Here is a 57,671-nt window from a genome sequence, read left to right as displayed (position 1 = left end):
GCCGTAAGTCTAAGATTGAAAAAACTAGCCAAATGAGCGCTTTTCAACTGAATAAACTGGTCCGGCCTAATGTCGCGAAACTGAAACCCTATTCTTCGGCTCGCGATGAATTCAAAACAGATGGCCGAAAAATGGTATTCCTGGATGCCAATGAAAACCCTAATGAAAATGGGCTTAATCGGTATCCAGATCCGCAGCAGGTTAGCGTGAAATCCAAACTAGCGAAACTAAAAAAGATACCATCCACTCAAGTTTTGCTTGGAAATGGAAGCGATGAAGTACTAGACCTTATTTTTCGGGCGTTTTGCGAGCCGGGACAGGACAATATCATCACCTTGCCGCCCACTTACGGCATGTATAAAGTGTTGGCCGATATCAATAATGTGGAAAACAGAGAGGTGCTTTTAAACCATGAATTTCAGCCGGATGTAACGGCCATTCTGGAAGAAGTTGATGAGAATTCGAAGTTGTTGTTCATTTGTTCTCCCAACAACCCAAGCGGAAATTCTTTTTCTGAAGAACGTATTCTGAAATTATTGGCCGAATTTCCAGGCCTTGTGGTGATCGATGAGGCTTATATCGATTTTGCTGAAAATGAAAGCTGGATCGCTAAATTGTCAAAATTTCCAAATCTGATTGTTACTCAAACTTTTTCAAAAGCCTTCGGAAAAGCGGCGATCAGGTTAGGAATGCTTTTCGCTTCGGAAGCGATCATTGAAATTCTGAATAAGATCAAGCCGCCCTATAATGTCAACGAACTCACTCAACGGGAAGCTTTAAAAGTACTGGAAAATTCCGAAGAAATAAAAACGCAAGTTTCTGATATCAAAGGCAACAAGTCTATTTTAATTGAACAGTTACTTGAAATTGAATTCGTTCGAAAAATTTACAAATCTGATGCAAATTTTTTGTTGGTGGAAGTGGATGATGCGAACAAACGTTATGAGGAATTACTGAATATTGGTATCGTCGTAAGAAATCGTAGCAACCAGCCGTTGTGCGAGAATTGCCTGCGACTAACCATTGGAACAAAAACTGAAAATCAGCAATTAATAAACGCTTTAAAGAAATTAGACAATGAATAAGATCCTGTTTGTAGACCGCGATGGAACGCTGATCCACGAGCCTGAAGATTACCAGATAGATACTCTCGAAAAACTGGATTTTTACCCGGGAGCGCTTACATATCTTCCGAAGATCGCCAACGAACTGGGTTACCAGATCGTCATGGTAACCAACCAGGATGGCCTGGGAACCGATTCTTTCCCGGAAAGTGATTTCTGGCCCTATCAGAATTTTATTCAGAAAGTATTCGAAAATGAGGGTTTTCGATTTGAAGATATCCTGATAGACCGCACCTTTGCCAAAGACAATGCACCTACCCGAAAGCCCAATACAGGCCTGCTGGAAGGAAAATACCTGAACAATTCGCAGGTGGACCTGGAAAATAGTTTGATGATCGGGGACCGTTTGACCGACATGGAATTTGCTCTTAATTTTGGCGGAAAAGGAATATTTATCGATACTCATGCAGATCTCGGTGCTGATGAAATTAGTGGAAGACAGCAGGAAATTGAAGAGTGTATTGTTCTAAAAACCGATTCCTGGAAAGAAATTTATAATTTTCTTAAAACCATTAACCGCAAAGCTTCGATCGAAAGAAATACCAATGAAACGCAAATTGAGATTGAACTGGACCTGGATGGAACCGGGAAGAGCAAGATCGATACGGGAATTGCCTTTTTTGACCATATGCTGGACCAGCTTTCAAGGCACGGCCAAATGGACCTGAGCATCCAGGTAAGAGGCGATCTTGAAGTCGATGAGCATCACACCATTGAAGATACGGCGATCGCCCTGGGAGAGGTTTTCAGCAAGGCGTTGGGAAATAAACTAGGAATTGAACGCTACGGTTTCTGTTTGCCAATGGATGATTGCCTGGCACAGGTTGCTATTGATTTTGGCGGCAGGAACTGGATCGAATGGGATGCCGAGTTCAAGCGGGAAATGATCGGGAAGATGCCTACTGAAATGTTTTTCCATTTCTTTAAATCCTTCAGCGATGGGGCCCGGGCCAATCTAAACATTAAGGCGGAAGGCGTGAATGAACACCATAAGATCGAAGCGATCTTCAAGGCCTTTGCCAAGGCGATCAAAATGGCGGTAAAACGGGATGTTGAAAAAATGATCTTACCATCTACAAAAGGCATGCTCTAATGAAAATTGTGATTATCGATTACGGTGCGGGAAATATTCAAAGTATCAAATTTGCCATTCGCAGGTTGGGTTATGAAGCTGTTCTCAGTAGTGACGAAAAGGAGATCAGGAAAGCTGATAAAGTGATTTTTCCCGGTGTGGGCGAAGCCAGTAGCGCGATGCAAATGCTTCGGGAAAAGGAATTGGATACAGTAATCCCCTTACTAAAACAGCCTGTTTTGGGTATTTGTCTTGGAATGCAACTGATGTGCCGCCATTCCGAAGAAGGAGATACCACTGGTCTCGGGATTTTTGATGCCGATGTCAAACGTTTTCCAGATTCGGTTAAAATCCCGCAGATAGGTTGGAACCAGTTAACAAAACCTGTTTCAGAACTTTTTGAAGGTGTAGATCAGGGAGATTATGTGTACCTGGTTCACAGTTATTACGTTCCGGAATGCACGCAGGAAATTGCCGGAAGCGAATACGGAAAGGCTTTCAGCGTGGCATTGAAAAAAGACAATTTTTACGGGGTACAGTTTCACCCGGAAAAAAGCAGTAAAACAGGAGAACAAATTCTGAAGAATTTTTTAAAACTATAAAATGAGGATCATTCCCGCTATCGATATTATAGAAGGTAAGTGTGTGCGTCTTTCCAAAGGAGACTACACTACCAAAAAGATTTATAACGAAAATCCGCTGGAAGTGGCCAAATCTTTTGAAGATCATGGCATTCAATACCTGCACGTGGTAGACCTGGACGGTGCAAAGTCGAAACACATCGTGAACCACCAGGTTTTGGAGCAAATCACTTCAAAAACAAGTTTGAAAATTGATTTTGGAGGTGGATTAAAATCAGATGACGACCTGCGAATCGCTTTTGAAAGTGGTGCCAGCCAGGTTACGGGAGGCAGTATCGCGGTGCGGCAACCGGAACTTTTCAGGAAATGGCTTCAGAAGTATGGTAATGAAAAGATCATTTTGGGGGCAGATTGCATCAATCGCAAGATTGCTGTTAGCGGCTGGACAGAAAATTCCGAAGACGACGTGCTGGATTTCATTAAGGCTTACGAAGCAGAAGGCGCGAAATATGTAATTTGTACCGATATTTCCAAAGACGGAATGCTTGCCGGGCCTTCTTTTGTGCTGTATGAAGAACTGCTTCAGGAAACTGAAACTATCAAATTGATCGCATCCGGTGGAATTTCCGAATTCGAGGAACTTCCAAAGCTTCAGGAATTGGGTTGCGAGGGAGTGATCATCGGTAAGGCTATTTACGAGAACAGGATCACTTTAAAACAACTGGAAAATTATATTTTAAACAAAAACTAAATGCTCACAAAACGAATCATTCCCTGTCTGGATATCAAGGATGGAAGAACCGTTAAAGGCGTAAATTTCGTGGACCTTCGCGATGCCGGAGATCCCGTTGAACTGGCCGCCTCGTATGCGGAAAAAGGCGCAGATGAGCTGGTTTTTCTCGATATTTCGGCTACTGAAGAAAAACGGAAAACTCTTGCGGAGCTGGTCCTGAAAGTGGCAGAACAACTGAATATTCCGTTTACCGTGGGAGGAGGGATTTCTTCGGTGGAGGACGTAAGTATTTTGCTGAACAATGGTGCCGACAAGGTTTCGATCAATTCATCAGCCGTAAGGAACCCGGGCCTGATTAACCAGCTTTCCCGGAAATTCGGAAGTCAGTGTGTGGTCGTGGCGATCGATGCTAAAAAAATCGACGGGGTTTGGAAAGTGCACCTGGTTGGCGGAAAAGTGCCGACCGAACTGGAATTATTTTCCTGGGCGGAAGAAGTCGCAGAAAGAGGAGCCGGGGAGATCCTGTTCACTTCGATGGATCATGACGGTACCAAAAATGGCTTTGCGAACGAGGCGTTGGCCAGACTTTCCGAAGAATTGAACATTCCAATCATTGCTTCAGGAGGAGCGGGCGACATTCAACATTTTGAAGATGCCTTCACGAAAGGAAAGGCTGATGCTGCGCTGGCTGCCAGTGTGTTTCATTTCGGGGAAATTCCAATTTCAGATTTAAAAAAGAATTTACAACAGGCCGGTATTCCGGTAAGATTATAAAATTATGGAAATCGATTTCAATAAAAACGCTGATGGCCTGGTGCCGGCGATCATTCAGGATGCGAGCACGCAAAAGGTATTGATGCTTGGCTATATGAACGAAGAGGCTTTTTTAAAGACCAACCGCACCAAGCAGGTAACGTTTTATAGCCGCACGAAGCAACGACTTTGGACGAAAGGGGAGGAAAGTGGCAATTTTCTGGAACTTGTAGATATCAAGCTTGATTGCGATAATGATACCCTGCTCATCCAAGTGAACCCTAAAGGCCCGGTGTGTCATAAAGGTACTGATACCTGCTGGGCGGAAGAAAATACCACTTCTTTCGGTTTTATTTCTGAACTGGAAGGAATTATAGAAAGCAGGCATAAGTTGAGCCAGACCGAGCCGGAGTTGCGGAAGGAAAATGAATCCAGCTACGTGGTTTCCCTTTTTGATAAAGGCATCAACAAGATCGCTCAGAAAGTGGGGGAGGAGGCCGTGGAAACCGTCATTGAGGCTAAAGACCAGAACGACGAACTTTTCCTGAATGAAAGCGCTGACCTGCTGTTTCACTACCTTATTCTTCTGAAAGCCAAAGGTTTTAAACTGGAAGATGTTGTGGGAATTTTGAAAAACAGGCATTAAAAAAATCCGCTGCTTTAGCGGATTTTTTTCAGTTTTGACTGATCATTTCTTACCAGCTTCCCATCTTACCGGAACGAAAATCCTGGTAAGCCTGTTGGATCTCTTCTTCGGAATTCATCACGAAAGGTCCGCCGAACACTACTTTTTCGTTAAAAGGTTCCGCATGACCAAGAAGCAGGATGCTTTCTTCATCTGCTGAAATTTCCAGCACCTCATCATTTTTGGAGAAATCGGCTAAATGAAGGGCCGGGACTTCAATTTCATTAACGGTCAATTTTCCCCGAATCACATAAAAGAAAATATTTTCTTCTTTTGGGATTTCTAGTGATAGGTTACTGTTTGCATCAAAATAGATGGTTGACAGGTTGACGGAGGTTGGGGTATCAAAAGAACCTCTGATGCCTTTAAAACTGCCTGAAACTACCTGGGATTTCACCGTTTTGTCCTCGTTCTCCCAAACTGAAATCTGGTCTTTTTGAAGCCCTTTGTACTGGGGTTCGCTCATTTTTAGTCGTTTTGGTAAATTCACCCATAACTGAAGAATTTCCAGTGGACCGCCCTCTTTTTTGAACTTATCAGAAGAAATTTCCGCATGAATGAGTCCGCTACCGGCGGTCATCCATTGTACGCCGCCTTTGTCGATCACATTTTCATGGCCGCCACTATCTTTATGGGCTATATCACCATCGATGATAAAAGTGACCGTTTCCATGCCTCGATGCGGATGTGGTCCAAAAGGAAGGCCGTTGTTATTTGGCCCGTAAACCTGTGGTCCATGATGGTTCAAAAATATGAACGGATCGATTATTTGTAGATTGCGAGACGGGAGCGGGGAAAAGGTTTCCAGGTCATCAATAGGCCGATATTCGGCTTTGTGCAATTTTTTTATATTTCTCATAGCTTGTTTTTTACATAGATCAGTTTGAACTTGGAGTTCCCATTTTCCCTGGATTCCACCTCAAATTTATCAATGGAACTGATCATCGGTGTCAACTTCTGAAATCCATAATTACGGGAATCAAAGTTCGGTTGCTTTTTCTGAAGCAAACTTCCAACATCTCCAAGAAATGCCCAGCCATCTTCATCGGCCACATCAGAAATCGTTTGGGAGATCAGGCGTACCACCTGCGGGGTAATCTTGTCTAAATTGGGCTTTTTGGAGCCTTTGTCCTTTGATTTTTCGCTCCCGCTTTCTTTCGACTGGTCTTTCAGAATTTCCAGGTAAATGAATTTATCACAGGCCACAATGAACGGATCTGGAGTTTTTTTCTCCCCGATACCAATCACTTTCATGCTGGCTTCACGCAACCGGGTGGCCAGCCTGGTGAAGTCTGAATCACTGGAAACCAGGCAAAAACCATCAACTTTGTTACTGTAGAGAATATCCATAGCATCGATGATCATAGCGGAATCTGTCGCATTTTTGCCCTGTGTGTACCCATACTGCTGAATGGGCTGAATGGCATTTTCGAGCAGCATACTCTTCCATTTGTTCAGGTGCGGTTTAGTCCAGTCACCGTAAATTCTTTTGATAGTGGGATTGCCGTATTTGGCTATTTCTTCCATCATTTCTTTAACGAATGCGGAAGGGATATTATCGCCGTCTATTAAGACAGCCAGGTTGGTTTCCATGATTTTCTTTTTGGTTAGTTAAAGTTACGGCTTTATGCCCGTTTTTAAGTGAAGGCCTTCTTAAAACTCCTAAAGTTCGTCGTCTGGTTCCACGTGAATGAGCACATCGGCCACTTCCGGGAGTTCCTGAAGGATATCATCTTTTACGCGGTGGGCGATATCGTGGCCCTCTTTAACCGTAATAAGCGCATCAACAGCGATATGCAGGTCTACGTGGTAGGTCATTCCCGTCTTTCGAATATAGCATTTTTCAGTCTCCACGACCCCGGGATGGGTAATGGCAATGCTCCGGATATCGGCTTCCAGCTCCTCATGCATATGTTCATCCATGATCTCTCCCAGTGCCGGGCGAAGGATAAGATAAGCGTTATATAAAATAAAGCCCGAAGCAAATAGTGCCGCCCAGTCATCTGCCACCTCGTAGCCGTCGCCCATCACCAGCGCAATACTAATGCCGATAAAAGCCATTAACGAGGTGATCGCATCGCTGCGATGGTGCCAGGCATCAGCTTCCAGAACAGAACTATTGGTCTCCCTGCCTTTTCGCTTGACGATCCGGTAGAAAATTTCTTTGATGATGATGATCACCGCCAGTACCAGGAGTGTGTAAGCTTTTGGTGTTTCATGCGGCGTGCGAATGTTCTCAATGCTTTCATAAGCAATGATCGTAGCGGAAACGATCAGGAAACCCACCACCATAAAAGTGAACAAAGGTTCGGCTCTTCCGTGGCCGTAAGGGTGGTTGTCATCGGCCGGTTTGGCGGCATAACGCAAACCCAGCAATACCAGAATGGAGGAGAAAACATCTGTCGTGGATTCGATGGCATCTGCGATCAGGGCGTAAGAATTTCCGAAGAAACCGGTAAGGAATTTGGCAATGGCAAGGCAGGCGTTTCCGGCAATACTGAGATAGGAAGCTTTGATCGCCTCTTTCGCGCCTGTTTGCATAGGTGGTTTTTTTGCTAAGGTAACGGAATTGCTACAGCTTTCAAATTTACCAGTTCACCACGAAAAAGCTGGAGTAATCTGAAGAATTTTTCATCCAGAGTAGGGGAACCTGGCCTTCGGAAAATAATCTATCTATAGTTTTCTGAATTTCAGTAAATGATTTCCAGTGGCTTCCGGAATCTGGTCCAGCGCTCCAACTAACTTTCGGCGGACTTACAAACTGGCAATTTTCATAATCTCCGGAGAGAAATTCCGCATAAATGATCCAATGCCCAATAAGGCAATTTTCATTCACCTGAAAGTCTTCTTGTAATTGCGCAGGCTGTGCAAATAACTGTGCTTTAAAGCAAAGCTGCTGCTCGACTTGCGCGGGATCAATCCCCAATCTTTCCAGGTATGTTGCGGTCGCAGGATGATGCAGCAACGGAAACTGGTTTTTAGTTAGTTTCTGAATTTTATACGAATAACGATCTTTGCGTTTAGGGCCGATCCACCGGTCATTTTCCGATGCAAAACCGGGATCGTAGAGATATAGTTTGTAAACCAGCTCTACATGCAGGATTTTACCATTTTCGGTGTCGCGAAGAAGGAAATCCAGTTCTCCAAGCGTTCTTTTTCCTTCAATCACCTGGATACTGTGGGCGAGTAAATGATACCTTTCAGATTGACTGATGGCAATTTTGAAGAAAGCTTCCATCCTTTTTCCTAAAATGGAAGTGCCCTTTGAAGGCATTTGCTTCAATTCTCTCCGAATATTTTCGTTCATGGTGATCTTCGGAAATTCAAAGACCGGGTAGGAGCGAGGGCTTTCAAGCTTTCGAATGTCTGGGGTTCGGCAAAAACCTAAAAACTGATCTTCCAGTTCGCTCATTTTTCTTCGATCGGGATCCAGATTTGCTCTTCTGAATCGGGATTTTCGGGGCCTTTGTAGGTGCTGCCCAGAACTTCAAAATGCGGGCGGTTTGCCAGGCGGTATTCCGATGCCGGAAGCCAATTTTCAAAAATATACTTAGAAGTGTCGGCAAATTTTTTAGCTGTCCCATGATGCGTAAAAACCGCGTAGAGCCCTTCCGGAATAACCAGGTTTTCCAAAATTTTATAGCTCGTGTCATGATCGGTAACCGACATTCCAGCCCATTTTTCAAAAATAGAATCGGTATCAAAATCGCCGGTCATGAAATTCTTTCCATACACCTGTACTGAATACAGATCTTTGGAACTGGCATTTTTGATCCCACCGCGCAACTTCATAAATCGTTGCCATAATAGACTGGTCTTATCAGCAGCCAGACTGGTAGCAACCTTGATTCCTACCAGTTTTATAGCTGAAGTCTTTTTAATTTCAGGTTCGCCCATGCTTTTCTAATCTTCTGAATTTTGCTGTTCCTGGATCATTTTTCGCGCATGATCATTCTCGGGGTTTAGCTCCAATGATTTTTTATAGGCCCTGATACTTTGTTGAGTTTTTCCCAAATTTTGATAAATTTCTCCTAAACTATCCCAGGTATTCGCTCCTTTGGGATACAATTCAGTGTTGAGTTTGAGAATGATCAGCGCATCTTCGTTACGGTTCATGGCCATAAGCTGGTAACCAAAAGAATTGATGCCCATTTCTGAAAGGTCATATTCGGAATTTTCATCCTCGTAATGATCCTGAATAAAAACTGCGATATCTTCTACTTTTTTATCTGAAAGCATCGCGGCCAGCTTTTTCTGGTTCATCCTTTCCAACTGAATTTTTTGCTGAGCCAGTGTAGGCACACCATAGTCCTGGCGTTGTGCATCTGAAACCTGCGTGCTATCTATTTCGTACTGAATATACGGCTCGTTCATACCATTTTTTAGAAATTGCGTGCCATAGATTTGCGGTTCGCCTTTCCTCATAAGATCGCGATCAATGGCAGCAGCGAGCAGCCATTTATTGGTAGAGGGATCCATCTCCACTGCTTTCTTCATGTATTGGACCGCCTTTCCGGAGGCGATAGTATCGTTACCGTGTTGATAGATCATCGCGGCATGGTAAAAATCCTGTGCGGTCTTCACTTTACCTTCTTCGATCATTCGGTCTACGGATGCACGCCGAATGCTGTCTTCCCGGCTCAGGACGGCCCAATCTATCGGGCCGTTCATCCTGGAAGCCTGATCCTTTTTGTACATTGTTACCAGTTCCTTGTTGTTTTCCTGGGCAAATGCCGTGATGCTGAGCAGTAAGAAGGTGATGATGGAGATTCTTATTTCCATAATGATGATATTGATTGATGATTAAAATTTATTTTTTGGGATTGATCTCAAAGTTCTTCGGATGCTTGGCACCCATCAAATTTTCTACAAAATAATCCCAGCGACGGCGCATCATGTAATACGAATCCTGGCCGTAACCGTGTCTGGCATGCGGGAAAATGATAAGATCAAAATCTTTATTGGCCTTGATGAGGGCATCTACAACCAGGTAAGTGTTGTAAGGAGGAACATTATCGTCTACCGCTCCATGTGCCAGCAATAGTTTCCCCTGAAGATTCTCTGCAAAATTCTGGTTCGCCTGTTTTTCGTAATTGTCGCCATCTAATAAACCGATGTACCGCTCACCCCAATCGTCTTCATAATTTCGGTTATCGTGGTTTCCAGATTCGGAAATACCCACTTTATAGAATTCCGGGTAACGAAACATTGCTGCAGCAGTGGCGAAACCACCACCTGAATGTCCCCAGATCCCTACGTGATCCAGATCCATATAAGGATATTTTTCCGCCAGTTGCCTGATTCCAGAAATCTGGTCTTCCAGGGTGTTATCGGCCATATTTCCGTAGCAGGCATCGTGGAAATCTTTGGATCGTCCTGGATTACAGGTCCCATCGATAATCACTACCACAAACCCCAGCTCTGCCAGCGCCTGGTGGTCGCTTCTTGATGGACGGAAGGAACGAGAACCTACGCCACCTCCCTGAGGTCCTGGATATATATAATTAACTACAGGATATTTCTTGTTTTCATCCAGATTGGTAGGGGTAAACATCAGCCCATACAAATCCCATTTTCCATTCCGAGATTTTACAGTAATTGGGGTTGGAGCTTTCCAACCGGCATTTTCCAGACCAGTGACATCTGCTCTTTCCAGTTTGGAAATCAGTTTTCCTTTCATGGAGCGCAAAACGGCCTGATTGGGCACGTTTGGTTGCGAAAAATTGTCTATAAAATATTCCCCTTCAGGAGAAATGCTTATGGTGTGATTCCCGTCTTCCGGAGTAAGAAGTTTTAGTCCGGAACCGTTGAATTTCACGCTGTAGAAATGGTTGAAGTAGGGATCGCGACCATCTTCTCTTCCGTTTGCCAGGAAATACAACTTTCGGGATTTCTCATCCACCTTCAACAAAGCGGTCACCACAAAATCTCCTTTGGTGATCTGGTTCTTCAGTTTACCGGTTTCTGAATCGTATAGATACAGGTGCCCCCAATTGTCTTTTTCCGAATACCAGATGATTTCATCAGAATCTGGTAAAAATCGCCAGTTAATACTGCCCTGGCCAGATTCATACTGCGTGGCTACGGTTTCTTCCAGCACGTCACGAACCTCACCGGTCTCGGCATCAGCAATTCGAAGTTTGGCAGTTTTGTGGTCTCTGGAAGAAGATACAAATGCCAGCTGCTCTGAATCTGCGCTCCATTCATTGTCATCAAAACCACCGGAGCAGCTGATGTCGTCACACAAAGTTCCCCGGCGCGGATCTGCAGGGACTTTCAGGTTGATCACCTCAGCGTTTTCCACATCGATGATCACACGATGGATCTTGATGATCTCCTCATCTGTTGGTAACGGGTACTTCCATTCCTGCAACTCTGGTTCGCCAACTTTAGTATCTACCAGGTACATGTCGCTCACGTGGCGTTGATCCTGTTTGAAAGTGGCAATTTTTTCAGAATCTGGTGACCAGAGAACGATTGGTCTGTCACTTTTTCTCCAGCCGGCATTATCTGTAGCATAACCAAAGTTCTTTTCACCATCTTCCGTAAGCTGTTTTTCCTCGCCGGTCTCCAGGTCGCGAACATAAAGATTCCAATCTTTGATGAAAACGACCTTTTTACCGTTGGGAGAAACCACTTCAGTACGGCTGTAATTTCGTTCCTGTGTGATATTATCAGGGTTTTTAAGCAATGCTTCTTTGGAAGAAGCTGTTTGTTTTTTACCATTTTTGGCATTCACCAGCACGTATTCTTCGGAATTTTCTCCATCTGCCTGGTACCAGAAAGAGTCCTCATCTATCCAGCGAGCGCTTACCCGGGCGTTCTTCACCTTGGGATAGGTGTTATAGCTCAGGAATTCTGTAGCTCGCTGATATTCTTTCAGTGTTACCGAATCTTTACCGGTCTGGGCAAACGAACCAAAGCCCAGGGAAAGACAAATTGTACTAATTAGCAGGGATCTTTTCATGATGTTTTGTTGATTTAGGTAGCAAGATAAGAAATCGGTCAGGGAATGCCAGATTATTCCAGTTGCACGCGTTCAGATTTTGGATATTTCACTTCGTACTGCAATTTCAGTTCTTTCTGAGTTCCCGGATCCAGGCGTATTACCCAGTTTACTTCACCGGTCTTTTCGTTTAGTTTTCCGCCGGAAAGTTCCAATGCTTTTACTTCGATGGCACTGATCGCCGCTACGGGAACCTGATCGCTCACATGTATCGTCACCGCTTCAGACTTTCGATTCCTGATATTGATACTGAATTCCCGGCTGTCTACCTTATTGCTCCCAATGAATTTCTTGGAAGAGAACTGGTCTATTTTTTCCCGATCTATACTGATATTCGAATCCTGCCCCAGGGAAACACTTAGCGTATCGCTAAGCATCCCGGCATCGAGGACGGTTTTACCCACATAGGTGTTTTCGTAAAACAAACTGGTTTCTCCTTCCAGCAAATTGTAATCCTGCCAGTTGGTGATCTTCGCGATGAGATACGCCTTTTCTTCCAGTTTTGGCACTGTATAATATTCATAGGAAGCATCGATCTCATAATCGGCAAGATTTACGGTAAGTTTTTCCCCGTTAGAAGGAATGCTATAAGGTTTTTCAACTTCAAATTCTACGGTGGTATTGGTTTCTACCGCGGTGGTCTTGATCTCCCTGGACGGACTTTTTTCCACCCGGGCACCTTTTACGCCATATCCTATTAACACGACTTCATCGAGAGAATTGGCATCTTCTGTCATCACCACATTGATGTGCTCGTTGATGATGGGACGTTCTTCCGTTTTAAAGCCTACAAAGCTAAAGACCAAAAACTGGCTCCTGGATGGTACGCTGATCTCGTATTTTCCGTCAAAATCAGTAGAAGCGCCAATAGTTGTGCCTTTGACCATGACGTTCACACCCGGAACCGGATCACCATATTCATCGATGACCGTACCGCTTACGGAGCTGATATTCCTGCCGGGAATAAACCTGCTTTGGGCAGCGTAAATGGTGTTGCGAGGATAGTTCAGGTACCAGGTTTCCATCTCTGGAGCGGTGCCGTTTTGGTTCGGATTCCCGCTGGAGAGTTTTAATTTTACATTATTCCAGTCGTTGCCGGTATTCTGGTAAACGTTTGCTTTATATTTTAACTGAACCGGATCAGAGGTGTTTTTCGCGCGCAGGTCATAATTGGGGTACCAGCCGGCATTTTTGACCACATAGGAAACTTTAAAGTTTGCCGAAGTACTGCGATCAGATTCTATTTTGACTGAAATTTTTCCGGAGGGCAAATCCTGAATCGCCGAAACATTGGCCAATTCTTTTTCCAGTAACGCTTTTTGCTTCAGAAGCATCTCGATCTCTTTCTGAGTTTGCTGGAAATCTTCTTTAATTGCAGTAAGTTCCCGATCGTAAAAGTCGATTGCCTGTTTCAATTGGGTTAGGTTCGCAGCGTTGTTATCTCCGCTGAGGTCTTTATTCTTGTCCAGCAAGCTTTCTTTCTCATTCAGCACTTCCAGTCTGGCATTTTTAGAAGCGACTTCGGTGTTCACTGTTTTCAGCGCGTTCTGTAAACTGTCATTTCGCTTTTCCTTGTTCAGGTAATCCAGGGAATGCATAACGGATAAGACTGTAAAATCTCCTTCAGCCTGTACCTGTATACTTTTTTCATCGATGAAAGGCGAAAGTTTATCAAAGCTAACAACACTGGTTCCGGCGGAAATTGAGGAAGCAGCTTCCCGGTTTATCTGGGCTCCGTTGAGAAAAACAGTAACCGATTTAATTTCGGAAGCGACTTTTTTTTCAGCTACATTTTGTGCACCACAGGTCAGTGCCGCCAATAATAGAAATGGCAGAAACAGGAATTTTTTCATAATTGTATCAGGTTAGTATGGTCAGGTTTTTAATTAGATTATGAAAAATACTAAAATTTCAGAGATCATAGCAATCCATCCAGACTCCATTTTTACCTTCAAAGCGTTCCTCCACCGGTGAATCATAGGTTATGAGGATATGTCCACCCTCAATAAAGGCCATTCCTTCGGCTTTGTCAGCGCCGTGTTCCAGTTCTGCTCCGCGGGCAACATCGAACAGCCTTTCAGGTTTATGGATCACGCTGCCGTGTTCATCTGGCAGGCCGTTTTTAACCCGATAAATACTGATGGTTCCGTCGAGATCCATCGTTGGCCCGGCCAAGAGATACAGGTCTCCTTTCTTGTCGATGTTGAGTTCCCTGATTCCCATTCCGCGGAGATCCAGAAAGTGTTTCCGGTATAATTTGTCTTCCCCATCGCGTTTGGTCAATAGTAATTCTCCATCAAATTCCTTGCAGCCAATTTCCAGTATGATCGCGTAGCCATTCAGAACAGGACCCCGAAGACCAATGAAGATCCGGCCATTTTCAACTGCGAGGCCTTCAATGTCAAAACCATTGTCTTTGCAGGGAATCATCATGAACCGTTCAAGGTGTTCATCGCGCATCAGGGCATTATGCAACTCGGTGCTTTTGGTGCCGCCGCGGAGCATCAGGGGTTTAATGGTCTTTCCTTGATATTCCGCTTCTTTCAGCAATTCGTAGGAGCCGTTTTTTTTGATGCATGGAATGCAGCCAAGGCTGAACCGGTTTTCATCCAGCGCTACATCAGAAAGGTCATCGAGTTGTTCTTCCAGGCTGTCTTCAGGATCCGGGGAATTGCGTTTCAGGCTCATGCTTCCGCAGAACCAGAGGTAGGGCTCGGCATAGGCAAGCGCTTCCATATCGGCCTCTCCGTCACTGTTCGGAAGATCAAAAAAATCTGTAAGTTCATAATGTTTGTGGTAGCCATAGCCTTTTTCGGTTGCTGTAAGTCGCTCGATACCGGCATCTTCGTCATAACTGAGCCACAAATTCTTTTCAGTGACCAGGCAACTTGAAATTTCGGAACGCAGGTCTTCCAGGTTCGAAAAGCCTTTATGGAACTGGATGAGGCATTTGTGGGAAGGATCTTTCCTGTTGGGTTTCATAGTAGTTTTTTTAGCATGGATAATTTAATTGAAATTATTGAAGCCGGGTTTATTCCATATTCTAAACTTATGTGAAAGTCTAGTTTTAGAGATTAAATATCTTTGCCAAAAAAAGTTTGCATAGGAAACGCTTTTATTATTTTCTGAAAATTCAATATTTAGGCTATCGCCTGCACGGGTGGCAAAAACAGCCAGCTGTTAAAACCGTGGAAGGGCTGATCACCAAAACGCTGAAGTGGGTCATTCCGGAAACCAAGTACAAGATCCTTGGTACGAGTCGTACAGATGCGATGGTATCCGCGGGAGAATCGGCCTTTGAGCTGTTTGTAGACCACGAACCACTTTCGAATTTGGACGATTTCCTGGAACTCTTCAATAAAAATCTTCCGCAGGACATCCGGGCTTTGCACATCGAGGAAGTTGATGCGAATTTCAATATTATCCAGCATTCTAAAATGAAGGAATATGCATATCTCTTCTGCTTCGGAAAAAAATACCATCCGTTTTGTGCGCCATTTATGGCCAATTTTCAGGAAGACCTGGATATTGAAAAGATGAAAGCGGGCGCGAAACTGTTTGAAGGCAGGCATCATTTCCGAAATTATTCGGTCAGGGTTTCAGAAAAAAGCACTTTTGAAAGAACCATCCTAAGATCTGAAATTGTGGAGAATACCCTGTATACGGCCAATTTTTTTCCGCAGCAATCCTTCGTTTTCCATATTCATGGAGCCGGATTTTTACGCCACCAGGTAAGACTGATGATGGGTGCCATGGTGTTGCTGGGTAGGGGAGAACTAAGCCTGGAAGATATCAGGAACAGTTTGCTTGAGAATACCCCGGAACATCAGATGGATTATATTGCGCCGGCTTCCGGCCTCATCCTCAATAAAATGGAATTTGAGTAAGAATTCCTGTATTCGGGATAAAAAATTCTGCTATTTTTATAAAAACAACCTAACATGGCGAAACGCAAGAGGCATTTGCTTCGAAGGCCAAAACACAGTAAATCTCTTAACCAGATCCCGGGAACACTTACCTACGTTGGAAACAAGGAATCTGTTGAAACCAGCCTGGATGTTATAGATTACAATCAGGAGCAGTATGAAAGGTTCCAGTCCAAAAGCCCTCAGGATGCTTTCAAATTTGTAGATGAAGACCGAATTACTTGGTTCAATATCGACGGACTCAATAATGTGGAGGAGATTGAGAAGCTGGGAGAATATTACGAATTGCACCCGCTGGTGATGGAAGACATCGTAAATACCGGTCAGCGCCCGAAAATTGAAGAATATCAGGATTATTTGTTCATCGTCGCTCAGATGCTCTATTATAAAGACGGAGAGATCGAAAATGAGCATATCAGTATGATTGTGGGAAAAAACTATGTGCTCACCTTTCAGGAGGCTAATGGCGATGTTTTTGATCCCGTTCGGGAACGCATAGAGACCGGAAAGGGAAGAATTCGTTCCCGTTCTGCTGATTACCTGATGTTCGCCCTGCTGGATGCTATCATAGACAATTACTTCCTGGTGATAGACGATATGAGCGATCGCATCGAGGCGCTGGAAGAAACGCTGTTCACCACGCAGCCAAGTGATGATATTACCCTGGAAATCCAGGAGCTCAAACGCAATATCCTGCGAATTCGCCGGGCGGTCTTTCCACTTCGGGAAGTGATTGGACGGCTCGAAAAAATCGAAAGTGACCTAATCGAGGAAAAAACCAATAATTACATCCGGGACCTGTATGATCACATCGTTCAGATCTCAGAAAATATTGAAATTTACCGGGAAATGATCTGGGGGCTTATGGATATGTATATGACCACCATCAGCAATAAAATGAATGAGGTAATGAAAGTTTTGACCATTATGGCCAGTATTTTCATACCGCTAACATTTATCGCAGGGATCTACGGAATGAATTTTGAATATATTCCCGAACTACAATGGAAGTACAGCTATTTTGTACTTTGGGGTGTCATGATCATCATTTTTATAGGGATGCTCTATTACTTCAAGCGCAAAAAATGGCTCTAAATCAAAATACATGAAAAAAACAGTTTCCACACTTTTTATACTGATGTTGATGAATTTGAACGCACAGGAAAGCCGTTTTCAGCCAAAGGATTCAGTAAACAAGGTTTATATTGGAACCTATACCCAGAAGGAAGGCCACGTAGATGGTAAAGCAAACGGAATTTATCTCCTCAACCAGGATCCCAACACCGGCAGTTTACAATTTAAAAGAACGGTTGCTGAAGTGACCAATCCTTCTTTCGTAAAAGCAGGACGGGCAGGGAAGTATCTTTTTGCAGTTAGCGAACTGGGACCGGGAGAAGGCGAGACCGGATTTGCTTATTCCTATGCCATTCAGCCCGATGGTGGGCTTCAACAGATCAGTAAAGTAGCAACAAACGGCCTGGCGCCCTGTCATGTTACTGTTGACAGGTCTAATAAATATGCCTTTGTGAGCAACTATCTTGGAGGGGTGGTGATGCTTTATAAAATTACGGAAAACGGAGAACTGGAGGTTTCCCAACAGGTAGACATCGATGATCCGGAAGGTGCCCACACGCATTCCGTAAAAATTAGCGGGGACAATAGAACCGCTTACATTGCAGATCTTGGACACGATAAGATCTGGATCTATGATTTTGATGTGCAGGAGGGAAAATTATCGCCACACGTTCAGCCTTTTGTGGAACTTCCAAAAGGTTCCGGACCGCGACATTTGAGTTTTGCCAAAAATGGAAGTTTTGCTTATAGTGCCAATGAATTGAACAGCAGTGTTTCAGTTTTTGAAGTGTCGAATGACGGGAGTTTGAATTTAGTACAAACCCTGAGCTCGCTGCCAAAAGATTTCAGTAGAAAAAATTCCGGAGCTGATATTCATATGCATCCAAATGGTAAATTCTTATATGCTTCCAACCGCGGGCATAATAGCATTGCCATCTTCAGAATTGATGTCGAAACCGGAAAATTGAGCCCCATAGATTATGTGCCGATCGCCGGAGAAACACCACGCAATTTTGCCATTTCTCCCTACGGAAAGTTTCTCTATGCTGCCAGCCAGGATACCGGTAATATTACCAGTTATAAAATTGATGAAGAAACCGGAAAGCTGAAAATTTTCCCGGAAATTTTCCCGGTAAAAACGCCGGTTTGTATCGAGTTTTTAAAATAGCATCAAAAAAATCCCGGTCCTGAGGCCGGGATTTTTTCTTTGAAACCAACTTTTAGACTTCTTTTACTACAAAAAAGCCATCATTTCCCTGTGACTGGTAGAGGGGCATAAAAATGTACGCATCCCAATCGCTTTTTACGGCTTGACCATTTTGTGTCGCTAGTAATTCACCTTTCTTGATTTTCTGAAAATTCTCATAACCATCCTGCATTTCAAAAACATCTCCCTCATCGAGTCCATGACGGTAAATGATCTCAAATGTTTTCTGAGGTGGGGCATTTTTCTTAGCAAAACGGTCAACACATTCCGGATAGGTTGAAATTTTTTCCAGGTCCAGTTCACAGGCTTCGCGAAGTGCCAGCCAGATGACACCTTCATGGTTCTCCACCGAGCGAACATCAGTATGTTGTCCAGCTTCAAAAACAAAACCGGTCATTCCCGTTCTACTCAAATAATGGTCAATATCGCCGGTAATGATATCGCTAAAACCCCTGATGATGTAAGTAGGGAAGCGGTGCGCCCATTCATCGTTATCGTTTACCACCTGTACCGAAACATAAGGCAGGCTGGCAGAAGAGGTGGTATGACAGTCTAAGAAATATCTTTTAGTAAAATCTTCTTCTGAATACTGATCCAAAATCCTGATAATGTCAAACATTTCTTTGGTCTCGTGGGTGTCTCTTCCGCCGCGATCGATATTTTCCTGTGTCCAGGTGCGATTCAGGTCTTCATTAATATAACGCTGATTCTTGTTCAGCGCTTTTTTATTTCCAGCCACTCCCAGAATTTTACCTTTAATTTCCGGTTTGGTCTTATTTAGTTCTTTGAAAACCCGTTCTAAAGCCTTGATTCCGCTGGGCTCATTTCCGTGGATTCCACCGGTTACAAACAACAGCGAGCCCTTTTTCCCCGAGCTGTATTCCCCGATGATCCTCGGGATCTCTTCCTTCAATTCCTCGTTCATTGTTTCCGTTTTAATCCATTGTTGCCAGCGTTCTGTTGGATAGAGTACCGGCGTATTGTTTTTTGTATTCCAGTTTGCGCTCAATGGCCTCGATCACATAATCAGTAAAAGGAGGCAGGCCAATATCTTTAAAGCGTTCCATCCCACCAGGACTTAACACGTTGATCTCGATTAGCTTGTCTTTAACAATATCAAGCCCTACAAAAAAGAGTCCATCGCGAATGAGTTTGGGTGCCGTGAGATTAACGATTTTCTGCATGGCGGGAGTAAGGTCGCTGCTATCAGCGGTAGCACCTAATTTGAAATTGCTTCGGAATTCACCTTCCCCGCTTACTCTACGGATAATCGCCTTTTTTCCATCTTTTTCCATGACTTTTCCATTTAGTAACAAGACGCGCACATCACCATCTTTGACCGCCGGAAGAAATTCCTGGGCGATCACATAGCCTTGTGAACTCAGGTGATCGATGATCTGGTTCACATTTTTCTCGTTTTTATCGATGAGGAAAACATCCTGTCCGCCGGAACCTTCCAGTGGTTTCAACACCATTTTCTTGTTCTGCTTTTCCCAGAAATCGAGCAATTGATCCTTATCACGTGTGATGATGGAATCTGGCTTGATCTCCTGCGGAAGTTCTTCAAAATACAGTTTGTCAATAAACGCATGAGACAAAGCATAAGCGTCGTTCAACACCATCACTCCTTGTTGTTGCACCATTCTTCCGAAGGCAACCCCGGCCTGTTCCGCCCATTGGCGCCCTTTTTCTTCTGTTGGGTTGTTACGGATAAATACCACGTCCAGGCTGGTCGAATCGATCTTCTTCTTGCGGGCCTTACTTCCCTGTAAAGCTTCCAGGTATTTAGACGGAGATTTCGTCTTAGTATCTTTCGGAACCTGCGTGGCGTTGATACTGATCGGCGCATCGTGATGAAAAGTAAAATCTCCAACTCCCATCGCGAAAACTTCGTGGCCCCGCTGATGCGCCATCGTCATGAGTGCTACCGAAGTACCACTGGATTCATTCTCTATATCGTTTAAAACAAAACATATTTTCATTTGCATACCATTTGTGGCAGACTAAGTCCCTGCCTGATTAATTTTAATTTTTCATACATTTTCTCGCTGTGCAGAAAACTGGGTTTTATTTTCACAGGATTCAGCACATGGCGCTCGGTTAGTTCTTTAATGATTTCGGTATGTTTGATACCGTATTTCCCGGCCAGCAAAGGTTCATAATCACCTCCCTCACGGAGGTGTTTTTTGAGCATGACCAGGCCTTTCAGGTAAATGATGTCTTTCAGGAAACCGCCTCCCTGCATAATGCGGGAAGTGATATTGAAAGCTCGTTCATCTCCAAAACCATATTCGGTTTTCAGAAGCCGAAAAATTTGCTGAAAATCGCCGCCTTCCATCAGGGCTTTTCCTGCAAGAACTCTTCCGGCGAGAATCCGAAGCCTATTGGCCGTCAAACCGTCTACCATGAATTCAGACATTACAGCAAGTCCTTCCTGGAGCGGATCATAATCTGCCAGGCCAATACTCAATTGCTGAAGCGGTTGAGTTTTTCCATTATAATACGTCAGGACATGGGTTCCAACTTCATGCTGAATCAGCGCTTCGGCTTCAATTCGCTTCATTTTATAATCAGCAGGAATATAAAGTTCGCCATGCGATACCATCATCACATTCACATCATTCCGGATATGCACCTTGCATTTAAAGTTTTCATCCTGTTCCCTGAAATAGTCAAATTCCTTGCGAGCCATACTGCTAAAGGCTCTTGCATCCAGGAGATCTTCGCCTTCCCGGTCATTCTCTTCCGGGACTTTGGTGAGGATATTGGTGGCTGCTTCACATAGATCATGATCAATCCCTTTGTAAAGCCTGATGCCATCGTACATGAAATTTTTCGTTCCCCGTTCACTGAGCATGGTGATTTGCATATCCAGTTCTTCCCGTTTTTCCCGGAAGAGGAATGACATGGCCGGATCGTCTATATCTTCCAGTTTCAGGTTGTAAAGACGTCTTTTCAATACATCCGGATCTATGGGTAAAAGCCGATAATGATAATCTGGAACCTTCTCAAATTTGCTATTAAAAAACTCATTTTTGATTTCCCTGATATTGGAAGGCGATACCAGCCATAAAAACTGGTAAGACGTTTCAATATTCGTAAGCTGCTTATCAATATCAAAAATGATCTGTTTTAAGTACTTTCTTCCAAGGGCATTATAGCTCGCCACGCCGCTGGAAGTTTGAACCCTGATAAATTCAAAAAAGCAACGGTGCATCGCATTGATGAGGTAATCTTTAAAGCCGCGGAAGAAAACCGGGTATAACTTATTGTGTTCATCGCGGTACACCGGCGGAATTTCCAGCCCTACCATAACCGCTCCGCAGTTTTTTGCCTCCTCGATGCTCATTAAGGCGGAATCAGCTGGAGCTTGTCTTTCAGAAGAATCTGAAATTTCTGCGTCCAGGTAAATGCCTGAAAATTCTTCGTTGACAGCGAGCAGGTTTTCCTTCAGTGTTTTTAAGGTCGAAGGCAAACGTTTATCCGGGCCTTTAATTCGGAATTTAAATGAGGAAACTTCTCCTGAATAAATTTCGAATAACAGGTAGGATTTGAACTTGGTCGAATTGCGATCGGAAAGGGCGTAAATCAGTTTCTGATAATTCTCAAACTGTTCCGTTCCAATCACCAGGTAAGAAGCCTCACTTAAAATAAATCTTCTGGTACCGCGATCGTCGCGCTTACGGCGATAGATTGCCAAATAAGGCAGTTCCTTTTCAATATGTAAAAATCCGTTTCCCGGTAGTGCGCAGCTAATTTCCTTTTCCTCTTCCAGGCTATCCAGAGTATCGAGAATGTGATTTATGGACTTAGCTGATAGATTTTTGATCTCTTGCATGTGGTCTAATAAATCTTGTGCACGGGTAAACTCCCGAAAATCATTGTTTTTTTGGTTGATGGAATTTAAAGTTAGAAATATTGAGAGGCCTTTCCCTTAAAATTGACCTATTTGACAATACTTTAAGAGACACTTGTTAAACAATGTGAAAGTGGAATTTCATCAAACTGTGAGAAGAAAAGTATAAAAATGAAAAAGCCCCGGAAATTTTCCAGGGCTTTTTGCTAAGTGATCGCGACAGGATTCGAACCTGTGACCGTCTGCTTAGAAGGCGGAAAAAAGTCCACCAAGTAATCGTATTAAGTTTTGTATTATACTGTAAATCAGTATTTTAATGAAATTTGATTTCAATTGGTTTTATCTGAGTTCAACAAAAAGTGTGCGCAAAGTGTGCGTAAAATTACCTAACTTTATTAGCAAATCTTAAGCTATGGCACGTGCAAGACTCACATTAGACACTCGAGAAAAGTCAAAAAATTCTAATGGACTTTATCCCATCATCTTACGAATTTTTCACAGGAAACCTCGAATGGTTCGTATGGATAAATATACATCAAAAGATGGTTGGGATGATTCCAGAATGGAATTAAAAAAATCCGCAGTCGCTAATAAGGAACTTGATATCACTGCAATAAATCTTGAACTATATGACAAATTGCATATTGCAAAATCCATTATCCACGGTCTCGGGAAAACCCTTAACGATATTACGGTTGATATGCTCATCGAAAACATCAAAAAAGCTTGGGATGATATTCTTGAATCAGAGTTAAAGAAAAATCTTTCTAATTCATTAACCATAAATGACTGGTGTAAAGTACTTGTTGAGCGAAAACTAAAAGAACAGGAACCTGGTACTGCCAAATGGTATGCAGATTCGATTCGGGCTGTTACAAAATTTAATAATGAACAGCCAATCAAGTTTTTCCAGCTAAATGTTACTTTTTTGAAAGAATTTGAAGCGGAGCATAGGGCCAAGGGCAATTCGAATAATACTATTAGTGCATATTTGCGTGGCTTAAGTGCAGTCTATAATAGCGCTATTAAGGAAGATAAGTTTGAGCCTGAAAAAAATCCTTTTCATTTTTACAAAATTCCATCTTCAAAAAGGACCAAGAAAAAAGCTCTACCGAAAGAAAATTTTACAACGATTCGTAAGCTTAATTATCCAGTTGGAAGCAATCTTTTTCACGTAAAAAACTATTTGTTGAGTATGTTCAACTGTCGGGGGATGAATTTGATTGATCTCGCTAAGTTGCGCGTTAAGGATATACAAAACGATAGAATTTTTTATGGAAGAAGCAAAACCGATGACCCGCTTTCGGTCAAAATCACGAAGGAATTCCACGATATTTTGGTTTATTATGTTTCTGGGAAAGAGCCTTGTGATTTTATATTTCCTATAGGCTATGATGGGTCGGTTACAAATTTTAAGAAATATCGTTCGGATCGAAGATTAGTTAATAAGCTTTGCAAAATTATAGCGAAAGATGCTAAACTGAATGTTCCATTGACTTCATATTATGTCAGGCATTCCTGGGCAACGATTGCTAAAAATATGGGAATACCAACGGAGATTATTAGTGAAGGCTTGGGGCATCATTCTTTGAAAACAACCGAAATCTATCTCAGAAGTTTTGATAACAAAGTGTTGGATGATGCAAATGATTTAGTTGTAGCTTAATAATTGTTATAAGTCAAAAAAACATAATCTTTTTCAATTTTTCAAACACTTCCAAGGCAGGACGGTTGGAACTGGAATCTAATATAGAAATCTTTATAAAATCTTAATTTCTGGTCTTTCAGGTTAAAAAAAATTAAAACTGTAAGAACTTAGCAGAATTTTATAAGTCAACTTTTCATCTCATTTCTATATTTATTGTATAACCATAAAAATCAATAAGTTATGAGGAATGAAAAATTGATCCATGCACTCGGAAATTGCATTAATCATTGTAATTATTGCGCAGATTCTTGTCTGGATGAAGACGATGTGAAGAAAATGGTAGACTGCATCAGAACCGATAAGGTTTGTGCTGAGGTGTGTTCAGCGTTGAGTCAGGTTCTGGCTACCAGCTATTCAGATGTGAGAGGTCTGGTACAATATTGTAAAAAAGTTTGCGAGGCCTGTGCAGATGAATGCGGAAAGCACGAAGCTCAGCATTGTAAAGACTGTGCAAAGGCATGCCAGGAATGCGTAAAAGCATGTGAGGCCTATTTAGCATAATTTAAAAAAGCATCTGAAGAATCTTCAGTTATTTCTGATGGATTCTTCAGATGTTTTTTCCTACAGATTCAGGATTTCAAAAAACTCCTTTTTAAACTAACCTAACCAAAAAATAAATTATGGGAAATAACCATAAAGATTACAACGAGGAACATGAGAATGGAGGAATGGCTAGTCGGGGAGTTACCCGGCCCATGGCGGAAAAAGAAGTAACAGGTCATTCACATGATCATGGTGATGATAAGGGTGGGATGGACCGCATGAAAATGCTTTATATGCACCATAAACAGACGCTTTGGATTTACTGGATGCTGATAATTTTGGGTGCCTGGCTGGTGATTTCTCCATTTACTTTTGATTATGGGAAGGATATCGTTCAACCTTCAGGGGGCAGGTCCCTATGGATAAGTGATTCAATGAGGGTGTTGGTGATGAAGTGGAGCGATATTATTAGTGGTTTGCTTCTTATGTTCTTTGGGTGGAGATCTCTTACACCCAACCGGCCAGTAAGCCTTTGGATAGCCTGTTTCATAGGGATCTGGTTGAACTTAGCACCCGTGATCTTCTGGGCGCCAAATGCCTACATATATAACAACGATACCATTGTAGGGGTCATGGTTATAGCCTTAACCATTTTAATCCCGGGTATGCCTAACATGATCACATATATGAAGATGGGATCGGTGATTCCTCCGGGATGGAGTTATAATCCGTCTAGTTGGCCACAACGATGGATCATGATCGTTCTTGCATTTTTTGGCTGGATAGTTTCTCGTTACCTGGGAACGTTTCAGCTGGGTTACACAGATTATGCATGGGATCCGTTTTTTGGAGAAAGTACAATGAAGGTACTTAATTCTAATATGTCTCATTCACTCCCAATTTCAGATGGAGCCTTTGTGGGGCACTGGCCTATACGTTCGAATTCCTAATGGGTTGGATGGGAAGTCCCTCAAGGTGGCGAACCATGCCCTGGATGGTCACATTTTTCGGGATCCTGGTGATTCCTTTGGGATTAGTACATATTTTCCTGGTAATATCTCAACCAATTGTAGTAGGTGAATGGTGTACCTTTTGTCTTCTTGCAGCTGCAATAATGCTGCCCATGATTCCATTAGAGTTTGATGAGGTCATAGCGATGAGACAACATATGGTACAGGCTAAAAAGCGTGGTGATAATTTGTGGAAAGTATTTTGGAAAGGTGGTGAAGCATTCGAAGAAAATAAAGATGAGCGTACCACCGAACTTATAGAATTCCCTAAAAAGCCTATGGGCGTTTTTAAATCTTCGGTCTGGGGTATGAGCGTACCATGGACGTTAGGAGTGTCTACAGCACTGGGTGTTTTCGCCATGTTTGCTCCTGCAACATTTGGGGTTGATATTACCACTACATCTGCTCATGCATTTCATTTGGGCGGATCGTTAATTGTGGTTACCTCAGTGATTTGTATGGGTGAAATTGTACGCCGAGGTAGATATTTGAACATACTGCTCGGGTTAGGCGTTGCCATTACACCATGGATTGCAGGGGATGGAAGTTTAGGTTTAAGTGTAGCTGGAACAATTGTAGGTCTGGCTGTAGCAGCGCTTTCTTTCCCACGAGGACCGAAAAAGGAAGAATATGGATTATGGGATAAATATGTAAAATAAAGTAGAGCCTTCTATTTCAATAAGGAATGACTGACGAAGAACTTTTTAGAAAAGTTAAAGAAATCATCCATGATAATATGGAAAAAGCCAGTGAAGATGATAGCCCGGCTTATCATTATACAAGGCCAGCACCAGAACGATACCCGTATCAATTTTTCTGGGATACGTGCTTTCATGTTTTTATCCTGGTATCCCTGGGTGAAATTGAAATGGCCAAAAAGCATATTCAGAGTTTGCTTGGGCTTCAACGGGAAGATGGGTTTATAGGTCATATGATTTATTGGGATCGGTTAAAACCTGGTAGATGGGCTGACTTTTTTCAGTCTAAATTTAACTATAAGAATCTTTACAGAAGTCATATGAGTTCTCTCATCCAGCCTCCCTTACTTGCTCAGGCAGTAAGTAGAATTGTAAAGAATTCTGATAATCTGAATTTTCTAAAAGAGGTACTGCCAAATTTAAAGGCTTATTATGACTGGTTAGACAAGAATAGAGATTTTGATGGCAACGGTTTACTTACGATTATTTCTCCATTTGAATCGGGAATGGACTGGAAACCTACTTACGATGTTCCTTTAGGTTTTAAAGAAGGAAAAGCCAATACTAAGCTTTATTATAAAGTGATCTGGACAGACTTTCTCAATTTTATGAATAACTATAATTTGAAGAAGATATACAGGAAAGGACATTTCCTGGTGAAGGATGCCGGACTAAATACTTTCTATGCACAAAACCTTTTTTGTCTTGGTGAATTATGTGAGATGTTGGAGGATCCGGATGCAAAAGAATACTATTCCCGAGCAAAAGAAGTAAGTAAAAATATTGTGGAGGTTCTATATGATGAACAGGATGCTGCCTTTTATGACGTATATGGAAAGGAGAATATAAAAATAAAGGTAGAAACTCCCACCATTTTTTATCCACTGATTCTATCTTCTATTCCAAAAGGTATAAAAACTAAGGTCCTGGAAAGACATTTTTTCAGTAGTGAGAAGTTTGATACCAATTACCCCATACCCTCAGTAGCAAAAGATTCATCGGCCTTTAATCCTAAAGAATCGATCTACATATGGAGAGGCCCTACCTGGATCGTTAATAATTGGTTTCTTCATCAAATACTGGAGAAAAATAATTATACGGAAAGTTCACAAAAATTAACTCGGATTATAATTCAGTTAATCAAAAAAAGCGGATTTAGAGAGTACTATAATCCTTTTACCGGCGAAGGTTATGGAGCAAAAGATTTTACCTGGGCAGGTTTAGTTTTAGATATGATGAATACGAAAGATAAAAGCATAAATTAAATGAATTTAATCACCTGGTTTAAAAATCTATGGAGAGGTAGTAAGAAGGATTCACATCAAGAATTAAAAGATAAAACATATTGTAGTAAAAATAAGTTTTCAACGAATGAAATAGCCAAAGTGAATTTCGAACGCTCAAAAGAAAAACTTTTTAACGTAAATAAGTGGTCTATGCTACCCGAGCTGTCTGCGGAATTCCAACTCTATAATTCGAATGGAGATAAAACCAATCAGCTGGCGGTTCATAATTATATAAAAATAAATTTACCGATTCCCTCTCCCAAGAATTGGGTATATATTACTGATTTACGTAATGAAGAAGAGTTTGCAGAATTTACTGTGAGTCCTAGTGAAAGTCCCCTTGTAAAAGATAAATTAAACAAGGAAATAAAACATTTTTTTATAGATGAGGCTACAAGTACTTTTAGAGTATCTATAAAAGGATTGACTATAAAAGGTTATGAAATTGGTAAAAATGAAGGAATAAATAATGAAGGTGTTTCTGCGGGTAAAAGAAAATTATTCAATACCCTTTTGGCTAAAGGTGCCTGGGCTGGGTTTCAGAAACTACAATGGCAAAAATTGACAAAATATTTGGTTCACAAAATTGAAATAAAATAAGCAAGTAATGAGCTCAGAAAATGCTAAAAAGAAATCCAAAGGTTGTGTGATAATAACAGGGGCCTCTGCAGGTGTGGGAAGAGCCTGTGCTAGACGCTTCGCCAAGAATGGTTACGACGTAGGTCTTATTGCCCGGGGAAAAGAGGGACTTGAAGCTGCGGTTAAAGAAGCTGTAGAGTTCGGGGTAAATGCTGCTTATTACGAGGCAGATGTCGCAAATTATGAAGAAGTTGAATCTGCAGCCTTGTTTTTTCAGGAAAAACTTGGATTTGTAATATTTTGGATTAATAATGCCATGACGAGTGTTTTTAGTCCAGTTCGTAAAATGGAACCTCAGGAATATAAAAGAGTTACAGATGTGACTTATTTGGGACAGGTACATGGAGCTCTAGTAGCACTTAAATTGATGAATGAGCAGAATAAAGGTTCTATTGTATTTGTAGGATCGGCGTTAGCTTATCGAGGTATACCCCTTCAGTCAGCATATTGCGCTGCTAAACATGCCACTAAAGGCTTTGTGGATTCTTTGCGTACGGAACTATTGCATGATAAAAGTAATATAAATATTTCCATGGTACAGCTTCCGGCTCTAAATACTACCCAGTTCGGATTTGTTAAAACCAGATTACCTAAAAAACCCAGACCTATGGGAAAAATTTATCAGCCTGAGGTAGCAGCCGAAGCCATTTTGTATGCCGCTGAAAATACTCCCAGGGAAATTAAGGTTGGAGTATCAACCATAAAAACCATTATTGGTAATAAGATTGCGCCGTGGTACGCTGATCGTGTACTAGCCAAAAGTGGAATTGAGGGCCAGCAAACTAATGAGCCTGAAGATTCAAATAGGCCCAACAATCTGTGGAAGCCCATACCAGGCGATCATGGGGCACATGGGGCTTTTAATGACCAAGCATTAGTCTCAAGCACAGTATTACGGTTAAGAATGCATGGAAAATTAATCATTTGGATTGCAATAAGTATAATAATAGTAGTTTTTGTTTTAATTTTTCTATAACTAATCTTCTAGAATTGAAAATAATTTAATTTAGCGGGAAAAAATATAATCCAAGAAGATATCGTACTCGGATATAAACTTAATGATATAATAAAAATAAAAATATTCGATATCTTCCAGTAGAATAGGTCTGTTGGCAATAATTGCTATAATCTCCTTTAGATTTGAACCGGCAACTCTTCTCACTTGGAGACCTTTTCTTTTATATGTACTCAGTACTACCTTCAAAGTTTTGTTTAAAAATTTTAAATAGAATTCGATAGGTTTTACTGGATATATACTTCTTAGTATTAGTTCGTTTGAGATAGTGGATGCCTCACGGATATTAAAATATTCTATCATCTACTAAGTTCAGGAGTCTAATAAAACGACCTTTTTGAATTTTCTTCTAAATTGCATAGTATCATTTTATGTTTTACTGTTTCTGTAATTTATTTATTTAATCAATTCTTTTTGTTCGTAATCGTAAAGCATTCGCAATTACCGATACCGAACTAAAACTCATAGCCAAGGCAGCTATCATGGGTGAGAGTAACAATCCGAATACAGGGTATAGCACACCTGCCGCTATTGGAACTCCCAAAGTGTTATAGATAAAGGCAAAGAATAAATTCTGTTTAATATTGATCATTACAGCATCGCTTAGGTTTCGAGCTTTGACTATGCCTTGCAAATCCCCTTTGACCAGTGTAATCGCCGCACTTTCAATTGCGACGTCCGTACCCGTTCCCATTGCGATGCCCACATCGCTTTTTGCCAAAGCCGGGGCATCATTGATACCATCTCCAGCCATTGCCACGGATTTACCCTCAGATTGTAACTTTTCTACTGCTTTTAATTTATCTTCTGGCAGCATACTCGCCTTAAAATCGGCAAGATTGAGTTCGCTCGCCACGGCCTGTGCCGTATCGTGGTTATCACCCGTAAGCATTATGACGTCGATTCCTTTCTCCTGCAATTCCTTGATAGCATTGGCGCTGGTTTTTTTAATTTTGTCGCCTATCACAACATAGCCTGAAACCATACCGTCAATAGATAAGTATGAAACTGTTTTCCCTTGCTTTTGAAAGGATTGAGCTTCCTGTTTCATTTCAGATGAAATAGATGCGTTAGCATATTCCATCATCCTGTCGTTTCCTAAATCGAGTTTCTTGCCATCAACAGTTCCTTCTACGCCTTTTCCCGTTACTGCGCTGAAGTTTTCGGTTTTTGATATTTCGGTTTTCTGCTCCTTTCCGTATTTCACGGTAGCTTCAGCAAGTGGATGCTCGCTGGAACTGTTTAGGGATGCAATAAAATATAGAATTTCACTTTCGCTAAATTGTTTATCATCAAAAGAACCTACCTTCTCCACCGTGGGTTTTCCTTCCGTAATCGTTCCGGTTTTATCAACAATAAGAGTATCTACCTTGTCCATTTTTTCCAGAGCTTCGGCATTCTTGATAAGTACACCATTTTGTGCACCCTTACCAACACCGACCATAATAGACATTGGTGTGGCCAATCCCAACGCACACGGGCAAGCTATAATCAATACAGCAATGGCATTGACCAAAGCATACACATAGGCCGGTTCTGGACCCCAGATGGACCAAACACCAAAAGTTATTATCGATATAATAACAACAATGGGTACGAAATATCCAGAAACTATATCTGCCAGTTTTTGGATTGGGGCACGGCTACGACTAGCATCGTTTACCATTTTGATAATTTGGGAAAGCAAGGTGTCCGATCCAACCTTTTCTGCTTTCATAAGGAATGATTGATTGCCATTAATAGTTCCACTACTCACTTTATCACTTACGGTTTTGTTCACAGGAATAGGTTCACCAGTAATCATCGATTCGTCTACGGTAGTTTCACCTTCTGTAATCTTACCGTCCACGGGAATTTTATCGCCCGGTTTCACTCTAAGAATATCTCCTTTTCCTATCTGGTCGATGGAAACTTCCTCTTCAGTTCCATCTACTACTTTAATTGCTTTATTGGGAGCAAGTTTCAAGAGTTCCTTGACCGCAGAATTGGTTTTACTATGTGCCCGGGCTTCCAAAACCTGACCTAGCATTACTAGGGTAAGAATTACGGTAGTAGCTTCATAATAAACAAAGACGGTACCTGTTTCTGTCCTAAATTGTTCAGGAAAAAAATCGGGAAGAAGCATTCCAAACACACTAAATAGCCATGCCACCCCAGTACCTATACCAATTAGGGTGAACATATTCAGGTTCCAGGTTACAATACTGCGATAGGCACGTTCAAAGAACATCCAGGTGGCATAGAAAACAACCGGCAGTGAAAGAGCCAGTTGTACCCAATTCCAATATCTTTGCGACATTAGGTTGAAAAGGGGATTATCAGAAAGAAATTCACTCATTGCTATGAGGAAAATGGGCAGTGTAAAGGCGACAGCTATCCAGAACTTTTTGAGCAGTTTCTTATAGGTTTTTTCTTCTGAGGAAATATCCGGTTCCATCGGCACCAGATCCATTCCGCAGATTGGGCAGTCCCCTGGCCCGTCCTTAACAATTTCAGGGTGCATTGGGCAGGTCCATTGTTCGGACGTTGTAGCAGCGAGTTTTTGTTCCTCAACCAAATCCATTCCGCAGACTGGGCAATCGCCCGGCTTTTCATAGGTCTTGTCACCCTCACAGTGCATCGGGCAATAGAACGTTCCCGTTCCCTTACCTTTGGGTTTTTGCTTTTTCGCAGAAGCGGAATCCTTTTTATGATGATGCTTGCCCTGTTTGTGGATGGAATAAGTGCCCCCATCGTTTTTAAGGGCATCCTGGAACTTTTGCATAGGAATATGTGAATCCATTTCTATGGTGGCTTCTGCCTTCTCCAAATTGACAGATGCACTGGTTACTCCCTCTACATTGGTAAGTGTTTTTTCGACGTGATTCTGGCAACCTTTGCAGGTCATCCCGTGTATTTTATATGTATGTCTCATTTTATTTCTATTAATCATTTTTTGATGCTAATTTGGCCGAGAGTTCTAAAAAAATAGAATATCCCTGGCAATCATTACAATTTGGTTTTTCAACTACATCCATTCCCCAGAGGAGCTTTCTATTTTAAAAAGTAAATAATCCATTAGTATTTCTGCTTGATTTTTATCTATTACTTCAAAGGAAATATCGCCTCCCGCAGAATGGAAAATTAGGTCTGCCAGACCTTGTTTTTCATACCAGAGTGGCTGTGATATTGAAACAGATTGTAATTTCCACATTTCCAAATATTGCTTCTTTCTTCTCCATACCCCGGAATATTTTACGATAATTTCTTTTGAGATAGACAATTTTAAGGAACGAAAAAAGAGGAATTGATACCCGCCCAACAGAATAAGGTATCCTGCTATCCCCATAATTATCCATTCTAACCTGAAATTTAAATCATAATATCCTATGATAAAAGGAATGAGCACTAAGGGAAAAAGACCACGGATAATTTTTCTAAATAAAAAGATTCTATTTGGAACGATTTGAAAAATTCGTCTGATTTGGTCTTTATATATGTAGTGTTTAATCCTTGAAACAATTGTTTGAGAAATACCGGGAATTGTAATTACACTTTTACCAGGATTATCTGCGCTGGTTGCTAATAATATTTTCACCTTGTTAAGGTCAAGACGTTTTTGAATTGGGTTGCTCGAAATTTCCATCGATTGTACTCTTTTCCCTTTCAGGCTTACCTTTTTATTCTTTCTGAGCCCCATTTCCACCTGCAGTCCCAAATCTGTTTTTATTAAATTAAGCTTAAAATATTTTATAAAAGTATCGGCTACAGTAACAATCACTACCGCTAACAGTAATAGTAAAATTGTCCACGGAGTAATGCCAAAGTCATTATTCCTCACTACATCCATTTCGGATGGAAAAAACTGTTCTAAAAAAAGCTGATCCTTCAGAGTGAGATAAAATGTCATCAACAATAGTAGGCCGCGAATGTAATTGCTACTTAAGCCTAGTTTTAAAAGCTGGAAAATATTTAAAGAATATTGCCAGTTGAGAGCAGCCTCTTCTTTTTTATCCTGAGAGATTTTTTGATCTACTTTATCTTCTGTTTCGGTGTGGTTCATGAGGATTTCAGAGAGCTCTTCTGCCTTAGCCTTAGATAGCGCTTTAATCTCTACTTCCTCTTCTTTACTCCCGGCAGTATCAATTAAAATACTATAAACACCAATTATTCGCTGGAGCAGATTTCTCTTAAAATTTACCCGCTGGATTTTATCAAAAGGGAGACTTATAGTTTCTGAACTAAGAACCCCTTTTTGGAGTACAAATTCTTCTCTTTCTGGGTCAATGAAAAACGTAAATTTTAAGTAGTAAAGAATGCTATAACCAAGAGCAAGGACAAGAAGGATCAAGGCTCCAACTATAGATAGCATGATTGTTTGAGGGGTCTGTTCTTTCATGAAAAAGTAAATTCCCAGAAACCATAAATTTTTAACCAACTGATAGAGGCTGTTACCAAAAACTAGTATCACCCCTGCTTTTGCTTGTCGGTGCGGTTTATAGAAGTCACTTCTATTCATCGGAGGATATTCTTTTCGAAATTTCTTCCTTCATATTGTTTGCAATTTGCGGGATCAAACCGGGAATCGAAATGTCACTTCCAGAGCCACCGGCGGTAAAAAGCCTTAAAGTTGAAATTCCTAAAATTTTATCCGGGAAATCTCTTTCAATAGAAACATGTTGTACACGGTTAAAAGGAACTATAGTAGTTTTTTTGTATATAAATCCACGTTTAAAGATAATATCCCTCTCCCGTATAGCATAACCATTTCTTTTTTGTACTTGAAAGTTGCGATAGTAGGAACCCGAAAATATTAGCAAAACCAAAATCGCCAAAAATGGAAATAAATCCTTGTAAGTTTCCATAAGCGAATATGTAATACCAAGCCCAATAAAAAATAGTATTGCGCCAGCACTTGTGATTATATTTAGTTTAATTAAATACTTCTGATTAAGTGATGAAAGCTCAACCCCTCTGTACCTTGGGAGTGAATCTATATCCAATTGCCTGTTTTCAAAATTTACTGGATTAATAATGGCCATTTTATTGAAATTTAGTTTCCATTAATATTGGCTTGTACCTTCTTCGAATTGACCAATGTACTGGTTACATTTCTATATTGGAAAATGTTTTTCGAAGTGTCTTTACCCACCGTTGCAGGTAATTTTTGTATATGATATTTGTCTATTATTTATGCATTTATGTTTTTGTGCCTGAATAGGGGAAGGGTTTTTAACTAACTAATCACATCAATGAAAAGACACCCTTCCTCCCTCAGGACTTATAATTCTTTATCATGAAGCAACAGGGGAATATCCTGGATTAGTTTATCGACTTCTTCCGGGTTAGTACCATCGTAATATCCCCTGATCCTTTTTTGTTCATCAATTAAAATAAAGGCTCCACTGTGAAGCACCCCATTTGGAACCGTCGAATCTTCCAAGGCGGAAACCATATAATGCTTTTGGGCCATTTCAAAAATTGCTTCTTGATCTCCTGTTACAAAATGCCATTGATCATTGTTTATTTCTAGGTTTTTGGCATATGCTTTTAGAACAGGAACGCTGTCATGACTGGGATCAATACTGTGGGATAAAAATGCCACCTTGGGATTTCCTTTATATTTATTATAAACCTTTTGCATCTCGTTCTTCATAATAGGACATATTGTTGTACAGGAGGTAAAGAAAAAATCTGCTATATAAATTTTATTTGCAAATGTATTTGACGTAATTAAAAGGCTGTCCTGATTGGTGAAACTAAAATCCGGTATTGTTTGATAAAGAGTATCTTTTCCATTACTGGAAATCTCTTTATTGCCTAGAATTGGTAGTTTTTTACCGCTATTTTTACAAGAACTATAAAGACCTGCCAGTATTAAAATAATAATAATTGTAAATTTTAATTTCATTTCTTCTAAGTTTCAAAGATTATTATAGGTAGCCGAATATGTAGAATTTAACCCCATCATAGTCGCGTATTTTCATTGATAAAAACCTTTGCGTTTTCCTTGGAAGCGAAATAATACACCTCTGTAATTTCGTTCTCTGTGGGGTGAAGAATATAAGCTAAAGCTTTATCGACTTTTGTTTCACTTGTAGGGTCTACCGCATACCGCTCTTCTGGATGTTTTTGTATATAATCGGTACAACTTTCACAACATCCATAATAGGATCTATTTTCAATTGAAATCGATGGTATTAATTCAGCTCTATAGCTATTATTTCGCATACAGACCTCTTCATTTGCCACAAATTCATAATCAATGTCACTTTTTTCGTGAACGTCCGAATGGCCAAAGAAGAACATGTAAAAAGCTAAAAAAACTGCTGCTGAGAAAATTCCAATAAAAGATAGTAAAGCAATAACCTTATCCTTTTTGGTAATCCTGTTCTTTTGAGATTTATGTTTCTCTTTTATTCTTTTTCTATTTGGTTTTTTTTTATACACATCAAAAAGTTTTATATTATTTAAGCTTAGTGACAGAAAGCATTCGTCCAATTACAAAAACAAAAATGGGTAAAACGGTAAACTGTAATAGCGGTGTAAGCCCTACCTCTAACCATGGCACGATGGGCATACTTTGAGCATATTCCCAATGTCCCGTTGCTATGTGCCATCTTTCCAGTAAAATGGTCCCGGTTCCTCCCGTAACAATTATCAATAATATCTTACTTAAATTTAATTTGAGAGGCCAAAATATATTCCGATAAAACAATCCGAGTCCAAAGAGCATAATTAACGTGGTTAACATATCTGTAACTGCTGCTATTAGGCACATGGAAATATGGTCCCAAGTATATTGGTATCCTTCATATAAAGGACCATGTAGCAGTTCCCATGCAGTGTTGAGCACTAGTGCTGTTAAGGCTATGTTCACCATAAAGGCCGTATAACCAGATTTATTATCTACCTCATTTCTAAAATAGAAATACATTAGGCCAACGCCAAGTATCGAGATAGCGGGTAAAATAAGTACCGCCCATTGAAACTGCTCCATATCAGGTTTTTCTGTTTTTTCTAAGCAGTTTAATTATTAGATAAATGATCAAGGCAACTAACAGTATTCCACCTATCCAAACTGCCCAGCACATCCAGCAAAAACCATCCATTTCCATATCTCCCATAATTTTTATTTTAATTCTTACTCTATTTTATAGTTCCGCATCATGCCCATGTCCTCGTGTTCCAGATTGTGACAGTGATACAGGAACAAGCCCTTAAAGTCCTCAAAGCGCATGATTATCTTTATTTTCATTCCGGGCATGAGCAATACCGTATCCTGCCAGCCGTCATCTATAAATCCTTCCTTTACGGAATTCCACACGTCGGGATCCATATCAGATACATCCCTTTCCAGGATATTAAACTGGACCTGGTGTATATGAATGGGATGCGGCATTTGCATCATACCACCCTTCATCATGCCGCCATTTCCCATCATTCCTTTTCCGCCCATCATACCACCATCACCCATCATTCCACCGCCACTATTCAACAATTGCCATATTTCGGTGGTATTTAATTTTACGGTTTCTTCATCTGCGACTCCTGTCTCTTCCCAGGTCCTGCCATTGATCATCCATTGCATGCGCCGCATAAAAAATTTGAAGATCCTTGGATTATCTTCGTTTATGGCTTCGGAAGGGTCTATTTTATTGAGAGTAAGAAGTTTTTCCGGAAGTTCAATGTTGTTGTTTTCTAATGTGTCCAAAGTAATTTTTAGTACATCATATTCACTGCCCAAAGGAAGCGTAGTTCCCATATTGCCCATCATCCCCATATTCATCATCCCCGTAGAAAAGGGAAGGCTTTTCATGGTTAGTTCGGTTTCTTTGGGCATATCTTTTAAATCAAGCCATATATCCACACGTTCGGCCACCCCCAACATCATATAGGGCAATGATCGAGGCTTTTCCAAAAGACTGCCGTCAATCCCAATAACGGTGAGGGGAGTGCCATCAGACCAACCAAGTTTATAAAAACGGGAATTCGAAGCATTGAGGAACCTTAACCGATAGGTAGCACCGGCTTTTAAGTTTAGATTTTTATCAGGCTTTCCATTAATAAAAATCCGGTTCCCCATAAAGCCCATCATTTTATCCATTCGGCCCCTGTTCAGATAAAGGAGCTGATTTTCTTGATCAAACGCCCTGTCCTGGATGACAATGGGCATGTCGAATTCACCTTTGGGAAGGTTAAGTTTCTCTTCCTCATCGTCGCTGACTATTAGCATTCCCGCCAGTCCATTGTACACCTGTGGACCTGTACGACCGTGTGGATGTGGGTGAAACCAATAGGTACCGGCACGGTTCATAATCTCAAATTCATAGATATAGGTTTCCCCATTTTCTATAACATCTTTGGGATGGCCGTCATATTTTTCCGGCACGTGCATCCCGTGCCAGTGCACAATACTTTTTTCAGGCAACTTGTTTTTAAAACGAATCCTTACTTTTTGACCTTTGCGCACACGCAATATGGGGCCTAAATAAATATCATTTAATTGTTGTATTGCATCGTCGGCACCGGTATTTATTTTCGTCTCAAACATCCAAACCTTGGTGGAACTCCCTTGAAATAGGGGTATTTGACTTTCCTTTGCGGTAAGATCAATATCCAGGTCCGGTTCAAAATCAGGATCTGCACTTTCATTTTTTTTGGATGAAAGGCCTTCGCAAGCGTTGAGAAATGGCCACGACAGGAGAACAGCAGAACCCGTGCTTCCCAACTTTATAAACTTTCTACGATCAAGCGCTTTCATATCTATATTTGTTTAACTTTTCTACTTAATATACTTATTCCATAAGCCATATTTTTCCCGAATAGTGCCCTTGGGGAATGAAAGGAGCATAATAATAAGACCACTTATGCTACTGCTAATAGTGAGCGACATATTTCCATCATCAATAAACCAGGGGAATGCAATAAGTGCCAAGCCCAGCAGCACATTCAGATAGCGGAAGGTTCTCAAAACCTCTGCCATAGCCACTACTGCCATGACAACAACCAGGGCGCCCCCTAAATGATTTAGATCTGCCGCTTGGGTTTCTATTCCCACACCAAACACGGTAGGGGAGAACATTAGCCATAATCCCAATATTGTGGCAAGTGTTAATTGCCAGGGAGCGGTCATTCCCCAAATAGAGGATTTGAATACCTTCCAGGGACTTTCATGAAGTTCGACAAGTTCTGGAGAACGTTCATCCATGTGTGTGGTAATGGCATCACCTCCTTTCCAGAAAACCCTCCACATAGAATCTCCCTTCCGTTTTCTTTGTAGCATGTGCTGCCCCATAGCAATCACTTCATCGATCTGCAATGGAATCATGGGCAACATTACCGCTGCGGTAAATAGGCAAAGTGCGCACCAGGCACCCACCGTTAAGGGTTGCGATACCACTAAAAAAATACTTACAAATCCCAGAGGAATGACCAAAATACCAAAAAAAGTAACCATCCAGGGCATAGTTCTCCATCGGGAAGTAGCTCCCATAAAACCCATTAAAAATTCCAATGTGTACGCAAAAGTTCCCAATGCGGCATCGGATATCGGCCAGGAATGAGACATATCTGAATTTAGGACATTTAAAGTCCCATCCCCAAAGAACGGATCCCAGGCATATTCGACGTAGCCTAACTGAAATGCTGCCAAATACCGGGAACCTATCCATCCCATAAATGCAAGAACGATCATAATCCATCGTTGGGGCCAACTAGAAGGATTGTAAGACCACCCCGGTGGCAAATCACCACCCATTTTCATATACATAATCATATTGGGCATTCCCGGGATAAGTATGGTCAGGGCGATCACCAAGGCACCAACCATAGTTCCATTATAATAAGCTATGGCCGTAGGGGCCCAAAAAATCAATGGCGCCATGCTTATCCAAATTCCTATGAAACACGCGATCCAGACGCTGTAAGGCCTATTGGGTGTTAGCGAGCGCCAGCCAAAAAATACAAGTAACAACCCGCTTATGATGTCGCTCCAGCGCATTGCGGAAATACGGTCTGCAAGGGAAAGCCAGACATCCCTGCCGCCGCTGGGCGACACCACATTGCTTCCATAATCAAAAGTAAGTGGGGAAAAAATCATCCATACCCCTAAAAGTATAACCGCCCAATATACCCAAAGGGTTTGTTTATGGTGTGTGATCAACATCTCTTTCCGCTGCCCTGAATCCATTTTCATTCCATTTCCTCCCCCCATGTTCATATCGGACATTGGCCGCGTGACCCCGCGTTTTCCCATTTGTCCGTGTTTCTTTTCGCCTTTTTGGGAATTCTTATTTTTGGGGTTTTGTTTGTCAGTTGACATGATGATTTATTTTGGTGGGTTAATTTTATATCATTTTTTGGGGTCCTTTTCTTTTAAACCGGAAGGAGGTTTAAGGTCGTTTTCCTTGTACCATTTTTTTGGATCTGACTTTAGGTTATCTATTATCTTGGGAAGTGTGGTTCGCAGACGATGTTGTGGCTCCCAATCCAGCAATTTTTTGGCACGGGAGATATCCAGTTCCATGTGATCATCGGTCAAATCGACCATCCAGGGTTTGATAAAGGAATCTCCAAAAAGACCCTGTACCCACGCCCCAAATTTTGCAACGAATTTAGGGATCTTGTACGTTTTCCATTCTTTATCAAAAAGCAGTCGGGAGATTTGCTGCTGCAATTCGATAAAACCCATCGTATCGGGCTCACCCAGGTTGATTGTGATCTCCTGTTGGAAATCTTTTCGTTTTTCAATGGCTTTTTCAATGGCGTTAATTAAATCATCCAGATGTATGTACGGGTTTCCTCGTTCAAACTTTCCAGGGTAAAGATGACTGGTCAACTGGTTTTCATAAATTCGCTGAATCTGATTGGTTATCGGTATGGAATGACCTTCATCGTTATATACCCCTGCAATACGAAGGTTCATAATGGGAATATCACCTTTTTTATTATGCAGGATCTTTTCGGTATCTACTTTTGATTGGGGATAGTCCCATTTAGGTTCAACGGGGGAATCTTCATCTATTTTCACTCCAGGGGTGGTGGGCTTATAAACCAATAGGCTACTGGAAAATATAAACTGTTCGACCTCAAAACTCTGCAGCACCCTTAATAAGCGCTCGGTTCCTTCTACGGTTATTTTCTGGTAGAGTGGACTCGGTTCCCCGCTAAAATCATAGTAAGCCGCAAGATGTACTACGGATGCGATTCTATTGCCATAAGCGAAGCGGATACGCTCAAATGCGTTCTCCATACTTTCCTCGGAAGTAATATCAATACAAACACATTCGGCTGTAGTAGGAGGAAAGGGGTAACCTATGTTATCCAACCCTATTAATAAATATTTCTTTGCCAGTTCGTTTATAAGCGTGGTTCCTATTAATCCACTACTGCCACTTACTACAATAATATCTTTGTTGGTTTTTATAGCCGGTCCTTCCATATATTTATAGTTCTATATCTTCCTTACTTAATTTGCCCGTTCTTACTTTGTAAATTTCAAGCACTTCGGAAACATAAATAAGGCCTTCGCCCTTTTCGCCCTTCCCACCATGTTCATGAATCACCTGAACTATGTTTTCTACATCTTCTTTTTTACATACGATTTCCAGTTTGGACATTTTACTGTGGGCCAATGGAAAGCGAAGTGAAGGCGAATCACTTTTTTTAGTATAGTTTCCGGTACCCTCCGCTTCAGAAACGGTTAAGCTCTTAAAACCTTCGGCCCGCAAAGCCTGCATGACCTCGTTTGCCCTTTTTTCACGTATAAATGCTTTAACTTCCCTCATGGTTATTTATCTTGATTTTTCTTATTCATGGTAAGCATTGGTAAAATACAAACAACTAATAAAAATATACTTCCAAAGAAGAGCCAGTCACTGTGGCTCCGGATGTCTAAAAATGGCCAAATAAAAAAGAAGACCAGGACCAGTATGCAGCCCAGGATCATCCATTTCATCATCCGGTTCATTTTCATTGATTATCGTTTTTGTGCATCTCCATATTATGATCTTTCTTGACAGATTTTTCATTCTTATCCATGGAGTCCATTGATTTCTTATCTTTCATTTTATCCATCATATCCATCATTTTATCATTGTCCATCATCATCATGCACATTTTCTTGCACATCCCGTCATCCTCTGAGGCACCGTCCATCATTTTTCCCATCATCATATCCTTCATATGACCGTCCTTCATCATCATATCACCCATCATTTTACAGGAAGTCGAATCTTTTTTGGCATCCTTCATCATACGTTGCATCATCTCTTTTTTCAATTCAGGATCCTGCATTATAGCTGTATACACTTGTTCTTTCTTTTGATCGTCCTCCATCATTTTGGACATTGTTTTATTGTCTTGTGCATACAGGCCTGTTGACATCGTTACCGCCAAAACCAGTACTGTGATGGTGTTCTTCATTAAATTTTTCATTTTGTTGTAATTTATTAAGTGTTAATATTGAATTATTTTGAGTTTTCCCAGATTAAATTAATCTGATTTAAAATTTTTAACAGCCGTTCCAAGATCATATACTCTAGTGTCCGGAAGCATATTTTTTATCAGGCTTGCGGCTATGGCAGACCGATAGCCACTGGCGCAATGGACTACTACAGATTTATTAGTGTCAATTTTCTGCAATCCATCCTCCAATTCGGGAAGAGGAATGTGAATAGCCCCTTTGAAAATCTTTCCGTTTTCCAGTTCCGCATCATTGCGTACATCCAGAATCTGATAATCCCGTTTATGTGATTTGAAATGATCCACATCCAATTGTGGTTCCTTGCTTTTAGCATTAGCGAAACTTGTCAGGGCCGCTTTGATGTTTTTTTCATATCCAATCTTTGCGGTCTTCTCCAATAGTTTTTTCAGGATTTCTTTGTTTTCCGCTACGAGATAGAATGGTTCTTTAGGCGATAAAATAGTGCCCAACCAGGTTTCAAACTTACCACCGGCGGCTATATTTATTGCGCCCTGGTGATGACCTGATTTGAACTCTTGCTGGGAACGGGCATCGATGATCGCGATACCACCCTGAAATGTTTCATTTTCAGCTAAGGGTATGGAATTTATGCTTTCTTCAAATGAATCAGCACCATTTCTATTTAAGGAAACATCATGTTTGAAATATTTTGGGATGAAAGGCTGATCCTCCAGTAGAAAATCAATAAAAGTATCTTCATCCATAGGCTGTAATGCGGGGTTCCTTTTCAATTCGCGTCCAATCGTACTGGATAGGTCACTACTTATGTTTTTGCCACAAAGGGATCCTGCACCATGAGCAGGATACACTTCCACGTCTTTACCCAATTTCATCAATACGTTACGAGTTGAGAAATACATTTGACGGGCCATTTCTTTTTCCTGTGTGGCCAAATCCCCATCTTCTTCGCGAAGGTCAGGCCGGCCTACGTCCCCAACGAATAACGTATCTCCTGTAAAAACGGCCTGTTGGGTGTCCTGTTCATCTAAAAGCAAAATGCAAATACTGTCGGGGGAATGTCCCGGAGTGTTTAGGGCTTTCAATTCAATTTTGCCAAGTGCCAGGACATCATCCTGATCGAAGCTAATATGAGAATATTTGGCATCAGCAAACTTACTGGCATAAATAACTGCTCCTTTTTCCTTCTGAATCTGCAAATGGCTACTAACAAAATCGGCATGCAAATGGGTCTCAATTACTGCAATAATATTGGCATTGTGCTTTTTGGCAAAATCGTAATAGGGTTGGGGGTTTCTTGCAGGGTCGATCAATACTATTTCATCGCTGCTTAAAATAGTATAGGATGCGTGGGCTAAATCTTCATCGTAAAATCTTTCTATTTTAGCATTCATAATTATTCTACTGGGGGATAGTGCCTGAAGAAAGGGCAAGAAATCCTAATGAACCTCTTACCCTTCAACAGGACTTCCTATTACTTTTTAAGAGTTTCCTTTACAGAACCACATCCGGGCATTTTCTGCCCCATATATGGGTTTTGGATCTTTTCCTGCATACTTAACCAATTGGCACCTTCGCCTCCCATTGCCATGGGGCACCGATTCCAATAAAGTGTGGTATTGATTTCATTATCATTGACATCTTTATAAATTGCAGCCGACAATTTTTTGAAATTTTTTCGCTGTTCCATTAAATCAGCTGAATTCGCTATGGCATTAGCCATGGTGGTGAATTCCTTATCATTTTCCACCATGATTTTGGCGGCATCCCGGGTTGCTTGAAAATCATCTGCTACCAAAGCATTCTTAATTTCCATATAATATGCTATTCGGGCAGGAACGTCCTTTTGTTGGGATTGATTCTCCATATTATGTTCATTCATCATATTATTCATTCTATTATTCTCCATCTGATTCATGGTGTTTTCGTCACAGGCAGTAGTAAAACTGAAAAGGCCAAATGCTGCAACAGCCGCTAAACTTAATTTTATAAATTTCATTTTGTTAATGTTTAATGTTAAAAATTATACTGCAAAATACTGATAATCAGAATTTTTAATTTCCAAAATTTTGGATTTTTCTTATAAAATTCTGTCTAAGGAATTCCTAAAATTCAAACCCATGGATTTATAGTGCGAAAGGCTTACACCGGTTTCATTTTTAAATTGCATACTTAAATGGCCAAGGTTGCTATACCCAAGCATATGGGATATTTCTGTAAAATTATAATTTTGGCTATGGATTAATTCTTTCACTTTTTCGATCTTTAATTTTATAAAGTATTTTTCGATGGTAATTTCCTGGATATAAGAGAAAATTTTGCTCATACTCGCGTAATCCTGAGCCAGCTTATCCGATAAATATTTAGACATTTTTATCTCAATAGGATTTTCAGGCACATTCCCTACTAATTGAATAAGTAAAATTTTAATTTGTTCCACCAGTTTTTCCTCAGGGTTTTCTATTAAATCAAAATCATTCTTTTTCAATATTTCCCTTAGTTGATGTTTTACCACATCAGGGTTTTCGGTTTCAATTACCAAAATTCCCAGTTCCAGTGATACGATATTAAAACCCTCATCATTCAGTTTTTTCCTTATCAGTTTTATACAACTCCTACATACCATCTTTTTTATATAGAATTCTTTTTCCATGATTTTTTGAGTGTTAGTAAGGAGTTTAATTATTTGAATCTATTACCTGTTTCACTTCTCCACAGGATCGCATTGCCTCTTTCATAAAAGGGTTTCTTATTTCCTCGGATTGACTTAACCAGAAGGCACCCTTATTATTATTGGCCATTGGGCAATAATCCACATACAGGGTCTCATCGCCAGGTCCAAAGGATTCAACTATTTTAATTAAAGGCTGTGACAGGTAGATGAAATTTTCCCGTTTTCCATCTATGGAAGGGGCCTCCTGGCAAAGTTTCGCATGTTGCATGAGGAAATCCTTTTTTTCATCCCAAAATGTTTTGGCATCTCCTTTAAGTAGATTTCCGTCCAACTTGTTCAGGGATTCCATCAGTTCTGAACTGTACTTTTTGGTTGCATTAGCATCTGCCAGAACCAAACCTTCCTTTAAGGCAAGATAGGCTTCAATAACATCATCTAATTGCTGCCTAAAGGCTTTGGGTGTTTCATTACGAAAATCATAAGCCTTACCTTCTAGGAACTTCTCCGTGCTTACCTGACCCTTCTTGATCATTTCTTTGTCATCCAATTGGCCTTTGGCATTACCGCCCATATTCATCCCGGGCATTGATCCCCCGGGCGTACCACCTTCAGGGCTCATCATGGATTTTTTACCTTTCAGTTGAGCGGCAGCATCCACTGTAAAAGTTCCCTGGGTTACTATTTCATCTCCGTATTGTAAACCTCCCAATATTTCATATTGATCGCCTCGGGACCTGCCCAGCTGCACTTCCCGTAATTCAAATACAGGTTCCTCACCCTGAACCCTGATATAGACAACAGAGCGTTCCCCGGTCCAAAGTACCGCACTTTTTGGTACCGTTATGGTTTCGTTTCCATCGTCGCTTACTCCCATTACCTTTCCTTGAACAAACATCCCAGGCTTAAACAGGCCTTTTTTGTTCGGTAACACTGCACGAATCAATACCGTTCTTGATGCAGTATTCAATACGGGATCGATAAAGGTTATTTTAGCATTAAATTCCTTACCAGGGTAAGCATTTGTAGTGATTGAAATCTCCTGTCCTTCTTCAAGGTCGGCGATCTGGTTTTCATATGCATCGAACATTGCCCACACCGAACTTAGATTGGCTATCTCATAGATAGGCTGTCCCTGTTTGACGTAATCGCCCTCCTCAGCCATTTTCATGGTTACGGTGCCTGATACTGTTGCATAAACGGGAAAGTTTTCCTTAATCTTACCTGAGTTCTCTATGCTATTTATTTGTGCTTCAGAAAGTTTCCAGTACTTTAATTTATTTCTTACAGCCTTGTACAGTGCTGGCTGGGACTCCTTTAAAGACGCAGCTGTTAGTAATTCTTGTTGTGCGGAAACCAGCTCCGGAGAATAAATAGTCGCCAGTAATTCTCCGCGGTTCACCTGTTCTCCGGTGAAATTTATATAAAGCTTTTCTATTCTCCCGCCAAAATGAGAAACCTGTACAGCGTTTAATTCTTCATTTTCCGCTATCTTACCTGAAAGGACAAGGGTATTATTTTCTATCGTTCCCCCTCCAATAGTGGTTGTTTGAACATTGGCAAGGGCCATAGCGTTTTTCGTCATTTTAAACTGATCAGTTGTCAATCCACCCGAGCCTTCTTCAGCAGGAATTAAATCCATTCCGCAAATAGGGCAGTCCCCAGGTTCGGGCAACATTATTTGTGGGTGCATGGAGCAGGTCCACATTTGAGTTTCCCCATTTTCACTTCCGTGATCGTGTTCGCCCGAAACTTCGGCCGTTTCGTCACTGTTCACTGTTTTCTCTGATGAACCTCCGCCGAAAAGGAAATACCCCAGCACCAATCCACCGATCATTATTCCGATATATATACTATATTTTTTCATTTTGTTTTATATTTTTTATCCTTTCAGATTAGTTATTGTTACTTAGATAATTGATCAAGGCCATTTGTACATAATAGTTCCTGACCGATTCGATTCCATTGATCTGGAATTTTAATTGTAATTCCTGAACATCCAGCACATCGTTGAAATCAATAGTGGCACTTTCATAGCTTTTGATCAAAATCTCCTCTGCATCGTTCGCCTGTTTTAAATTGTCCAACTGTATCCTGTAAGCTATCCTTGCGGACTCCCTGTCACTTATAGCGGTTTCCAGCAATGTTTCCAGCTCGTTCCTGCGATCATCCTTTTGGGCCGTAATTTCCTGTTGCCTCAGTTCATTTATCTTTGTAATGGACTTATACCTGTTATTGAATATGGGTATGGATAGGGATACCATAGGCATCAAAATATCTTTGCCATTATCGTTGAAATCCATATTTGGACGTTCGGTTACCGCAACATAGTCCACACCAAAACCAAGGTCGGGCAGGGATTCTTTTTGGTTCAGAAACTCAGCCTGTTCCACAGATTCGTATAGTTCATCATACTTTAACAATTCAGGGTGGACGTTTAGATCCTCTAAAGAAATTATAGGATCTACTGAAGGAAGGCCCAACGAATCATATACCTCGACTTCCATACTTTCGTCACGGTTTAAAAGGTTATTGAAGATACTTTGCTCGGCCAAAAAATCCTGCCCTAAGACCTCCTTGCGCTCAACCAGTTCATTTTGCCGTATTTGCAGACGTAGTACATCAACCGCAGAAGCATTACCAACTTCCAAGGAGGTCAGGGCCAACCTCTCATAAGTGTCCAAAAGTTCTATGTTTTCTTCCAGTACCCGTTGCCTTGCCCTGATGGAGTACAAACGATAATAGGACTGGGACACGGAGAGTGCCAATTTCCTTTTGGCAATGGTAATGTCTACATATTCGGCTTCAGCCAAAGAGGCAGCATAGTTTTCCCTTGCCGTAATGGTCCCAAACCAGGGGATCATCTGCTTAACCGAGAACCTGGCTGTCTGGGCACCCGTTCGGGTTTCAGGTTCACTAACAAAATATCCCGCGCTAACCTCAGTATTGGGCAAAGTATTGACCTCGTTCACCTTTTCTTCGGCAATATTATAACGAAGTTCAAAAGCCTCTATCTCCGGATTGTTTTTTACTGCTACCTGAATGTAGGACTGTAAATCCTGAGCCTGCGTCTGGACCACGAATAGTAGGGCGATTATTAAAATTATATTTCTCATTTGTTTCTTCTTTTAAGTGCAAATTCTTTTTTCCAACTGAACAATACCGGCACCACAAAGAGCGTCATTAGAGCGATAACCATCCCTCCAAAACTAGGTATGGCCATTGGGATCATAATATCGCTACCGCGACCTGTCGAGGTAAGGATAGGCAGTAAGGCTAAAATTGTAGTAGCCGTGGTCATTAAACAGGGACGTATCCTTTTTTCCCCGGCTTCGACTATAGAGTCCCTAATTTCTTCTTTGTTCTCAGGTTCATTCCGATCAAAAGTTTGAGTTAAATAGGTAGCCATAACAACCCCGTCATCTGTGGCGATACCAAATAAAGCTATAAACCCTACCCAGACCGCCACACTTAAATTAATGGTATGGATCTGAAATAAATCTCGAAGATTTTCTCCAAATAAACTGAAATTTAGGAACCAATCCTGCCCATAGAACCAGATCATTAGAAAACCACCGGCAAATGCCACCGCAATACCCGTAAAAACCATTAATGAGGTGGAAACAGATTTAAACTGAAAATACAGGATCAAAAAAATGATAATCAAAGCTAAAGGCACTACAATAGAAAGTGTCTTTTCAGCACGTAACTGATTTTCATAAGTACCCGTAAAACGATAGGTTATACCTTTAGGAACTTGAAGTTCTCCCGAATCGATTTTTTCCTGTATGACTTCCTGGGCGTTTTCTACCACATCTACCTCGGCAAAACCGTCCAGTTTATCAAATAAAACGTAACCAATTAAAAAAGTATCCTCACTTTTAATTATTTGTGGCCCCTGTTCGTATCGAATATCAACCACTTCGTTAAGCGGAACCGGATTTCCCCCTTCCACAGGTACATAAATATTTTCCAGATCCTCTGGATCTTCTCTGAGTTCACGAGGATATCTTACTCTTACTCCATATCGTTCCCGACCCTCAACAGTTTCAGTGATCTGCATTCCTCCAATGGCAACTTTTAAAGTTCGCTGAACATCTTCTATGGAAATACCGTATCGATCTAAACGCTCCCGTTTTATATCAATAAGAAGATATGGTTTCCCTACAATCCGGTCGGCAAATACAGCTTCATCCTTGACTCCATCAGCCTCTTTAATTATTTCCTCCAGTTTGAGGCCGAATGCTTCAATCTCCCTTAAATCCTGTCCTTTCACCTTAATTCCCATTGGCGCCCTCATTCCTGTTTGTAACATCACAAGCCTAGTTTCAATGGGTTGTAGTTTAGGGGCCGAAGTAATTCCTGGTATTTTTGTAACCCGGACTATTTCATTCCAAATATCATCGGGAGATTCTATTTCCGGTCTCCAGTTTCTGTAATATTCGCCATCTTCATCTTCAATTAAATCATCGGCAGAAAGACTATAAGGATCAACCAGGTCCTCCTCAGAATATTTTTCATTTTCAATTTCGGCTTCAGAGTTAGGATTAATTGCAAACTGATTATTTTTTAAAATAAAAGCACCATTTTCATCCACCCTGTAACGTTGGCGCTCCCTTTCCGTATTCAGCATAAATTCAGATTTGTATTGAATAATATTTTCATACATGGAAAGTGGTGCAGGATCCAGCGCAGATTCAGTCCTTCCTGCCTTACCAACTGCTGTTTTCACCTCGGGGATGTTGGCTACAGCCATATCCAGTTGTTGCAGAATACGTTTGTTTTCTTCCACTCCGGCGTGGGGCATTGATGTGGGCATTAACAGAAAAGATCCTTCATTGAGGGAAGGCATGAATTCCTTACCTGTATTCTGCATGATCAATACTCCGAGAATAACTATGACCGTTGGTACCGAAAGAAATAAAATTTTATTACGCAGTGCCCATCGTAAAATACGGGTATAAAATCTTCTAAAGAGGGCGAAAGTACCCAGTAATCCAAATGCAATAACACTTACGAAAATGAGATTCCAAAAGATACTTTTTTCTACACCTAATGGTCGCCAATATGCCGCCAGTAAATAAACAATAGCGGTTGCAGAAATTACTATATTTATCAGATTAGAACGTTTCGGTGATATTTTCTTTTTTAATAGTAGAACGCCTGTAACACCAAACGCAATAAGTACTATTCCTAATATATATCCAAAGAAAAGCGCTATTATTCCCAAGGCTATTATTACGCTATTTACGGTTAAGCCTGCCATATTCTTAACATTCCTCTTTTTAAAAAATACTGCGGCGAAAGGGGGAATTAAAAATAATGCAACCACAAGTGAAGCCGTTAACGCCATGGTTTTGGTAAAAGCCAGAGGTCTAAATAATTTTCCTTCGGCACCAATCATTGTAAAAACAGGTATGAAACTAATAATAGTAGTTAAAACAGCTGTGAGTATAGCACCTGAAACTTCAGCGGTGGCATTGTAAACAATTTCATTTATTGACAGTTTCTCCCTGTCTTCCTCAAGATGCCGAATGATATTCTCCGACAAAATAACCCCGACATCCACCATAGTGCCAATGGCAATTGCAATCCCCGATAAAGCGACGATGTTGGCCGGAACGCCAAAAAGCTTCATTGAGATAAAAACCATTAACACAGCTACCGGTAAAAGCCCCGATATTAGTATAGAAGCACGAAGATTAAAGACCATGATAATGATCACCAACACTGTGATAAGGATCTCCATGGTAAGAGCTTCATTTAAGGTTCCAATGGTCTCCTGAATTAGCTCAGTGCGATCATAAAAAGGAACTATAGTCACCTGGGATGTCCTTCCGTCAGCTAATTCCTTCGTCGGCAATCCGGAGCTAATTTCATTAATTTGGTCTTTAACATTATTGATCACCTCTAAGGGATTTGCTCCATACCGGGCTACAACAACCCCCCCGACAACTTCTGCTCCTTCTTTATCCAGAATCCCACGACGCGTCTTAGGACCTAAATTTACCTTAGCGATGTCCTTTATTCTAACAGAGACATAATCTTCAGACGTTATAACAGTATTCTCTATGTCCTGAATGGATTTTATATAGCCCAATCCCCGAACCAAATATTCAGCCTTATTTATTTCCAGTGTCTGGGCACCAATATCTTCGTTACTCTGTCTGGTGGCTTTTACAACCTGCTCCAGGCTGATATTGTATTGACGCATTAGTTCAGGATCTACATCTATCTGGTATTCCTGTACAAATCCCCCAACTGAAGAAACTTCTGATACGCCGCTGGCACCGGAAAGAGCATATTTAACATAGAAATCCTGTATATTTCTTAGTTCATTTAAATCCCAACCTCCGGTTACGTTACCATCCTGGTCACGACCTTCCAGAGTATACCAGAATATTTGACCTAACCCGGTAGCATCAGGTCCTAGAGAAGGATTGACGCCATCTGGCAATAAACCACTGGGTAGGGAATTTAGCTTTTCCAGAATTCGACTACGACTCCAATAGAATTCTATATCTTCCTCAAAAATGATATAAATAGCTGAAAAGCCAAACATGGAAGAACTTCGAATGGTTTTCACGCCCGGTATTCCCAGTAGGGAGGTAGTTAGAGGGTAAGTTATTTGATCTTCAATATCCTGGGGTGATCTCCCATCCCATTTTGTATAAACAATTTGTTGATTTTCACCAATATCTGGAATAGCATCGACAGCTACAGAATCACTGGGCAATACTCCGGTGTCCCAATTAAAAGGAGAATTTACAATTCCCCAACCTACGAATAAGGCTAGCAGCAAAACAGCAACAAGCTTATTCTCAATTAAAAACTTAATACTTTTATTGAGCATATTATTGATTGTTAAGTAATTACGGTAATCGCGCTTAAAATTATAAGCAAAAAAAGATTAGCCCAATGCAGAAAATTCTGAAGGGCATGATGTAGTATTACTTAATAATCAAATTAGGAAAGTCTGATCAAGTAAAAGAATATCCTTGACCAGCAGTGGTGGAGTATAATTAGCAAAAGGAATAGTCTCCTTATCCCCAACTTCAAATAGGTTTACAAAAGAATAAGTAAAAGTTGCAACAAAAAGTTGTTGATCAAAAGTCAAAGATTCAACAGAATTCATTTGTAGATCATCCATACCTTCAACAACAAATTGATCACTGCTGCAACATGGCACTTCTGAAATCTCACAAACCTTAGAGAAGGAATCATCCGGCATCTCATTACACCAGGATGCATTATCAAAAAACGAATAATCCACCAAAACATCCGCACAGTAATTGCTTACCACAGTAAAAGACATTGTGGAAAGAAATACAATTAATGCCAGACTAATGGATAATATTTTTTGAAAAAATTTTTTCATTATGAAATGCAAATATACTTAAAGTAGGTATATAAACAAAAATTCAGACGAACAGGGTTGTTAAACCTTTCAAAAAACATTTTCAAATTTCAGAAAAGGATGTAATATACATACAATATTTAATCTGGCTTGTATGAAAAAAACAAATGATACTATATGGTTGATCGCCGGTTTGAGAACACCTTTCGCTAAGGTCGATAAAGAGTTCAAAGATAAAGACGCCCTTCAGTTGTCAATTCCTTTGGTCCAGGAAATGGTCAAGAGAGATCTTATATCTCCTGATTTTTTTGTGTGGGGTTCGGTAGCACCGAATCTTGGTTATAGCAATCTTGCCCGCGAGATTCTTATGGATGCTGGTTTAGATCAAAGTATTCCGGCATTTACCACGATTATGGCCTGTAGTACCAGTATGATGGCAGCCATAGAAGCCGCCGGATTGATAACCGAAGAGGAAGTTGCCTTGGTGGGAGGGGTAGAAAGTATGAGCCGGGTCCAATTAGGACTGAACCAGAATTTTTCCGATTGGCTGCGGAGGTTCTTCCAAAGCAGGACCCTTGCAGATAAATTTTCAAAATTAAAAGATTTGAGTTTTGGGGATATTAAATTGTTTATTCCTAGTGTTACCAACAGGACAACTGGTTTGAGTATGGGTGAACATTCCGAAATTACTACAAAACGCCTTCAAATCGATAGAGAGCGACAAGACGAAATAGCCCTAAAAAGCCATCAAAATTATATAAAAGGAAGGAATAAAGGTTTTTTTAATGACTTGGTTTTACCCCTCAATGGTATTGAAGAGGATAAAATTCCCAGAGAAAATACCAGTTTAGAACAGTTAACCAAACTAAATCCCGTATTTGATAAGGAATCAGGGAAAGGGTCTATAACTGCGGGTAATTCTTCCTTGTTGACGGATGGTGCCGCAGGCTTATGGGTATGTGGTTCTAAGGTAAAAGATAAATTTTCTGCCAACTCCTATGCTGCTCAATTAATAGACTGGGAAATTGCCGCGGTAAATATTGAAAAAGAAGGACTCTTGATGGCTACTACTTTTGCCATTCCCAGATTGTTAGAAAGACATAAACTTCGTTATGATGATATCGACCTATGGGAAATTCACGAAGCCTTTGGGGCCCAGGTGGTGGCTAACATTAAATTGCTTAAGGATAAAAACCACCTAAAGAAGGTGGGGGTTTCATTCGATTTTGGAGCGTTCCCTTGGGACCATCTCAATCCAAATGGTGGGAGTATTGCAATTGGCCATCCTTTCGGCGCGACTGGTGCAAGGATTATAAATCAGGCTATTAAGGAATTGACATTAATGGGACCCGGCAAGAAAGCAGTCGTCAGTGTCTGTGCAGATGGTGGACTGGGAACGGTGATGTTATTGGAATCTTAACTGGAATTCCTGAGTGATAACTATAAACTAGGTTTACCACTTTGTATTATCATACTAAAGGTTGGATTCTACACTATTTTAGTCGATTTATTATTATAAATTAAATTTTTCCAACTTTTCTTAATCTCTGCAAATTGTTGAATAACCTGAAACTGGTATTGCATCAATGGCAGCCTAACTTAAGTTTTAAACCGATAATGTTACCATTTCATTTGAATTTATTCCCATAATTTTTTTATTGAATTACCACACAAGTCTTTTGCACACCCTGTGCATCCCTATTTTCTTATCTTTGTTGTGTGAAAATAATCGCATTCATATTATCATTATATGTGTTCGGGCTCAATTTACTAGCCTGTAACGATAACGACTCTTCAGTAATCTCTTCAGATTCTGAAATAACCGCGGTTAGTTTTCAGGAGATTGATGTTGACCACTCCCACAATCAGATAGCAGATTTATGTCCACCATTTTGTAGTTGTCATTGCTGCCATGTACATATTGTAGACTTTGGTTCTTCAAATTTTGAACCTTTGATTACAGACATTCCTTCCAAAGCATTTGTTCATTTCGATAATTTAGGAGATGAACCTGTTCTTTCCTTTTTAGATCCCCCAAGGGTTTAATTCAGTTTTTTAATAGGATAATTATATCCACTTATGTCCTTAATTCCGGTTTTTCTGGAGATCAGGGCAATATCGATTTTCCTTCCTAGGAACTATCGAGATGTTTAACTGAATTAATTTTTCTTATATGATTAATAAAATCATTTCATTTTCCATTAACAATAAATTTATTATTGGCCTACTTACTTTGGCACTTATAGGCGTGGGTATCTGGTCCATGTCTACTGTAAACCTGGGATCGGTACCAGATATTACTAACAATCAGGTGCAGGTGATTACCCAATCCCCTAATCTGGCTACCGAAGATATTGAACAGTTTGTAACCTATCCTGTAGAACTTTCCATGGGGAACTTACCCGGAGTTACAGAAATACGATCGGTTTCCCGGTTCGGACTTTCGGTAGTTACTATCGTCTTTGAAGATGATATGGGGATATATAAACCCCGTCAACTAGTACAGGAAAAACTTAACGAAGTCAGAGGGCAGATCCCAGAAAAATTTGGAAGTCCATCCATGGGCCCAATTACTACCGGACTAGGTGAGATTTATCAGTACACCATTAAACCTCAAATGGGGTATGATACAGTTTACTCACCCACAGAATTACGTACCATTCAGGATTGGATTGTAAAGCGTCAAATGACCCTCGTGGATGGTGTAGTAGAGGTTAATTCTTTCGGGGGTAATATTAAACAATATGAAATAGCCATTAATCCGGAAAAGTTAAATGCTCTGAACGTCTCTATTTCTCAGGTTTTTGATGCCCTTCAAAGAAATAATGTCAATACCGGCGGAGCTTATATTGAAAAAAATAAGATGGCTAATTTTATCCGCGGTGAAGGTTTGGTTAGATCGCTTAATGATATACGAACAATTGTAATCAAGACTGAAAATGGTGTACCAGTAACAATTGGTGATGCAGCAGAAGAAGTTCAGTTTGGTAGTCAGGTACGTTATGGGGCTTTTACCCAGGATGGCCGCGAGGCTGTTGGAGGAATGGTTTTGATGTTAAAAGGAGCCAATCCCAATAAAGTAATTGCCAATGTTCAGGAGCGCATGGAAACGGTAGAACAATCCCTACCGGAAGGATTATCTATAGAACCTTTTTTGGATAGAAGTGTTTTAATTGAGAGGACAACCAGTACGGTAACTCAAAACCTGTTAGAAGGCGCATTAATCGTGATTTTTGCCCTAGTCATATTATTGGGAAGTTTACGAGGTGGGCTTATAACCGCTACAACTATTCCTTTGTCACTGCTTTTCGCATTTATATTAATGAAGCAATTCAATGTCTGGGCCAACCTGATGAGCCTGGGTGCCATTGATTTTGGAATCATCATTGATGGAGCCGTTATTATAATTGAAGGGACGGTGTATGAAATACAAAAACGGATTCGATCCGGCAAAGTAAAATTTAATCAGGGGGTAATGGATGAGGTGGCCTATGATGCCGGAAGTACAATGATGGGTTCTGCCTTCTTCGGCCAAATTATTATCCTTATAGTTTTTGCCCCAATTCTTTTTCTTACAGGAGTGGAAGGGAAAATGTTCCGGCCAATGGCTTTTACCTTTGGTTTTGCGATGATTGGGGCAATTTTCTTATGCCTTACCTATGTGCCAATGATGTCTGCCCTATTCATGAAACCTATTCAAAATAAAAAGAATTGGTTTGGTAAGTTCGAACGGTGGTTGGAGAAAGTTAGTGATAAAATTATTGGAGGTATTCAAAAAGGATATATGCCTTTGTTAAAAGGAGCTTTAAGATTAAAGTTCATAGTATTAGGGGCTGCGGTAGTCTTACTTATTGTTGCTGGTTTAATCTTTTCCAGAATGGGCGGGGAATTTGTTCCACAACTCGATGAAGGTGATATAGCCATGCAGGCGTTAATCAGGCCTGGAAGTGGGTTGAGTGAAACAATCGATGTTTCCACAAAAATAGAAGATATCTTACTGCAAAATTTTCCAGAAATTAAAACTGCCGTAGCCAGAATTGGAGTTGCGGATATTCCTACCGACCCCATGCCTATGGATATTGCCGATATGTTTATAGTCTTGGAAAAGGATATGGATAAGTGGACTTCAGCTGATTCAAAGGAAGCATTGATTGAAAAGATAAAAGAAAAACTCAATGATGACCTTACCGGGGTAAACCTTGTTTTTAGTCAGCCGGTAGAACTGCGATTCAATGAATTGCTCACCGGTGTCCGGGAAGATGTAGCGGTAAAATTATACGGCGAAGACCTTGATGTCCTTGCCGAAAAAGCCAATCAGATGGGCGAAATTATTCAAACAGTGCCCGGTGTGGGAGATGTAAACCCTGAAAGGACTTCTGGCTTACCGCAAATGACGGTCCGATTTAATCGTGATAAAATTGCCCAATACGGATTGGATATTGAAAAGATTAATGATTACATAAGCGCTGCCTTTGCCGGAGGTACTGCAGGGGTCATTTTTGAGGGGGAAAAACGTTTTGATATGGTTATTCGTTTTGATGAGGCCCACCGTCAAAACATTGATGATTTAAGAACACTTTATATAGACCTCCCTGATGGTACACAGGTGCCAATCAAGGAAGTAGCAGACATTAGTTATATTCCCGGCCCTATGCAAATCTCCCGGGACAATACTTTCCGCAGGACCTATGTAGGGGTAAATGCCCGGGGAAGGGATGTGGAATCTGTAGTGAATGACATTCAGCAAAAACTGGATGAAGAATTAGATTTACCTCCGGGCTACTATATAACCTATGGAGGAGAATTCGAGAACCTTCAAAGGGCAAAAGGTCGTTTGCAAATCGTAGTACCCATCGCCTTGTTCCTAATTTTTGTACTGCTATACTTTGCGCTTCAGTCTTTTTCCCAGTCCATCATGATTTATATAGCAATTCCATTAGCGGCAATTGGGGGAATATTTGCCCTTTGGTTAAGGGATATGCCCTTTAGTATTTCAGCAGGGGTAGGCTTTATTGTTTTATTTGGTGTAGCAGTTTTAAACGGTTTGGTACTCATTAACCGGTTTAATTCCTTAAAAGAAGAAGGAGTGACCAGTATAAGAGAGAGGATTTTTACAGGAACCAAAGAACGAATTAGACCTATTATGTTAACAGCGACAACAGATATTTTTGGCTTTTTGCCCATGGCCTTTTCATCATCTGCGGGGGCTGAGGTTCAACGACCTTTGGCTACAGTGGTAATTGGGGGAATGCTTACAGCGACTTTACTCACTCTCGTTGTACTGCCTGTACTGTATACCTTTGTAGAGAAAAGAAGGGAGAAGAAAGAACAAAACAAAAGCGGTTCTTCCAATTCGCGATCATTTGTTACAATTTTAGTGGTAGGGTTAGTACTAAGCGCAACCTTTACCGCTAACGCACAAACTGATACAACTTCCTATGAATACCCTCTACAGGATACCCTGCAAACTATCAGTTTGGAGGAAGCTAAAGAGTTAGCTATTAAAAACTATCCGCAATTGAAAGCAGCCCAACTGGAAATAAAAAGTGAAGAGGTGTTGCGTAAAACAGCCTATGAATTGGGAAATACCCAGATTTTTACCGGAAAGGAAGAAGTTGGAAATGGATCTGATGGTGTTTATACAAAAGTAGGGGTCCAACAACAGGGGATTGATATCTTCGGAATCGTTCCCAGATTGAAATTACAAGAGGAACGGGTAGCTCTGGCAGAAAATGCGTTAGACCTTACCAGTATTGGGATAGAAAGGGAAGTAAGCCGTGCCTGGGCTGCTGTTTATGCTCAGAAGAGAACCTTTCAGGTCTATAAAAAGATGGATTCTATTTTTGAAGATATTGAAAGGGCTGCCCGGATCAGGTATGAGACAGAAGCCACTTCTAAATTGGAATATCTGGCCACCTCAAACCAGGCAAATGAGGTGAAGATCCAGCTGGAACAGGCTTTTCGGGATTACGTGACCGCTCTGCAACGCTTAAATCTATGGTTTGTGTCCGACACCTTGTACGATGTACCCAATTTACCTGCCGAAGCATTGGATACACCCTTAAATTTCCTACTGGAATCCCTGGAAAACCATCCCTTGCTAAGAGTATCGGAACAAAGGGTAGAAGTGGCGAAAGCCGTTACCAGGGAAAGAAAATCAGAATTCCTGCCCAAACTTCAGGGACAATATTCCAGGCAGGAAGTGAATGGGCAGCCTGGTTTTTACCAATATCAGTTTGGAATACAGATTCCCGTCTTCTTTGGTCCTGAATTGGGCCGCACTCAGGAAGCAAAAGTGAATCGCAGGATTGCAGAACAAAATTTTTATCAGGACAAACTCGAATTGGAAACGGCATATAAAAA

At 40.9% G+C, this 57,671-nt stretch carries 50 protein-coding genes (2 of these 50 running past the window's edge); 20 read left to right on the top strand and 30 right to left on the bottom strand.

The annotated features are described in order from the left end of the window. The 7 genes in view from hisD to hisIE are tightly spaced (at most 4 nt apart) and all read left to right on the top strand, a layout consistent with a single transcriptional unit that may run on beyond the window. Positions 1-36 carry the 3' end of a histidinol dehydrogenase gene (gene hisD, locus GRFL_RS17195; RefSeq protein WP_083645764.1) on the top strand. Its footprint begins 1,251 nt before the window's first position, so the window shows 36 of its 1,287 coding nt (coding positions 1,252-1,287); its start codon lies beyond the left edge, outside the window; it ends in the stop codon at positions 34-36. Further along, positions 33-1,085 carry a histidinol-phosphate transaminase gene (gene hisC, locus GRFL_RS17190; protein WP_083645763.1) on the top strand — a complete coding sequence of 351 codons (1,053 nt, stop codon included), beginning with the start codon at positions 33-35 and terminating at the stop codon, positions 1,083-1,085. Before hisD ends, hisC begins: the two co-directional genes overlap by 4 nt. After that, positions 1,078-2,217, top strand: coding sequence for a bifunctional histidinol-phosphatase/imidazoleglycerol-phosphate dehydratase HisB (gene hisB / locus GRFL_RS17185; RefSeq protein WP_083645762.1), 1,140 nt, complete (start codon positions 1,078-1,080; stop codon positions 2,215-2,217). The genes hisC and hisB overlap by 8 nt, the downstream gene beginning before the upstream one ends. Next, positions 2,217-2,798, top strand: coding sequence for an imidazole glycerol phosphate synthase subunit HisH (gene hisH, locus GRFL_RS17180; protein ID WP_083645761.1), 582 nt, complete (start codon positions 2,217-2,219; stop codon positions 2,796-2,798). Before hisB ends, hisH begins: the two co-directional genes overlap by 1 nt. A 1-nt stretch (position 2,799) precedes the next feature. Beyond that, on the top strand, positions 2,800-3,528 hold the full coding sequence (gene hisA, locus GRFL_RS17175) for a 1-(5-phosphoribosyl)-5-[(5-phosphoribosylamino)methylideneamino]imidazole-4-carboxamide isomerase (RefSeq protein ID WP_083645760.1): 729 nt from the start codon (positions 2,800-2,802) through the stop codon (positions 3,526-3,528). Then, entirely contained in the window at positions 3,529-4,284 is a 756-nt protein-coding gene (gene hisF / locus GRFL_RS17170) for an imidazole glycerol phosphate synthase subunit HisF (RefSeq protein ID WP_083645759.1), read from the top strand. 4 nt (positions 4,285-4,288) lie between these two features. Continuing rightward, positions 4,289-4,909: a bifunctional phosphoribosyl-AMP cyclohydrolase/phosphoribosyl-ATP diphosphatase HisIE gene (gene hisIE / locus GRFL_RS17165; RefSeq protein ID WP_083645758.1), complete on the top strand. Its 621-nt coding sequence runs from the start codon at positions 4,289-4,291 to the stop codon at positions 4,907-4,909. 49 nt (positions 4,910-4,958) lie between these two features. On the opposite strand, the gene GRFL_RS17160 is transcribed toward hisIE, so the two are convergent. From GRFL_RS17160 to GRFL_RS17120, 9 genes are all read right to left on the bottom strand, one after another. Continuing rightward, positions 4,959-5,807, bottom strand: a complete 849-nt coding sequence (locus GRFL_RS17160; protein WP_083645757.1) for a pirin family protein — start codon at positions 5,805-5,807, stop codon at positions 4,959-4,961. Beyond that, on the bottom strand, positions 5,804-6,541 hold the full coding sequence (locus GRFL_RS17155) for an NYN domain-containing protein (protein ID WP_083645756.1): 738 nt from the start codon (positions 6,539-6,541) through the stop codon (positions 5,804-5,806). The genes GRFL_RS17160 and GRFL_RS17155 overlap by 4 nt, the downstream gene beginning before the upstream one ends. A 69-nt stretch (positions 6,542-6,610) precedes the next feature. Next, complete coding sequence (locus tag GRFL_RS17150; RefSeq protein ID WP_083645755.1) at positions 6,611-7,489, bottom strand: cation diffusion facilitator family transporter; 879 nt, start codon at positions 7,487-7,489, stop codon at positions 6,611-6,613. A gap of 46 nt (positions 7,490-7,535) precedes the next feature. Continuing rightward, positions 7,536-8,360 carry a DUF1853 family protein gene (locus GRFL_RS17145; RefSeq protein WP_083645754.1) on the bottom strand — a complete coding sequence of 275 codons (825 nt, stop codon included), beginning with the start codon at positions 8,358-8,360 and terminating at the stop codon, positions 7,536-7,538. Then, complete coding sequence (locus GRFL_RS17140) at positions 8,357-8,845, bottom strand: GyrI-like domain-containing protein (RefSeq protein ID WP_083645753.1); 489 nt, start codon at positions 8,843-8,845, stop codon at positions 8,357-8,359. The genes GRFL_RS17145 and GRFL_RS17140 overlap by 4 nt, the downstream gene beginning before the upstream one ends. Before the next feature lie 6 nt (positions 8,846-8,851). Continuing rightward, a complete protein-coding gene (locus GRFL_RS17135) occupies positions 8,852-9,730 on the bottom strand; it encodes a tetratricopeptide repeat protein (protein WP_083645752.1) in 879 nt (292 codons plus the stop codon). 28 nt (positions 9,731-9,758) lie between these two features. After that, positions 9,759-11,915, bottom strand: a complete 2,157-nt coding sequence (locus tag GRFL_RS17130) for a S9 family peptidase (protein WP_083645751.1) — start codon at positions 11,913-11,915, stop codon at positions 9,759-9,761. Between the two features lie 53 nt (positions 11,916-11,968). Beyond that, positions 11,969-13,807 (bottom strand): DUF4139 domain-containing protein, encoded by a 1,839-nt coding sequence (locus GRFL_RS17125; RefSeq protein WP_083645750.1) that lies wholly within the window; start codon positions 13,805-13,807, stop codon positions 11,969-11,971. 58 nt (positions 13,808-13,865) lie between these two features. Further along, positions 13,866-14,936, bottom strand: a complete 1,071-nt coding sequence (locus GRFL_RS17120) for a DUF3616 domain-containing protein (protein ID WP_083645749.1) — start codon at positions 14,934-14,936, stop codon at positions 13,866-13,868. A gap of 116 nt (positions 14,937-15,052) precedes the next feature. On the opposite strand from GRFL_RS17120, the gene truA reads away from it, so the two are divergent. From truA to GRFL_RS17105, 3 genes are read left to right on the top strand one after another with little or no spacing between them, the layout of a single operon-like run. Next, a complete protein-coding gene (gene truA, locus GRFL_RS17115; RefSeq protein ID WP_083645748.1) occupies positions 15,053-15,841 on the top strand; it encodes a tRNA pseudouridine(38-40) synthase TruA in 789 nt (262 codons plus the stop codon). A gap of 54 nt (positions 15,842-15,895) precedes the next feature. Continuing rightward, complete coding sequence (corA, locus tag GRFL_RS17110; RefSeq protein ID WP_083645747.1) at positions 15,896-16,975, top strand: magnesium/cobalt transporter CorA; 1,080 nt, start codon at positions 15,896-15,898, stop codon at positions 16,973-16,975. Positions 16,976-16,985: 10 nt separating this feature from the next. After that, positions 16,986-18,122: a lactonase family protein gene (locus tag GRFL_RS17105; protein ID WP_083645746.1), complete on the top strand. Its 1,137-nt coding sequence runs from the start codon at positions 16,986-16,988 to the stop codon at positions 18,120-18,122. A 52-nt stretch (positions 18,123-18,174) separates the two neighbouring features. Here GRFL_RS17105 and GRFL_RS17100 read toward each other — a convergent pair whose 3' ends face one another. From GRFL_RS17100 to GRFL_RS17090, 3 genes are read right to left on the bottom strand one after another with little or no spacing between them, the layout of a single operon-like run. Next, on the bottom strand, positions 18,175-19,086 hold the full coding sequence (locus GRFL_RS17100; protein ID WP_083645745.1) for a M14 family metallopeptidase: 912 nt from the start codon (positions 19,084-19,086) through the stop codon (positions 18,175-18,177). Positions 19,087-19,096: 10 nt separating this feature from the next. Then, positions 19,097-20,143 carry a glutathione synthetase gene (locus tag GRFL_RS17095; protein WP_083646248.1) on the bottom strand — a complete coding sequence of 349 codons (1,047 nt, stop codon included), beginning with the start codon at positions 20,141-20,143 and terminating at the stop codon, positions 19,097-19,099. Then, positions 20,140-21,999 carry a peptidase MATCAP family protein gene (locus GRFL_RS17090; protein ID WP_083645744.1) on the bottom strand — a complete coding sequence of 620 codons (1,860 nt, stop codon included), beginning with the start codon at positions 21,997-21,999 and terminating at the stop codon, positions 20,140-20,142. The genes GRFL_RS17095 and GRFL_RS17090 overlap by 4 nt, the downstream gene beginning before the upstream one ends. 430 nt (positions 22,000-22,429) lie before the next feature. Between GRFL_RS17090 and GRFL_RS17085 the strand changes: the two genes are divergently transcribed. The 7 genes from GRFL_RS17085 (at position 22,430) to GRFL_RS17060 (ending at position 28,817) form a co-directional block, all read left to right on the top strand. Further along, positions 22,430-23,683, top strand: coding sequence for a site-specific integrase (locus GRFL_RS17085; protein ID WP_083645743.1), 1,254 nt, complete (start codon positions 22,430-22,432; stop codon positions 23,681-23,683). Positions 23,684-23,905: 222 nt separating this feature from the next. Then, positions 23,906-24,226, top strand: a complete 321-nt coding sequence (locus tag GRFL_RS17080; RefSeq protein ID WP_083645742.1) for a four-helix bundle copper-binding protein — start codon at positions 23,906-23,908, stop codon at positions 24,224-24,226. 119 nt (positions 24,227-24,345) lie between these two features. After that, positions 24,346-25,158 carry an SPW repeat domain-containing protein gene (locus GRFL_RS18185; protein WP_206601052.1) on the top strand — a complete coding sequence of 271 codons (813 nt, stop codon included), beginning with the start codon at positions 24,346-24,348 and terminating at the stop codon, positions 25,156-25,158. Next, a complete protein-coding gene (locus GRFL_RS18180; protein ID WP_341475758.1) occupies positions 25,158-25,877 on the top strand; it encodes a vitamin K epoxide reductase family protein in 720 nt (239 codons plus the stop codon). The genes GRFL_RS18185 and GRFL_RS18180 overlap by 1 nt, the downstream gene beginning before the upstream one ends. A gap of 26 nt (positions 25,878-25,903) precedes the next feature. Continuing rightward, a complete protein-coding gene (locus GRFL_RS17070) occupies positions 25,904-27,181 on the top strand; it encodes an amylo-alpha-1,6-glucosidase (RefSeq protein WP_083645741.1) in 1,278 nt (425 codons plus the stop codon). Further along, positions 27,182-27,802: a hypothetical protein gene (locus GRFL_RS17065; RefSeq protein WP_083645740.1), complete on the top strand. Its 621-nt coding sequence runs from the start codon at positions 27,182-27,184 to the stop codon at positions 27,800-27,802. It abuts the gene before it with no gap. 7 nt (positions 27,803-27,809) lie between these two features. Then, on the top strand, positions 27,810-28,817 hold the full coding sequence (locus GRFL_RS17060; RefSeq protein ID WP_083645739.1) for an SDR family oxidoreductase: 1,008 nt from the start codon (positions 27,810-27,812) through the stop codon (positions 28,815-28,817). A gap of 439 nt (positions 28,818-29,256) precedes the next feature. On the opposite strand, the gene GRFL_RS17050 is transcribed toward GRFL_RS17060, so the two are convergent. The 18 genes from GRFL_RS17050 to GRFL_RS16960 all read right to left on the bottom strand — a co-directional run bounded on the left by GRFL_RS17050 (position 29,257) and on the right by GRFL_RS16960 (position 51,329). Continuing rightward, on the bottom strand, positions 29,257-31,770 hold the full coding sequence (locus GRFL_RS17050) for a heavy metal translocating P-type ATPase (RefSeq protein WP_083646246.1): 2,514 nt from the start codon (positions 31,768-31,770) through the stop codon (positions 29,257-29,259). Between the two features lie 93 nt (positions 31,771-31,863). Next, entirely contained in the window at positions 31,864-33,354 is a 1,491-nt protein-coding gene (locus tag GRFL_RS17045; protein WP_083645737.1) for a PH domain-containing protein, read from the bottom strand. Then, positions 33,347-33,877, bottom strand: a complete 531-nt coding sequence (locus GRFL_RS17040) for a PH domain-containing protein (RefSeq protein ID WP_083645736.1) — start codon at positions 33,875-33,877, stop codon at positions 33,347-33,349. The genes GRFL_RS17045 and GRFL_RS17040 overlap by 8 nt, the downstream gene beginning before the upstream one ends. Before the next feature lie 239 nt (positions 33,878-34,116). Then, a complete protein-coding gene (locus tag GRFL_RS17035; RefSeq protein WP_083645735.1) occupies positions 34,117-34,746 on the bottom strand; it encodes an SCO family protein in 630 nt (209 codons plus the stop codon). A gap of 56 nt (positions 34,747-34,802) precedes the next feature. Beyond that, on the bottom strand, positions 34,803-35,285 hold the full coding sequence (locus tag GRFL_RS17030) for a hypothetical protein (protein WP_083645734.1): 483 nt from the start codon (positions 35,283-35,285) through the stop codon (positions 34,803-34,805). Between the two features lie 16 nt (positions 35,286-35,301). Beyond that, positions 35,302-35,835: a hypothetical protein gene (locus GRFL_RS17025; protein ID WP_083645733.1), complete on the bottom strand. Its 534-nt coding sequence runs from the start codon at positions 35,833-35,835 to the stop codon at positions 35,302-35,304. Between the two features lie 144 nt (positions 35,836-35,979). Next, complete coding sequence (locus tag GRFL_RS17020; protein WP_169833982.1) at positions 35,980-37,599, bottom strand: multicopper oxidase family protein; 1,620 nt, start codon at positions 37,597-37,599, stop codon at positions 35,980-35,982. A gap of 21 nt (positions 37,600-37,620) precedes the next feature. Further along, the gene (locus GRFL_RS17015; RefSeq protein WP_083645731.1) at positions 37,621-39,159 is read right to left on the bottom strand and encodes a vitamin K epoxide reductase family protein; all 1,539 of its coding nucleotides are present in this window, start codon (positions 39,157-39,159) and stop codon (positions 37,621-37,623) included. 30 nt (positions 39,160-39,189) lie between these two features. After that, entirely contained in the window at positions 39,190-40,278 is a 1,089-nt protein-coding gene (locus GRFL_RS17010) for an NAD-dependent epimerase/dehydratase family protein (RefSeq protein WP_083645730.1), read from the bottom strand. A gap of 4 nt (positions 40,279-40,282) precedes the next feature. Beyond that, positions 40,283-40,624 carry a P-II family nitrogen regulator gene (locus GRFL_RS17005; protein WP_083645729.1) on the bottom strand — a complete coding sequence of 114 codons (342 nt, stop codon included), beginning with the start codon at positions 40,622-40,624 and terminating at the stop codon, positions 40,283-40,285. A gap of 184 nt (positions 40,625-40,808) precedes the next feature. Next, positions 40,809-41,261 carry a hypothetical protein gene (locus tag GRFL_RS16995; protein WP_139839208.1) on the bottom strand — a complete coding sequence of 151 codons (453 nt, stop codon included), beginning with the start codon at positions 41,259-41,261 and terminating at the stop codon, positions 40,809-40,811. Positions 41,262-41,330: 69 nt separating this feature from the next. After that, positions 41,331-42,674: an MBL fold metallo-hydrolase gene (locus tag GRFL_RS16990; RefSeq protein WP_083645726.1), complete on the bottom strand. Its 1,344-nt coding sequence runs from the start codon at positions 42,672-42,674 to the stop codon at positions 41,331-41,333. Between the two features lie 80 nt (positions 42,675-42,754). Continuing rightward, positions 42,755-43,279 carry a DUF3347 domain-containing protein gene (locus GRFL_RS16985; protein WP_083645725.1) on the bottom strand — a complete coding sequence of 175 codons (525 nt, stop codon included), beginning with the start codon at positions 43,277-43,279 and terminating at the stop codon, positions 42,755-42,757. Positions 43,280-43,360: 81 nt separating this feature from the next. Then, a complete protein-coding gene (locus tag GRFL_RS16980; protein WP_083645724.1) occupies positions 43,361-43,933 on the bottom strand; it encodes a helix-turn-helix domain-containing protein in 573 nt (190 codons plus the stop codon). Positions 43,934-43,958: 25 nt separating this feature from the next. After that, positions 43,959-45,818, bottom strand: a complete 1,860-nt coding sequence (locus GRFL_RS16975; RefSeq protein ID WP_083645723.1) for an efflux RND transporter periplasmic adaptor subunit — start codon at positions 45,816-45,818, stop codon at positions 43,959-43,961. Between the two features lie 28 nt (positions 45,819-45,846). Further along, complete coding sequence (locus GRFL_RS16970; protein WP_083645722.1) at positions 45,847-47,067, bottom strand: TolC family protein; 1,221 nt, start codon at positions 47,065-47,067, stop codon at positions 45,847-45,849. Next, complete coding sequence (locus tag GRFL_RS16965; RefSeq protein ID WP_083645721.1) at positions 47,064-50,804, bottom strand: efflux RND transporter permease subunit; 3,741 nt, start codon at positions 50,802-50,804, stop codon at positions 47,064-47,066. Before GRFL_RS16965 ends, GRFL_RS16970 begins: the two co-directional genes overlap by 4 nt. A gap of 108 nt (positions 50,805-50,912) precedes the next feature. Next, the gene (locus GRFL_RS16960) at positions 50,913-51,329 is read right to left on the bottom strand and encodes an HYC_CC_PP family protein (RefSeq protein ID WP_083645720.1); all 417 of its coding nucleotides are present in this window, start codon (positions 51,327-51,329) and stop codon (positions 50,913-50,915) included. Between the two features lie 133 nt (positions 51,330-51,462). On the opposite strand from GRFL_RS16960, the gene GRFL_RS16955 reads away from it, so the two are divergent. The 3 genes from GRFL_RS16955 to GRFL_RS16945 form a co-directional block, all read left to right on the top strand. Continuing rightward, a complete protein-coding gene (locus GRFL_RS16955) occupies positions 51,463-52,728 on the top strand; it encodes a thiolase family protein (RefSeq protein WP_173850093.1) in 1,266 nt (421 codons plus the stop codon). Positions 52,729-53,027: 299 nt separating this feature from the next. Beyond that, complete coding sequence (locus tag GRFL_RS18375; RefSeq protein ID WP_341475757.1) at positions 53,028-53,354, top strand: DUF6660 family protein; 327 nt, start codon at positions 53,028-53,030, stop codon at positions 53,352-53,354. Positions 53,355-53,481: 127 nt separating this feature from the next. Further along, on the top strand, positions 53,482-57,671 hold the 5' portion of the coding sequence (locus GRFL_RS16945; protein ID WP_083645718.1) for a CusA/CzcA family heavy metal efflux RND transporter. Its footprint extends 244 nt past the window's final position; 4,190 of the gene's 4,434 nt are visible here — the first part of the coding sequence; it begins with the start codon at positions 53,482-53,484; the stop codon falls past the right edge of the window.

Source organism: Christiangramia flava JLT2011, assembly GCF_001951155.1.
GTDB classification, from domain to species: domain Bacteria; phylum Bacteroidota; class Bacteroidia; order Flavobacteriales; family Flavobacteriaceae; genus Christiangramia; species Christiangramia flava.
The sequence above is the reverse complement of the archived record's forward strand: the minus strand, read 5'-3'. Positions and strand labels throughout refer to the sequence as shown.

Bases quoted from the DNA above. Each gene is read 5' to 3' on its own strand.
- hisC (WP_083645763.1), top strand. From the start codon at position 33: ATGAGCGCTTTTCAACTGAATAAACTGGTCCGGCCTAATGTCGCGAAA.
- hisB (WP_083645762.1), top strand. From the start codon at position 1,078: ATGAATAAGATCCTGTTTGTAGACCGCGATGGAACGCTGATCCACGAG.
- hisH (WP_083645761.1), top strand. From the start codon at position 2,217: ATGAAAATTGTGATTATCGATTACGGTGCGGGAAATATTCAAAGTATC.
- hisA (WP_083645760.1), top strand. From the start codon at position 2,800: ATGAGGATCATTCCCGCTATCGATATTATAGAAGGTAAGTGTGTGCGT.
- hisF (WP_083645759.1), top strand. From the start codon at position 3,529: ATGCTCACAAAACGAATCATTCCCTGTCTGGATATCAAGGATGGAAGA.
- hisIE (WP_083645758.1), top strand. From the start codon at position 4,289: ATGGAAATCGATTTCAATAAAAACGCTGATGGCCTGGTGCCGGCGATC.
- GRFL_RS17160 (WP_083645757.1), bottom strand. From the start codon at position 5,807: ATGAGAAATATAAAAAAATTGCACAAAGCCGAATATCGGCCTATTGAT.
- GRFL_RS17155 (WP_083645756.1), bottom strand. From the start codon at position 6,541: ATGGAAACCAACCTGGCTGTCTTAATAGACGGCGATAATATCCCTTCC.
- GRFL_RS17150 (WP_083645755.1), bottom strand. From the start codon at position 7,489: ATGCAAACAGGCGCGAAAGAGGCGATCAAAGCTTCCTATCTCAGTATT.
- GRFL_RS17145 (WP_083645754.1), bottom strand. From the start codon at position 8,360: ATGAGCGAACTGGAAGATCAGTTTTTAGGTTTTTGCCGAACCCCAGAC.
- GRFL_RS17140 (WP_083645753.1), bottom strand. From the start codon at position 8,845: ATGGGCGAACCTGAAATTAAAAAGACTTCAGCTATAAAACTGGTAGGA.
- GRFL_RS17135 (WP_083645752.1), bottom strand. From the start codon at position 9,730: ATGGAAATAAGAATCTCCATCATCACCTTCTTACTGCTCAGCATCACG.
- GRFL_RS17130 (WP_083645751.1), bottom strand. From the start codon at position 11,915: ATGAAAAGATCCCTGCTAATTAGTACAATTTGTCTTTCCCTGGGCTTT.
- GRFL_RS17125 (WP_083645750.1), bottom strand. From the start codon at position 13,807: ATGAAAAAATTCCTGTTTCTGCCATTTCTATTATTGGCGGCACTGACC.
- GRFL_RS17120 (WP_083645749.1), bottom strand. From the start codon at position 14,936: ATGAAACCCAACAGGAAAGATCCTTCCCACAAATGCCTCATCCAGTTC.
- corA (WP_083645747.1), top strand. From the start codon at position 15,896: ATGGCGAAACGCAAGAGGCATTTGCTTCGAAGGCCAAAACACAGTAAA.
- GRFL_RS17105 (WP_083645746.1), top strand. From the start codon at position 16,986: ATGAAAAAAACAGTTTCCACACTTTTTATACTGATGTTGATGAATTTG.
- GRFL_RS17100 (WP_083645745.1), bottom strand. From the start codon at position 19,086: ATGAACGAGGAATTGAAGGAAGAGATCCCGAGGATCATCGGGGAATAC.
- GRFL_RS17095 (WP_083646248.1), bottom strand. From the start codon at position 20,143: ATGAAAATATGTTTTGTTTTAAACGATATAGAGAATGAATCCAGTGGT.
- GRFL_RS17090 (WP_083645744.1), bottom strand. From the start codon at position 21,999: ATGCAAGAGATCAAAAATCTATCAGCTAAGTCCATAAATCACATTCTC.
- GRFL_RS17085 (WP_083645743.1), top strand. From the start codon at position 22,430: ATGGCACGTGCAAGACTCACATTAGACACTCGAGAAAAGTCAAAAAAT.
- GRFL_RS17080 (WP_083645742.1), top strand. From the start codon at position 23,906: ATGAGGAATGAAAAATTGATCCATGCACTCGGAAATTGCATTAATCAT.
- GRFL_RS18185 (WP_206601052.1), top strand. From the start codon at position 24,346: ATGGGAAATAACCATAAAGATTACAACGAGGAACATGAGAATGGAGGA.
- GRFL_RS18180 (WP_341475758.1), top strand. From the start codon at position 25,158: ATGGGTTGGATGGGAAGTCCCTCAAGGTGGCGAACCATGCCCTGGATG.
- GRFL_RS17070 (WP_083645741.1), top strand. From the start codon at position 25,904: ATGACTGACGAAGAACTTTTTAGAAAAGTTAAAGAAATCATCCATGAT.
- GRFL_RS17065 (WP_083645740.1), top strand. From the start codon at position 27,182: ATGAATTTAATCACCTGGTTTAAAAATCTATGGAGAGGTAGTAAGAAG.
- GRFL_RS17060 (WP_083645739.1), top strand. From the start codon at position 27,810: ATGAGCTCAGAAAATGCTAAAAAGAAATCCAAAGGTTGTGTGATAATA.
- GRFL_RS17050 (WP_083646246.1), bottom strand. From the start codon at position 31,770: ATGAGACATACATATAAAATACACGGGATGACCTGCAAAGGTTGCCAG.
- GRFL_RS17045 (WP_083645737.1), bottom strand. From the start codon at position 33,354: ATGAATAGAAGTGACTTCTATAAACCGCACCGACAAGCAAAAGCAGGG.
- GRFL_RS17040 (WP_083645736.1), bottom strand. From the start codon at position 33,877: ATGGCCATTATTAATCCAGTAAATTTTGAAAACAGGCAATTGGATATA.
- GRFL_RS17035 (WP_083645735.1), bottom strand. From the start codon at position 34,746: ATGAAATTAAAATTTACAATTATTATTATTTTAATACTGGCAGGTCTT.
- GRFL_RS17025 (WP_083645733.1), bottom strand. From the start codon at position 35,835: ATGGAGCAGTTTCAATGGGCGGTACTTATTTTACCCGCTATCTCGATA.
- GRFL_RS17020 (WP_169833982.1), bottom strand. From the start codon at position 37,599: ATGAAAGCGCTTGATCGTAGAAAGTTTATAAAGTTGGGAAGCACGGGT.
- GRFL_RS17015 (WP_083645731.1), bottom strand. From the start codon at position 39,159: ATGTCAACTGACAAACAAAACCCCAAAAATAAGAATTCCCAAAAAGGC.
- GRFL_RS17010 (WP_083645730.1), bottom strand. From the start codon at position 40,278: ATGGAAGGACCGGCTATAAAAACCAACAAAGATATTATTGTAGTAAGT.
- GRFL_RS17005 (WP_083645729.1), bottom strand. From the start codon at position 40,624: ATGAGGGAAGTTAAAGCATTTATACGTGAAAAAAGGGCAAACGAGGTC.
- GRFL_RS16995 (WP_139839208.1), bottom strand. From the start codon at position 41,261: ATGAAGAACACCATCACAGTACTGGTTTTGGCGGTAACGATGTCAACA.
- GRFL_RS16990 (WP_083645726.1), bottom strand. From the start codon at position 42,674: ATGAATGCTAAAATAGAAAGATTTTACGATGAAGATTTAGCCCACGCA.
- GRFL_RS16985 (WP_083645725.1), bottom strand. From the start codon at position 43,279: ATGAAATTTATAAAATTAAGTTTAGCGGCTGTTGCAGCATTTGGCCTT.
- GRFL_RS16980 (WP_083645724.1), bottom strand. From the start codon at position 43,933: ATGGAAAAAGAATTCTATATAAAAAAGATGGTATGTAGGAGTTGTATA.
- GRFL_RS16975 (WP_083645723.1), bottom strand. From the start codon at position 45,818: ATGAAAAAATATAGTATATATATCGGAATAATGATCGGTGGATTGGTG.
- GRFL_RS16970 (WP_083645722.1), bottom strand. From the start codon at position 47,067: ATGAGAAATATAATTTTAATAATCGCCCTACTATTCGTGGTCCAGACG.
- GRFL_RS16965 (WP_083645721.1), bottom strand. From the start codon at position 50,804: ATGCTCAATAAAAGTATTAAGTTTTTAATTGAGAATAAGCTTGTTGCT.
- GRFL_RS16960 (WP_083645720.1), bottom strand. From the start codon at position 51,329: ATGAAAAAATTTTTTCAAAAAATATTATCCATTAGTCTGGCATTAATT.
- GRFL_RS16955 (WP_173850093.1), top strand. From the start codon at position 51,463: ATGAAAAAAACAAATGATACTATATGGTTGATCGCCGGTTTGAGAACA.